Source organism: Streptomyces sp. NPDC093089 (assembly GCF_044754405.1).
Lineage (GTDB): Bacteria > Actinomycetota > Actinomycetes > Streptomycetales > Streptomycetaceae > Streptomyces.
Genome location: NZ_JBIVPA010000023.1, coordinates 54,086 through 107,689 on the forward strand (window position 1 = coordinate 54,086; position 53,604 = coordinate 107,689).

The 53,604-nt window shown below is 72.2% G+C and carries 59 protein-coding genes and 2 pseudogenes (1 of these 61 running past the window's edge); 30 read left to right on the forward strand and 31 right to left on the reverse strand.

Annotated elements, in window-relative coordinates:
• Positions 1–191 carry the start of a D-inositol-3-phosphate glycosyltransferase gene (gene mshA, locus ACIQFX_RS37060; RefSeq protein ID WP_402472507.1) on the reverse strand. 1,177 nt of this gene lie to the left of the window's left edge, so 191 of the gene's 1,368 nt are visible here — the first part of the coding sequence; it begins with the start codon at positions 189–191; the stop codon falls past the left edge of the window.
• 321 nt (positions 192–512) lie between these two features.
• Between mshA and ACIQFX_RS37065 the strand changes: the two genes are divergently transcribed.
• From ACIQFX_RS37065 to ACIQFX_RS37075, 3 genes are all read left to right on the forward strand, one after another.
• Positions 513–1,307, forward strand: coding sequence for a class I SAM-dependent methyltransferase (locus ACIQFX_RS37065; protein ID WP_402472509.1), 795 nt, complete (start codon positions 513–515; stop codon positions 1,305–1,307).
• A 300-nt stretch (positions 1,308–1,607) separates the two neighbouring features.
• A complete protein-coding gene (locus ACIQFX_RS37070) occupies positions 1,608–2,657 on the forward strand; it encodes an NlpC/P60 family protein (protein ID WP_402472512.1) in 1,050 nt (349 codons plus the stop codon).
• Between the two features lie 509 nt (positions 2,658–3,166).
• The gene (locus ACIQFX_RS37075; RefSeq protein WP_402472515.1) at positions 3,167–4,414 is read left to right on the forward strand and encodes a PP2C family protein-serine/threonine phosphatase; all 1,248 of its coding nucleotides are present in this window, start codon (positions 3,167–3,169) and stop codon (positions 4,412–4,414) included.
• A 224-nt stretch (positions 4,415–4,638) separates the two neighbouring features.
• Here the strand turns inward: ACIQFX_RS37075 and ACIQFX_RS37080 are convergent, their stop codons facing one another.
• The 3 genes from ACIQFX_RS37080 to ACIQFX_RS37090 form a co-directional block, all read right to left on the reverse strand.
• Positions 4,639–4,983: a DUF2516 family protein gene (locus ACIQFX_RS37080; RefSeq protein WP_402472518.1), complete on the reverse strand. Its 345-nt coding sequence runs from the start codon at positions 4,981–4,983 to the stop codon at positions 4,639–4,641.
• A gap of 90 nt (positions 4,984–5,073) precedes the next feature.
• A complete protein-coding gene (locus ACIQFX_RS37085) occupies positions 5,074–5,661 on the reverse strand; it encodes a hypothetical protein (RefSeq protein ID WP_402472521.1) in 588 nt (195 codons plus the stop codon).
• Positions 5,662–5,689: 28 nt separating this feature from the next.
• The gene (locus ACIQFX_RS37090; protein ID WP_402472522.1) at positions 5,690–6,172 is read right to left on the reverse strand and encodes a helix-turn-helix domain-containing protein; all 483 of its coding nucleotides are present in this window, start codon (positions 6,170–6,172) and stop codon (positions 5,690–5,692) included.
• A 163-nt stretch (positions 6,173–6,335) separates the two neighbouring features.
• Between ACIQFX_RS37090 and ACIQFX_RS37095 the strand changes: the two genes are divergently transcribed.
• Positions 6,336–7,076 (forward strand): VOC family protein, encoded by a 741-nt coding sequence (locus ACIQFX_RS37095; protein WP_402472525.1) that lies wholly within the window; start codon positions 6,336–6,338, stop codon positions 7,074–7,076.
• 372 nt (positions 7,077–7,448) lie between these two features.
• Here the strand turns inward: ACIQFX_RS37095 and ACIQFX_RS37100 are convergent.
• Positions 7,449–7,547, reverse strand: a pseudogene (locus tag ACIQFX_RS37100) (hypothetical protein); the annotation flags it as partial.
• Here ACIQFX_RS37100 and ACIQFX_RS37105 point away from each other — a divergent pair.
• On the forward strand, positions 7,531–7,908 hold the full coding sequence (locus ACIQFX_RS37105) for a hypothetical protein (protein WP_402472527.1): 378 nt from the start codon (positions 7,531–7,533) through the stop codon (positions 7,906–7,908). The pseudogene ACIQFX_RS37100 and the gene ACIQFX_RS37105 sit on opposite strands and share 17 nt — an antisense overlap.
• 367 nt (positions 7,909–8,275) lie before the next feature.
• Here ACIQFX_RS37105 and ACIQFX_RS37110 read toward each other — a convergent pair.
• Positions 8,276–8,494: pseudogene (locus tag ACIQFX_RS37110) on the reverse strand (response regulator transcription factor); the annotation flags it as partial.
• Positions 8,495–8,962: 468 nt separating this feature from the next.
• Here ACIQFX_RS37110 and ACIQFX_RS37115 point away from each other — a divergent pair.
• Together ACIQFX_RS37115 and ACIQFX_RS37120 are read left to right on the forward strand one after the other, a co-directional pair.
• A complete protein-coding gene (locus ACIQFX_RS37115) occupies positions 8,963–9,442 on the forward strand; it encodes a helix-turn-helix transcriptional regulator (RefSeq protein WP_402472660.1) in 480 nt (159 codons plus the stop codon).
• Between the two features lie 10 nt (positions 9,443–9,452).
• The gene (locus ACIQFX_RS37120; RefSeq protein WP_402472529.1) at positions 9,453–9,869 is read left to right on the forward strand and encodes a VOC family protein; all 417 of its coding nucleotides are present in this window, start codon (positions 9,453–9,455) and stop codon (positions 9,867–9,869) included.
• A gap of 24 nt (positions 9,870–9,893) precedes the next feature.
• Here ACIQFX_RS37120 and ACIQFX_RS37125 read toward each other — a convergent pair whose 3' ends face one another.
• On the reverse strand, positions 9,894–10,568 hold the full coding sequence (locus tag ACIQFX_RS37125) for a hypothetical protein (protein ID WP_402472531.1): 675 nt from the start codon (positions 10,566–10,568) through the stop codon (positions 9,894–9,896).
• A 79-nt stretch (positions 10,569–10,647) separates the two neighbouring features.
• Between ACIQFX_RS37125 and ACIQFX_RS37130 the strand changes: the two genes are divergently transcribed.
• The 3 genes from ACIQFX_RS37130 (at position 10,648) to ACIQFX_RS37140 (ending at position 13,733) form a co-directional block, all read left to right on the forward strand.
• A complete protein-coding gene (locus ACIQFX_RS37130; RefSeq protein ID WP_402472533.1) occupies positions 10,648–11,133 on the forward strand; it encodes a MarR family winged helix-turn-helix transcriptional regulator in 486 nt (161 codons plus the stop codon).
• A 180-nt stretch (positions 11,134–11,313) separates the two neighbouring features.
• Positions 11,314–12,795: an MFS transporter gene (locus ACIQFX_RS37135; RefSeq protein WP_402472536.1), complete on the forward strand. Its 1,482-nt coding sequence runs from the start codon at positions 11,314–11,316 to the stop codon at positions 12,793–12,795.
• A complete protein-coding gene (locus ACIQFX_RS37140; protein WP_402472537.1) occupies positions 12,792–13,733 on the forward strand; it encodes a helix-turn-helix transcriptional regulator in 942 nt (313 codons plus the stop codon). The genes ACIQFX_RS37135 and ACIQFX_RS37140 overlap by 4 nt, the downstream gene beginning before the upstream one ends.
• A gap of 106 nt (positions 13,734–13,839) precedes the next feature.
• On the opposite strand, the gene ACIQFX_RS37145 is transcribed toward ACIQFX_RS37140, so the two are convergent.
• Both ACIQFX_RS37145 and ACIQFX_RS37150 read right to left on the reverse strand, forming a co-directional pair.
• Positions 13,840–15,084 carry a GNAT family N-acetyltransferase gene (locus tag ACIQFX_RS37145; protein WP_402472540.1) on the reverse strand — a complete coding sequence of 415 codons (1,245 nt, stop codon included), beginning with the start codon at positions 15,082–15,084 and terminating at the stop codon, positions 13,840–13,842.
• Between the two features lie 243 nt (positions 15,085–15,327).
• On the reverse strand, positions 15,328–15,948 hold the full coding sequence (locus ACIQFX_RS37150) for an ABC transporter substrate-binding protein (protein ID WP_402472542.1): 621 nt from the start codon (positions 15,946–15,948) through the stop codon (positions 15,328–15,330).
• A 139-nt stretch (positions 15,949–16,087) separates the two neighbouring features.
• Between ACIQFX_RS37150 and dtd the strand changes: the two genes are divergently transcribed.
• Positions 16,088–16,513, forward strand: coding sequence for a D-aminoacyl-tRNA deacylase (dtd, locus tag ACIQFX_RS37155; RefSeq protein ID WP_376489393.1), 426 nt, complete (start codon positions 16,088–16,090; stop codon positions 16,511–16,513).
• A gap of 90 nt (positions 16,514–16,603) precedes the next feature.
• Here dtd and ACIQFX_RS37160 read toward each other — a convergent pair whose 3' ends face one another.
• The 7 genes from ACIQFX_RS37160 to ACIQFX_RS37190 all read right to left on the reverse strand — a co-directional run bounded on the left by ACIQFX_RS37160 (position 16,604) and on the right by ACIQFX_RS37190 (position 21,846).
• Positions 16,604–17,575 carry a YgfZ/GcvT domain-containing protein gene (locus ACIQFX_RS37160; RefSeq protein ID WP_402472544.1) on the reverse strand — a complete coding sequence of 324 codons (972 nt, stop codon included), beginning with the start codon at positions 17,573–17,575 and terminating at the stop codon, positions 16,604–16,606.
• 9 nt (positions 17,576–17,584) lie between these two features.
• A complete protein-coding gene (locus ACIQFX_RS37165; protein WP_402472548.1) occupies positions 17,585–18,022 on the reverse strand; it encodes a Fur family transcriptional regulator in 438 nt (145 codons plus the stop codon).
• Positions 18,023–18,066: 44 nt separating this feature from the next.
• Positions 18,067–18,336: a hypothetical protein gene (locus ACIQFX_RS37170; protein ID WP_402472551.1), complete on the reverse strand. Its 270-nt coding sequence runs from the start codon at positions 18,334–18,336 to the stop codon at positions 18,067–18,069.
• Between the two features lie 243 nt (positions 18,337–18,579).
• Positions 18,580–19,152 carry an FABP family protein gene (locus ACIQFX_RS37175; RefSeq protein WP_402472553.1) on the reverse strand — a complete coding sequence of 191 codons (573 nt, stop codon included), beginning with the start codon at positions 19,150–19,152 and terminating at the stop codon, positions 18,580–18,582.
• A 227-nt stretch (positions 19,153–19,379) separates the two neighbouring features.
• Positions 19,380–20,237: a hypothetical protein gene (locus ACIQFX_RS37180; protein WP_402472556.1), complete on the reverse strand. Its 858-nt coding sequence runs from the start codon at positions 20,235–20,237 to the stop codon at positions 19,380–19,382.
• Complete coding sequence (locus ACIQFX_RS37185; RefSeq protein WP_402472559.1) at positions 20,234–21,121, reverse strand: hypothetical protein; 888 nt, start codon at positions 21,119–21,121, stop codon at positions 20,234–20,236. The genes ACIQFX_RS37180 and ACIQFX_RS37185 overlap by 4 nt, the downstream gene beginning before the upstream one ends.
• Positions 21,118–21,846, reverse strand: coding sequence for a hypothetical protein (locus tag ACIQFX_RS37190; RefSeq protein ID WP_402472562.1), 729 nt, complete (start codon positions 21,844–21,846; stop codon positions 21,118–21,120). The genes ACIQFX_RS37185 and ACIQFX_RS37190 overlap by 4 nt, the downstream gene beginning before the upstream one ends.
• Positions 21,847–22,033: 187 nt before the next feature.
• Between ACIQFX_RS37190 and ACIQFX_RS37195 the strand changes: the two genes are divergently transcribed.
• On the forward strand, positions 22,034–22,396 hold the full coding sequence (locus ACIQFX_RS37195) for a DsrE family protein (protein WP_402472564.1): 363 nt from the start codon (positions 22,034–22,036) through the stop codon (positions 22,394–22,396).
• A 57-nt stretch (positions 22,397–22,453) separates the two neighbouring features.
• On the opposite strand, the gene ACIQFX_RS37200 is transcribed toward ACIQFX_RS37195, so the two are convergent.
• The 8 genes from ACIQFX_RS37200 to ACIQFX_RS37235 all read right to left on the reverse strand — a co-directional run bounded on the left by ACIQFX_RS37200 (position 22,454) and on the right by ACIQFX_RS37235 (position 27,898).
• Entirely contained in the window at positions 22,454–22,717 is a 264-nt protein-coding gene (locus ACIQFX_RS37200; RefSeq protein WP_402472566.1) for a DUF3099 domain-containing protein, read from the reverse strand.
• A gap of 145 nt (positions 22,718–22,862) precedes the next feature.
• Entirely contained in the window at positions 22,863–23,150 is a 288-nt protein-coding gene (locus ACIQFX_RS37205) for a DUF1416 domain-containing protein (protein WP_017242395.1), read from the reverse strand.
• Between the two features lie 50 nt (positions 23,151–23,200).
• Positions 23,201–24,046: a sulfurtransferase gene (locus ACIQFX_RS37210; RefSeq protein WP_402472567.1), complete on the reverse strand. Its 846-nt coding sequence runs from the start codon at positions 24,044–24,046 to the stop codon at positions 23,201–23,203.
• Positions 24,047–24,216: 170 nt separating this feature from the next.
• Positions 24,217–24,297: a putative leader peptide gene (locus ACIQFX_RS37215; protein WP_350497993.1), complete on the reverse strand. Its 81-nt coding sequence runs from the start codon at positions 24,295–24,297 to the stop codon at positions 24,217–24,219.
• A 322-nt stretch (positions 24,298–24,619) separates the two neighbouring features.
• Entirely contained in the window at positions 24,620–25,309 is a 690-nt protein-coding gene (locus ACIQFX_RS37220; protein WP_402472569.1) for a DUF2993 domain-containing protein, read from the reverse strand.
• 122 nt (positions 25,310–25,431) lie between these two features.
• Entirely contained in the window at positions 25,432–26,754 is a 1,323-nt protein-coding gene (locus ACIQFX_RS37225) for a hypothetical protein (protein ID WP_402472572.1), read from the reverse strand.
• A 10-nt stretch (positions 26,755–26,764) separates the two neighbouring features.
• Entirely contained in the window at positions 26,765–27,019 is a 255-nt protein-coding gene (locus ACIQFX_RS37230) for a MoaD/ThiS family protein (RefSeq protein ID WP_402472574.1), read from the reverse strand.
• A gap of 45 nt (positions 27,020–27,064) precedes the next feature.
• Positions 27,065–27,898, reverse strand: a complete 834-nt coding sequence (locus tag ACIQFX_RS37235; RefSeq protein WP_402472576.1) for an alpha/beta hydrolase — start codon at positions 27,896–27,898, stop codon at positions 27,065–27,067.
• 216 nt (positions 27,899–28,114) lie between these two features.
• On the opposite strand from ACIQFX_RS37235, the gene ACIQFX_RS37240 reads away from it, so the two are divergent.
• The 5 genes from ACIQFX_RS37240 (at position 28,115) to ACIQFX_RS37260 (ending at position 33,562) form a co-directional block, all read left to right on the forward strand.
• Complete coding sequence (locus ACIQFX_RS37240) at positions 28,115–28,924, forward strand: response regulator transcription factor (RefSeq protein WP_402472579.1); 810 nt, start codon at positions 28,115–28,117, stop codon at positions 28,922–28,924.
• Between the two features lie 24 nt (positions 28,925–28,948).
• On the forward strand, positions 28,949–29,977 hold the full coding sequence (locus tag ACIQFX_RS37245; RefSeq protein ID WP_402472581.1) for a LacI family DNA-binding transcriptional regulator: 1,029 nt from the start codon (positions 28,949–28,951) through the stop codon (positions 29,975–29,977).
• A 290-nt stretch (positions 29,978–30,267) separates the two neighbouring features.
• The gene (locus ACIQFX_RS37250; protein WP_402472584.1) at positions 30,268–31,335 is read left to right on the forward strand and encodes a S1C family serine protease; all 1,068 of its coding nucleotides are present in this window, start codon (positions 30,268–30,270) and stop codon (positions 31,333–31,335) included.
• A 32-nt stretch (positions 31,336–31,367) separates the two neighbouring features.
• Entirely contained in the window at positions 31,368–32,111 is a 744-nt protein-coding gene (locus tag ACIQFX_RS37255; protein WP_402472587.1) for a response regulator transcription factor, read from the forward strand.
• On the forward strand, positions 32,108–33,562 hold the full coding sequence (locus ACIQFX_RS37260) for a sensor histidine kinase (protein WP_402472590.1): 1,455 nt from the start codon (positions 32,108–32,110) through the stop codon (positions 33,560–33,562). The genes ACIQFX_RS37255 and ACIQFX_RS37260 overlap by 4 nt, the downstream gene beginning before the upstream one ends.
• On the opposite strand, the gene ACIQFX_RS37265 is transcribed toward ACIQFX_RS37260, so the two are convergent.
• A complete protein-coding gene (locus ACIQFX_RS37265) occupies positions 33,527–34,378 on the reverse strand; it encodes a phosphatidylinositol-specific phospholipase C (protein ID WP_402472593.1) in 852 nt (283 codons plus the stop codon). The two genes, ACIQFX_RS37260 and ACIQFX_RS37265, sit on opposite strands and share 36 nt — an antisense overlap.
• Before the next feature lie 169 nt (positions 34,379–34,547).
• Complete coding sequence (locus ACIQFX_RS37270) at positions 34,548–36,380, reverse strand: bifunctional metallophosphatase/5'-nucleotidase (protein WP_402472596.1); 1,833 nt, start codon at positions 36,378–36,380, stop codon at positions 34,548–34,550.
• Between the two features lie 152 nt (positions 36,381–36,532).
• Here ACIQFX_RS37270 and mshD point away from each other — a divergent pair, with 152 nt between their 5' ends.
• The 11 genes from mshD (at position 36,533) to pstB (ending at position 48,763) form a co-directional block, all read left to right on the forward strand.
• The gene (mshD, locus tag ACIQFX_RS37275) at positions 36,533–37,459 is read left to right on the forward strand and encodes a mycothiol synthase (protein ID WP_402472599.1); all 927 of its coding nucleotides are present in this window, start codon (positions 36,533–36,535) and stop codon (positions 37,457–37,459) included.
• Between the two features lie 144 nt (positions 37,460–37,603).
• Positions 37,604–37,990 (forward strand): GntR family transcriptional regulator, encoded by a 387-nt coding sequence (locus tag ACIQFX_RS37280; RefSeq protein WP_402472662.1) that lies wholly within the window; start codon positions 37,604–37,606, stop codon positions 37,988–37,990.
• Positions 37,987–38,832 (forward strand): ABC transporter ATP-binding protein, encoded by an 846-nt coding sequence (locus tag ACIQFX_RS37285; protein ID WP_402472601.1) that lies wholly within the window; start codon positions 37,987–37,989, stop codon positions 38,830–38,832. The genes ACIQFX_RS37280 and ACIQFX_RS37285 overlap by 4 nt, the downstream gene beginning before the upstream one ends.
• Positions 38,829–39,812 (forward strand): ABC transporter permease, encoded by a 984-nt coding sequence (locus ACIQFX_RS37290; RefSeq protein WP_399524333.1) that lies wholly within the window; start codon positions 38,829–38,831, stop codon positions 39,810–39,812. The genes ACIQFX_RS37285 and ACIQFX_RS37290 overlap by 4 nt, the downstream gene beginning before the upstream one ends.
• 234 nt (positions 39,813–40,046) lie before the next feature.
• A complete protein-coding gene (locus ACIQFX_RS37295; RefSeq protein ID WP_402472604.1) occupies positions 40,047–42,290 on the forward strand; it encodes an RNA degradosome polyphosphate kinase in 2,244 nt (747 codons plus the stop codon).
• Positions 42,277–43,575, forward strand: a complete 1,299-nt coding sequence (locus ACIQFX_RS37300; RefSeq protein ID WP_402472606.1) for a CHAD domain-containing protein — start codon at positions 42,277–42,279, stop codon at positions 43,573–43,575. Before ACIQFX_RS37295 ends, ACIQFX_RS37300 begins: the two co-directional genes overlap by 14 nt.
• Positions 43,572–43,994, forward strand: a complete 423-nt coding sequence (locus tag ACIQFX_RS37305; RefSeq protein WP_402472608.1) for an NUDIX hydrolase — start codon at positions 43,572–43,574, stop codon at positions 43,992–43,994. The genes ACIQFX_RS37300 and ACIQFX_RS37305 overlap by 4 nt, the downstream gene beginning before the upstream one ends.
• 650 nt (positions 43,995–44,644) lie before the next feature.
• Positions 44,645–45,784, forward strand: a complete 1,140-nt coding sequence (gene pstS, locus ACIQFX_RS37310; RefSeq protein WP_402472611.1) for a phosphate ABC transporter substrate-binding protein PstS — start codon at positions 44,645–44,647, stop codon at positions 45,782–45,784.
• 136 nt (positions 45,785–45,920) lie between these two features.
• Positions 45,921–46,895: a phosphate ABC transporter permease subunit PstC gene (gene pstC, locus ACIQFX_RS37315; RefSeq protein ID WP_402472613.1), complete on the forward strand. Its 975-nt coding sequence runs from the start codon at positions 45,921–45,923 to the stop codon at positions 46,893–46,895.
• Positions 46,892–47,962, forward strand: a complete 1,071-nt coding sequence (gene pstA, locus ACIQFX_RS37320; RefSeq protein ID WP_402472615.1) for a phosphate ABC transporter permease PstA — start codon at positions 46,892–46,894, stop codon at positions 47,960–47,962. The genes pstC and pstA overlap by 4 nt, the downstream gene beginning before the upstream one ends.
• A 24-nt stretch (positions 47,963–47,986) precedes the next feature.
• Positions 47,987–48,763: a phosphate ABC transporter ATP-binding protein PstB gene (gene pstB / locus ACIQFX_RS37325; RefSeq protein ID WP_376487454.1), complete on the forward strand. Its 777-nt coding sequence runs from the start codon at positions 47,987–47,989 to the stop codon at positions 48,761–48,763.
• Positions 48,764–48,859: 96 nt separating this feature from the next.
• On the opposite strand, the gene ACIQFX_RS37330 is transcribed toward pstB, so the two are convergent.
• On the reverse strand, positions 48,860–49,858 hold the full coding sequence (locus ACIQFX_RS37330) for an anion permease (RefSeq protein ID WP_402472619.1): 999 nt from the start codon (positions 49,856–49,858) through the stop codon (positions 48,860–48,862).
• A gap of 5 nt (positions 49,859–49,863) precedes the next feature.
• Positions 49,864–50,484, reverse strand: coding sequence for a DUF47 domain-containing protein (locus ACIQFX_RS37335; RefSeq protein ID WP_030495503.1), 621 nt, complete (start codon positions 50,482–50,484; stop codon positions 49,864–49,866).
• A gap of 193 nt (positions 50,485–50,677) precedes the next feature.
• Between ACIQFX_RS37335 and ACIQFX_RS37340 the strand changes: the two genes are divergently transcribed.
• On the forward strand, positions 50,678–51,031 hold the full coding sequence (locus tag ACIQFX_RS37340) for a metal-sensitive transcriptional regulator (protein WP_376487449.1): 354 nt from the start codon (positions 50,678–50,680) through the stop codon (positions 51,029–51,031).
• 155 nt (positions 51,032–51,186) lie between these two features.
• On the opposite strand, the gene ACIQFX_RS37345 is transcribed toward ACIQFX_RS37340, so the two are convergent.
• Positions 51,187–51,375: a hypothetical protein gene (locus ACIQFX_RS37345; RefSeq protein ID WP_402472621.1), complete on the reverse strand. Its 189-nt coding sequence runs from the start codon at positions 51,373–51,375 to the stop codon at positions 51,187–51,189.
• Between the two features lie 118 nt (positions 51,376–51,493).
• Positions 51,494–52,336 carry a hypothetical protein gene (locus ACIQFX_RS37350; RefSeq protein WP_402472623.1) on the reverse strand — a complete coding sequence of 281 codons (843 nt, stop codon included), beginning with the start codon at positions 52,334–52,336 and terminating at the stop codon, positions 51,494–51,496.
• A gap of 131 nt (positions 52,337–52,467) precedes the next feature.
• On the opposite strand from ACIQFX_RS37350, the gene ACIQFX_RS37355 reads away from it, so the two are divergent.
• On the forward strand, positions 52,468–52,623 hold the full coding sequence (locus tag ACIQFX_RS37355; RefSeq protein ID WP_402472626.1) for a hypothetical protein: 156 nt from the start codon (positions 52,468–52,470) through the stop codon (positions 52,621–52,623).
• 65 nt (positions 52,624–52,688) lie between these two features.
• On the opposite strand, the gene ACIQFX_RS37360 is transcribed toward ACIQFX_RS37355, so the two are convergent.
• Positions 52,689–53,414 (reverse strand): phosphatase PAP2 family protein, encoded by a 726-nt coding sequence (locus ACIQFX_RS37360; protein WP_402472629.1) that lies wholly within the window; start codon positions 53,412–53,414, stop codon positions 52,689–52,691.
• Positions 53,415–53,604: the final 190 nt, after the last annotated feature.

The window sequence follows — 53,604 nt, forward strand, 5'->3', positions numbered from 1 at the left end:
CGCCTGGCCAGCTCGACGATGTAGACGTTCATGCCGCCCGCGTCGCCGGTGCCCGGCTGGTGCAGCGGCGAGGTGTGCACGCTGAGCATGGCCACCCGCCGTGGGACGCGGTTCCGGCCGGGGAGCCGGAGCCTGGGCGGTGCCGGGTGCCGGTGCCGGGTTCCGGCGAACCGGGACACGTACTGGCTCACGTCGGCGGTCCTTCCGCTCGGGGGCTGAGCTGGCGGGCTGAGCTGGGGTGGAGCTGGGTGGAACTGGCTGAGCCGGGTGGAGCCGGCTCAGCTGGGGTGGAGCTGAGGTGGAACCGGGTAGAGCTGGCTGAGCTGGTCGAACAGGGCGTCGAGCCCGTCTCGGGCACGACTCCAGGAGGGCGTGCTACGTCCTCCAGCCGCCACAACACCGGAATGACCCCTTTCATTTCCGGGGGCGGGCACGCTTTGCCAATTCGTTGCCGTGGCGGGAGGCGCCGAGCCCCTCCCGCCACTCCTCTCCCCACCCCGTACGCTCGTGGCATGGCCCCGCGCACCACCCGCCCCGTCGGCACACCGACCCGCGGGACCACGAACCCCAACCGCCTGCGCCGCATGGACCGCTGGATCGCCGCCGTCCACGGCCCGGCGCTGCGCCGCTCCGCCGAACCGCCGCTCGCCGTCGACCTCGGTTACGGGGCCGCCCCCTGGACCGCCGTCGAGCTCCTGGCCCGCCTGCGGACCGCCGAGCCCCGCACCCGGCTGTACGGGATCGAGATCGAACCGGCCCGGGTCGAGGCGGCGAAGCCGTACGAGCACGAGGGCCTCTCCTTCGTGCACGGCGGTTTCGAGGTGCCCGTGCCCGGCCCGGTCGCCCTGATCCGGGCGGCGAACGTGCTGCGCCAGTACGACGAGGTGCAGGTCGCGGCCGTGTGGGCGCGGCTGCGCGGCAGGCTCGCGCCCGGGGGCCTGCTGGTCGAGGGCACCTGCGACGAGATCGGGCGCCGGCACGTGTGGGTGGCGCTCGACGCGGACGGGCCCCGCACGGTGACCTTCGCGACCCGGCTCGGCTCGCTCGAACGCCCCTCGGACCTGGCGGAGCGGCTGCCGAAGGCGCTGATCCACCGCAACGTGCCGGGCGAGCCGGTGCACGCCTTCCTGCGGGACTTCGACCGCGCGTGGGCCGCGGCCGCCCCGTACGCCTCCCTGGGCGCACGGCAGCGGTGGATCCGCTCCGTCCGCGACCTGGCCGCCGACTGGCCGCTGGCCGACGGGCCGCGGCGGTGGCGACAGGGCGAGGTCACGGTGCGGTGGGAGGCGCTGGCGCCACGCGGGTGAGGGGAAGATCCCGGGCCTGGTCCTGGTCCTGGTCCTGGTCCTGGTCCTGGTCCTGGTCCTAGTTCGGTCCTAGTTCGGTCCCGGTTCCGGTTCCGGGTGATAGCCGTCGTTCTCCCCAACTCCCGCGGAATTTCCGGTACGTAGGGAACGCCTCGCGCGCATCGGCCGTCACCCCTGGGGGGATCAGGCCCGACAGGCCCTGGTTTCCCCTGTTGCTTTCCGGTTTCGCATGGCACTATCGCCAAGGTCACCGACAAGTTACTGACGGTAAATCAGATTTGTTCACTCGAGGGGGAGCTCGTGAACCGACGCCGCCACGCCACTGCCGCGATCACCCTGATCTGCGCCCTGACCGTGCTGGCCTCGCCCGCGCTCACCCTCCAGGCGTCCGCGTCGCCGCTCCCGCCTCCGCCGCCGAAGAAGAGCCTGGAGGAGGTGCGCAAGGAGATAGACGTCCTGTACCGGCAGGCCGCCGCCGCCACCGACGCGTACAACCTCGCCGAGGAGAAGACCAAGGAGCAGTCCGCCGAGATCGTCCAGGTCGCCGGGCTGATCGTGGCCGGCCGCGCGCGGATCGAGGCCCTCAAGGCCAGGGCCGGCGCCGCCGCCCGCGCCCAGTACCGCAACGGCGGGCTCCCGGACGGCGCGCAGCTCGTCCTCACCGACGACCCGCAGCTCTTCCTCGACACGGCGGGCCGGCTCAAGGCCGGGGCGAAGGCCACCACGGACCTCCTCGGCGAGATGAACCGCGCCCAGGCCCAGTTGGACGTCTACGCCAAGGACGCCGGCGAGAACTGGACCAAGCTGGAGGCCAACCGCGTCCGGCAGGCCAAGGCGAAGAAGGAGATCACCGACAAGATCGCCGCGGCGAAGAAGCTGGAGTCCGAGCTCGCCGCCGAGGAGCGGGAGCGGCTGCGGCGCCTGGAGGAGCAGGCGCAGTACCGCGCCCAGACGACCTGGCTCGGCACCGGCGTCCTCACCGGCCTGAAGGGCGACACGACGGCCGAGGCCAAGAAGGCCATCGCGTTCGCGACGGCCCAGATCGGCAAGCCGTACGAGTGGGGCGCCGAGGGACCGGGCACGTTCGACTGCTCCGGGCTGACCCAGAGCGCCTGGGGCGCGGCCGGCCTCGGCATCCCCCGCACCTCGCAGGAGCAGTGGCGGCTCCTCCCCCGGGTGGACATCAAGGACATGCGACCGGGCGACCTGATCGTCTACTTCAAGGACGCCAGCCACATCGGCATGTACGTCGGGAACGGCGCGATCGTGCACGCCCCCCGCCCCGGCCGGAACATCACCCTCGCGGGTGCGGGCTCCATGGAGATCCTGGGCGTCGTCCGCCCGGTGTGACGGGAGCGGGCCGGGCGAGGGGGCCCGTCGGCCGACAGGGCCGTCAGCCGACGGGGCGGTCAGTCGGCAGGGCGGTCAGTCGGCAGGGCGGTCAGCCGACAGGACGACGGCCAGCCGACAGGGCGGGATGTGACCGGGCCGGATGTGACCGGAGCGGACGGCGACCCACCGGATGTGACCGCCCCCACGGCGGAGGTTCGGGCCCGCAGCGCCGGTGGGGCGTGACGTTTCTCATTGCGGCGGAGGCCTCCGGCGCGGCCCGCCGGGGCAAGTACCTCCCCTTCCGCGGCATATGCCAAGGGCGTCGCGGGTGCCCGCTCCTCGATCACCATTCCGCTGCGCACCGCCCTACCGCTAGGGTCCGGGACGGGCGGGACGCCACCCGGCGCCCTGATCACCCTCGGGGGGAGGGAAGGAAAACCGGACCGATGCCCGTATCGCTACCGCGTCAGAGAATCGTCTCTGCAGCTGCGGGACCCGGCGAGGCCACCCCTATGGACGCCACCGCTATGACAGGCACAGCCACCGTCGCAGGCACCGATCGCTCCGATCGCACCGATCTCACCCTCCTGGTCGTCGAGGACGACCCGGCGGGTGCCCTCGCCGTACCCGAACTGCTCGACGCGGCCGACGCCGCAGGCACCCGGGTCCGCATCCGTACCGCCCGCAACCTCACCGAGGCCGAGCGGCTCCTCACCGACGACGTCCACTGCGTCCTCGTCGACCTCTCCCTGCCCGGCCCCAGGGCCGCCGCGGGCGAAGACCCGCTCGCACCCCTGCGGCACATCCTGCGCCTCGCCCCGCGCCACGCCGTCCTCGCCCTCGCCGCCTCGGCGGACGCCGAACTCGCGGCCGAGGCCGTACGGGTCGGGGCCCAGGACCACCTCTTCCGCGAGGAGCTCGACGGGCGGCTGCTCAGCCGTGCCATCCGGTACGCGGTCGAACGCAAGCGTGCCGACGCCGTCCAGGTGAAGCTGGCCGAGTCCCGCCTCCGCGCCCAGGAGAACGCCCGGCTGGAACGCGGACTGCTCCCCACGCCGCTCCTGGAGGGCTCCGACCTGCGGTTCGCGGCCCACTACCGCCCCGGCCGCTCCCGCGCGCTGCTCGGCGGCGACTTCTACGACGTCGTGCGCACGCCCGACGGCACCGTCCACGCCATGATCGGCGACGTCTGCGGGCACGGCCCCGACGAGGCCGCGCTCGGCGTCGAGCTGCGGATCGCGTGGCGGGCCCTCACCTTCGCGGGCCTGTGCGGCGACGAACTGCTCTCGACCATGCAGCAGGTCCTCGAACACGAGCGGGAGAACGAGGAGATCTTCGCGACGCTCTGCACCGTCGACATCGCGCCCGACGGACGCCGGGCGGGCCTCTGCCTGGCCGGCCACCCCTCCCCCCTGATCGCCCGGCAGGACCGGGCCGCCCGGCTCCTCCCGTACGAGGACGGCGGCCCGGCCCTCGGCCTGCTGCCGCGCGCCCGCTGGCCCCGCCGCCAGGTGGAGCTCGGCGGGGCGTGGAGCCTCCTCATGTACACGGACGGCCTCATCGAGGGCCGCTCGGCCGGCCCCGGCTCGCCCCGGCTCGGCCAGGACGGCATGGTCACGATGATCAACCGCCAGCTCACCTCGGGCCTGCGCGGCGAGGAGCTCCTGGAGGCGGCCGTCACGGAGGTCAGGTCGCTGAACGGCGGCGAGCTCACCGACGACGTCGCGGTCCTGGCCCTGGAGAGGGACAGGGACCGGGACAGGACCCGGGGGTAGCAAGCCCGTCCGGCGCCGGAAGAAAACACGGCCCGGTGGTCGGTCGCGAGGCCTCCCGGCCCGGAAAAGGGGTCAGGGCCCGGTGGTCGGTCGCGAGGCCCGGTGGTCGGTCGCGAGCCCTCCCGGCCCGGAAAGGGGTCAGGGCCCGGGGTTGGTCCCCAGGCCCTGTCCGTTCCGTACGGTCGTCGCGCGGGTCCGGGGAACGGACCCGCGCCGGTGGGTCGCTAGCGGCCGCCGTTGTAGGGGCCGTACGGCCCGTCGCTGCTGGAGCCGCCGCCGCGGCGGCCCCGGCCTCCGCCGGACACCTGCGCGAGCGCGGGGCGCACGTCCACCATGAACACGATGGCGGCGATGAGGCCGGCGATCTGCAGGAACAGCATCGGCAGGAGCAGGTTCAGGGCGAGGTTGATGCCCAGGACGATCAGCCAGAACTTCTTCGTCTGCTTCTCGGCCGCGCGGTAGGCATCCTCGCGCGCCATCGCGGCGAAGACGAGCGCGGCGACCGCGAAGCCGGTGAAGACCAGGAACATCACCAGGAAGAGAAGGGAGTCGAATCCCGCGCGCAACATGCTGAGCACCGCCTAGTGAAGAGGGGAGAGAGCGCCTCGCGGCCAAGGTACCCGGTACAACGCACCAGGTACCCGTAATGGTGCCCCGACCTACTCCTTCTCGGCGGCGACCTTCTCGGCCGCGGCCTTCTTGGCGGGAGCCTTGCGGGCGGTGGACTTCTTCGCGGGAGCCTTCGCGGCGGCCGCCTCCGCGGTCTCCGGCTCGGTCACGGAAGCCTCCGCCTCCGGCTCGGTCGCGGAAGTCCCCGGCTCGACGACGACGGCGATCTCGACGATCTCCTCGGCTGCCTCGCCCCGCCAGGACCTCACGGCCTCCTCGCCGTGCGCGGCGACCTCCTCGTACTTCTCGCGCGCCTTCACGGCGTACTCGGCGGCGACGCCGACCCCGCGCAGGGCGAGGTCCTGGGCGGTCTCACCGAGCTTCTTCAGGTCCGTGTCCAGGACGCCGACGACCTCGACGAACTTCGACTGGACGGTGACCTGGGCCTCCTTGGCCTGCGCTGCCACCTTCTCCTGCACGGCCTTCGGGTCGGTCTTCCGTACGGCCTCGATGCGGGCGGGCGCCTCGGCGGCGAGCTGCTCGATCAGGCCGGGCACCTTCTTGGCCTGCTGCGCGACGAGGTCGGCGGTGCCGGCGGCGAAGAAGAGAGGGGTACGCAGTTCGTCGATGATGGCCATGCTGGTGGTCCTCCCGGTGTGACGTGTACTAGCTCGAGGTCGGTTCGGCATCGGGTGCGGCGGGCGTCCGGTCGGCGGGCGACGCGGTGGCCTCGGCGGCGGCTGCGGCGGTCGCGGTGGCGGCCTCCGCCTCGGCTGCCGCGGCTGCGGCTGCGGCTGCCGCCTCGGCGGCGTTCTCCTTGCGGAACGAGTCGTAGATCTGGAGCAGCACCTGCTTCTGCCGCTCGTTGATCGAGGGATCGGCCAGGATGACGGCCCGCGTCTCCAGCTCCTCCCGCTCCTTCTCGTCGAGGATCCCCGCCCGCACGTAGAGCGTCTCGGCGGAGATCCGCAGCGCCTTCGCGACCTGCTGCAGCACCTCCGCGCTGGGCTTCCGCAGCCCCCGCTCGATCTGGCTCAGGTACGGGTTCGACACCCCGGCCGCGTCGGCGAGCTGCCGCAGGGACAGCTGCGCGGTCCTCCGCTGCTCGCGGAGGTACTCACCGAGATTGCCGACGTTGAGCGATGCCATGCTCCGACCATGCCAGCTCCTGCTAACTATTGCAAGCATCCGCTTGCAACAGTGTCACCGGAAGCGGCCGTCCGGATCGTGCGACTTCCAGCGTCAGCTGTCACATTCCAACGCTTGTCGTCACGGCTGTGACCGTGCAGAGCAGGTGCATAGGATCGCCGGCATGACGCTGCGACCTGTCCTGGTGAACATGAAGGCTCTTGATGACTCGACTGTCGGCCGGTTCTGGGCGGAGGCGCTTGGCTGGAGCGTCAGCGGCGAGGGATCGGGCGCGACCGCCGCCAAACCCGTCGGCTTCGACTGGCTGGACCCGGTCGGCGTGTGCATCGACGTCATTGCCGTCCCGGAACCCAAGACGGCGACAAAGAATCGTGTGCACGTCGATCTCGCCACCACCTCCGCGGCCCATCGGACGGAGTTGGTCGCGCGTCTCAAAGCTCTCGGTGCGACGCCCGCCCACGTGGGCCAGGGCGACGTGCCGTGGACGGTCCTCGCCGACCCGGAGGGCAACGAGTTCTGCGTTCTGGAGCCTCGGGAGACGTACCGGGACACCGGGCCGATCGCCCGTGTGGTGGTCGACTGCGCGGATCCGCGAGCCATGGCCCGGTTCTGGGACGAGGCGATGGACTGGACCCTGCACGAGGTGACGGACGACCGTGCGGTGTGGCGCTCGGCCAAGGGGGTCGGCCCCTATCTTGAGTTCCTCCGCTCGCCCGACGTGAAGACCGTGCCGGACCGCGTCCATCTCGACCTGGTGCCGGACCCTGGTGACGACAAGGAAGCGGAGGTCGCCCGGCTGCGGGCCCTCGGCGCCGCCGACCTCGACGTCGGCCAGGGCGACGTCCCGTGGACGTGCCTCACCGACCCGGAGGGCCACGAGTTCTGCGTCCTCGCCCGGTCCTGACACGGAGCCTTGCCCCCGTAGGGGGCTCGGTATCCCGGTCGATCCGGGGCGCCGAGAGCTTCTGCGTCGGGGCGCGTTCGGCTTGCCCGCCGACCACACCGGTCGGCGCGCCGTCCGCGCAACGCATGTGAGCCAGGTCCCGCACGGTGCACGACACCTCGTCGCCCGCTGTCCGCCAGGTCGCCGTCCAGCACGGCCACGGTCAGCGCGCGTCCCCGGTGAGGAAGTCGAGCAGGATCTTTCGGCTGCTCTGGGAGGTGAGGCTGCCGTAGGCGTCGTCGAAGGCATGCTCGGCGAAGGGCAGTTCCTCGACCTCGGTATCCGCGCGACATCGGTGCCGGGGTAGAAGCCGATCACGGAGGCCGGGGGCTCGACGGTGGTGCCGTCGGGGGCCTCGATGGTGCCGTTGTGGAGGCGGTAGGCGGCGTTCATCGCCAAGGTGCCGCCCGCCGACATGCCACCGAGTGAGATCCGCGAGTTGTCGACGGCGAAGACGGCGACGCCGTGGTCCGCGAGCCAGCGGCCGGTACCGCGCAGGTCACTCTTGTCGAAGGTGTGGAAGCCGCCGGCGTGGGCGAGCACGACGGCCGGGGTCTTCCCGGTCGTCGCCTTCTCGGTCGTCGCCTTCCCGGCCGGGGTCTTCCCGGCCGGGGTCTTCCCGGCCGGGGTCTTCTTGGCCGGGGTCTTCTTGGCCGGGGTCTTCTTGGCCGGGGTCTTCTTGGCCGGGGTCTTCTTGGCCGGGGTCTTCTTGGGCAGGTACGCGTCCACCCGCAGCGGCTCGCCTTCGGGGCTCGCGTACGTCTCCGTCGCGTCCGGCTTCGCCGCCGGGTAGGCGAGCTCGGTGAACGCCTGGCTGAAGGGACGTCCGCTCCGGCGCTCCGGGCGGCCCGGAACTGGACTCCGCCGATGGCCAGCGCGCCCAGGACGACGGCGAGGACCGGGAACGCGAGGAACGAGGCCAGGACGGCGGAGGCGCCCCGCAGGATCCGGACCGGCCGGCCGGTCGATGCGGCGGCGGGGCTGCTGTGAGTGGTCATGGCAGGAAAGGTAGGAACCGGGCACCCACGCCGGCCTCACGCTGCGGAGCCATTCCTCGGGGTGGCCCCCAGGTAGGGGGCACGCAGGCAAGGGGTCCGCAGTCAGGGGGCACGCAGGTAGGGGCTCTCAGGACGTGCCGCCGGTCACCGTGCTCCACGGGGTCACAGGTTGGTGCGGCCCGGGACGACCAGGCCCGTCTCGTAGGCGAAGACGGCGGCCTGGGTGCGGTCCCGCAGCTGGAGCTTCTGCAGGATGCTGCCCATGTGGGTCTTGACGGTCTGCTCGGCGACGACGAGTCCGCCGACGATCTCCGCGTTGGACAGGCCCTGGGCGACGTGGGTCAGCACCTCGGTCTCGCGGTTGGTGAGTTCGTCGATCCGCACCTGGGTGGGCGGTTTCGCCGAGGTGCTCAGCGCACCGTCCCCTTCCCGGCCCTGTCCATGTGGTCAGTATGGTCCGGATCACCCATGCGTCAGCTCCCTGCCGGTCGTGGAGGGTCCGGCGGCGCTGCCGCCACCGCGCCGGAGGGGCCGGGGCAAGGCGCCACTCCTCCGGACGTTCCTCTGGGCGGTCCCCCGGACACCCCTCGGGACGTTCCTCTGGACAGGAAGGTACGGAGCGAACCCGCTGGTCGGCATCATCCTGCGGAGCCGTCTTCCCTTCTGGCTCTCAGGTGTGACAGTGGTACGACGGTGCCGCGGAGCCGACCGTTCCGGCGGGGCGTGCGAGGCCGGGCGGTGCCGCCCCGGCCGTCCCGGGCTGCCGCCCTCAGCGGGCGGAAATCCACGTGCGATGCTGGTGGGGTGACCCTTGAGGACCTGGTACGGCTGCGGCGCGCGCGGGACACGATGGACCGGGACTACGCGTCGCCCTTGGACGTGCCCGCCCTGGCCAAGGTGGCCCTGATGTCGACCGGGCACTTCACCCGCAGCTTCCGGGCCGCGTACGGGGAGACGCCGTACAGCTACCTCATGACCCGGCGGGTGGAACGGGCGAAGGCGCTGCTGCGCCGCGGCGACCTCAGCGTGACCGAGGTCTGCTTCGCGGTCGGCTGCACCTCCCTCGGGTCCTTCAGCTCCCGCTTCACGGAACTCGTCGGCGAGACGCCCAGCGCCTACCGCGCCCGCCGCCACGAGACCGGCGCCGCGATACCGGCCTGCGTCGCCAAGATCTTCACCCGCCCGGTACGCCACGGCACGCCGGCCGGCAGGGGGGCGGCGGCCGACAGGGGCGTACCGGCCGGCAAGGCCGCACCGCTCAAGGCCGCACCGCGCAAGGCCGGCGATCCGGTCAGGATCCGAGAAGCGGAATCGGCGGCCGCGTTTTAGCGTCGACGGCATGAACGTCAAACTCTCGCAGTGCTTCATCGCCGTCGACGACCACGACAAGGCCCTCGGCTTCTACCGCGACGCCCTCGGCCTGGAGGTCCGCAACGACGTCGGCTTCGAGGGGATGCGCTGGGTGACGGTCGGCTCCCCCGACCAGCCGGACGTGGAGATCGTCCTCGAACCGCCGCTCGCCGACCCCAACGCCTCCCCCGCCGACCGCCAGGCCGTCGCCGAGCTCCTCGCCAAGGGCATGCTCCGCGGCGTCATCTTCTCGACCGACGACGTCGACAAGACCTTCGAGACCATCCGCGCCGCCGGCGGCGAAGTCCTCCAGGAACCCGTCGACCAGCCCTACGGCGTCCGCGACTGCGCCTTCCGCGACCCCGCCGGCAACATGGTCCGCTTCAACCAGCCCCGCAAGCCCTGACCCACCCCACCCCCTACGCGACGCTCACCCCACCCACGCGGCGAGCGTCGCGTAGTCCGTCCCGGTGAGCCCGCGCCGCGCGTCCACGCGGTGCAGCAGCGCCGGCCCGGCGTGATGGGCGGCGACCCACGCGCGGTCCGCCGCGCCGATCTCGTCGTCCACCCAGGCGAACGGCCGCCCCGCGGCCCACGCCACGAGCGCCGGCGTCTTCCAGTGCAGCCCCGCCGACCCGGGCCCGGCCTGCCAGGCCGCCTCGGCCTGCCCATTCGGCCCTTCCGGCCCGTCCTGCCCTTCCGAACCTTCCGGCCCGTCCCGCCCGTCCCGCCCGTCCGGCCCCTCCGGCCCCTCCGGCCCCTCCGGCCACGGCACCAGCGGCAGTTCGGGCAGCCCGAGGCGGGGTGCGACCCAGGCGTTCGCGTCCGCCTCCCACGTGGTCGCCCACACGAGGTCGTACGGCAGTGCCGCGAGCCGCGGCCCCTGCGCGGGATCGAGCCGCGCGAGCAGCGGGCTGACGGCGGCGGGCGGGGCCGGGGGGTACGTCGGGTGCGCCGAGTCGGCGCCTTCGCGCGCCCCGAAGGGGATCAGCGGACCGTCGACGTCCAGGAAGAGCAGGGGTCGGAGGCCGTCGGGGACGGTGCCGGACCGCTCCCCTCCGTACAGCGGCTCGTACAGGTGCGGCTCGTACGCGTGCGACGTCATGCCTCCATCCTGCCCACCCCGCCCACTCGTCCGCTTCTCGATAATCCGTGACGGATCGATTCTCGTTACCCTGGCGGGTATGACCTCGATGGCACCCACTCGGACCGAACCCGACCTCTCGTACCTGCTCGACCACACCAGTCACGTCCTGCGGACGCGGATGGCGGCGGAGTTGGGGGCGATCGGGCTGACGGCACGGATGCACTGCGTGCTGGTGCACGCGCTGGAGGAGGAGCGGACGCAGGCACAGCTCGCGGAGCTCGGGGACATGGACAAGACGACGATGGTGGTGACGGTCGACGCGCTGGAGAAGGCGGGACTGGCGGAGCGGCGACCGTCGAGTACGGACCGGCGGGCGCGGATCATCGCCGTGACCGAGGAGGGCGCGAAGGTCGCACGGAAGAGCCGGCGGATCGTGGACGGCGTGCACGAGGCTGCGCTGGGGTCGCTTCCCGAGGACGAGCGCACCGCGTTGGTCCGGGCGCTGAACCGGCTGGCGACCGGCCACCTGGAGACGCCGGTGGAGGGCCCGAGGCCGGCGCGGAGGGCGCGGCAGCGGGGGTGAGGGTCCGGAAGGGGACCCGGAACGACCTCGGTGGGCTCGGTGGGCCCGGTGGCGCATGAGGCGCGATCGCCGGGCCCATCGGCATGAGGGGACGCAGAGTGGTTCCGTAAAAAATAGTCTGCAACAAAACCTTCTGCTAACGTCTTTCTTGTTGCCTCCCGCGAACAGGAGAGTCCCGCCATGCCCGCATCCGCCACCTCCTCCGACACCTCCGCCACCGCCTCCCCCACCACCTCCTCCTCCCGACAGCTCGCCCTGGGTGTCCTCGCCACCGGCATGCTGATGACGGTCCTGGACGGGAGCATCGTGACCGTCGCGATGCCGGCCATTCAGGGCGACCTCGGATTCACGCCCGGCGGTCTGAGCTGGGTCGTGAACGCGTATCTGATCGCGTTCGGCTCGCTGCTGCTGCTCGCCGGCCGTCTCGGGGACCTGATCGGACGCAGGAGGATGTTCCTGGCGGGGACGGGGATCTTCACGGCGGCGTCGCTGCTCGCGGGTGCGGCCGCGTCCCCCGGCGTGCTGATCGCCGCACGGTTCCTGCAGGGCGTGGGCAGCGCGATGGCCTCGGCGGTGAGCCTCGGGATCCTGGTCACGCTGTTCACCGCGCCGCGCGAACGCGCCAGGGCCATCGCGGTGTTCAGCTTCACCGGCGCCGCGGGCGCGTCGATCGGCCAGGTCGCGGGCGGCGTCCTCACCGACGCCCTCACGTGGAACTGGATCTTCCTCGTCAACCTGCCGATCGGCGCCGCCACGCTCCTCGTCGCCCTGCGCGCCCTCCCCGCCGACCGGGGCCAGGGATTCAGGGCGGGTGCGGGTGCCGACGTCATCGGCGCGCTCCTGGTGACCTCGGGACTGATGACCGGCATCTACGCGGTCGTCGAGATCGAGGAGTACGGGGCCGGTTCGGCGCACACCCTGGGCCTCGGGAGCCTCGCACTCGCGCTCCTGGCCGGCTTCCTCGTCCGCCAGGCGCGGACGGCGAACCCGCTCATGCCGCTGCGGATCCTCCGCTCCCGCGCCGTCGCCGGCGCGAACGCCGTGCAGATGCTGATGGTCGCCGCTCTCTTCTCCTTCCAGATCCTCGTCGCCCTCTACCTGCAGAAGGTCCTGGGGTACGGAGCCGCCGGGACGGGCCTCGCGATGCTGCCCGCGGCCGTCGTCATCGGGGCGGTGTCGCTCGGCGTCTCGGCCCGCCTCATCGCCCGCTTCGGCGAGCGGACCGTCCTGCTCACCGGCATCGCCATGCTCGTCGGCGTCCTCGGCCTGCTGACCCGCGTGCCCGTCCACGCCTCGTACGCCACGGACCTGCTGCCGGTGATGCTCCTCGCCGCCGGGTTCGGGCTGGCCCTGCCCGCCCTCACCTCGCTCGCCATGTCGGGCGCCGACGAGGCGGACGCGGGCCTGGCGTCCGGGCTGTTCAACACCACGCAGCAGATCGGCATGGCCCTCGGCGTCGCGGTCCTCTCCACCCTGGCCGCCACCCGCACCACGTCCCTCACCGCCGCCGGCCGCCCCGCCGCCGAGGCGCTGACCGGCGGCTACCACCTGGCCTTCGCCGTCGGTACGGGCCTCCTCCTCGTCGCCCTGGGCGTCGCCGCCACCGTGCTGCGCCCGGCCCGCGCCGCCGGACGGAGCCCGCGGACGACAATGGCGGCATGAGAGCCGACCGACTCGTCGCCGCCCTGCTCTTCCTCCAGACCAGGCAGCGGGTCACCGCCGCCGAACTCGCCGCCGAACTGGACGTGTCCGAACGGACCGCCCGCCGGGACCTCGAAGCGCTCGCGAGCGCCGGGGTCCCGGTCTACTCGCAGGCCGGCCAGGGCGGCGGCTGGTCGCTCGTCGGCGGAGCCCGTACCGACCTGACCGGCCTGACGGCGCCCGAGATCCGCGACCTGTTCCTGTCGACGGGGCCCGACGCGGGCGCGACCCCGCAGACCCGGACCGCGCTGCGGAAGCTCGTACGGGCCCTCCCCGCACCGCTCAGGGACGGCGCCGAGGCCGCCGCCCGCGCCGGGATCGCCGACCTCACCGACTGGGCGGGCACGGACACGGAGGAGCCGCTGCTCGCCCCGGTCCGACAGGCGGTGGTCGACGGGCGCGAGCTCAGGATCGGGTACGCCAGGCCCGGCCGGGAACCGCGCGAGCGGACCGTGGCACCGCTCGGGATCGCCGCGAAGGCCGGGGTCCGCTACCTCGTCGCCGACACCGACCGCGGCCTCCGCACCTTCCGCATCGGCCGCGTCACCTCCGTCACCGAGACCGGCAACGCCGTCGTACGGCCCGAGGGCTTCGACCTCGCCACCGCCTGGCGCGCCCTCGCCGCCCGCATGGAGGACCGGCTGGTCGCCGCGACGGTCCGGGGACGGGCCGCCCCCGGCACCGAACCGGTCCTGGAAGGCCTGCTCGGCGGGCGCGTGCGCTACGGGGAGCGCGCCCCGGACGGCTGGACCGCCATCGAGGCCGACGGCCCCTCCCCCGAGGTGATCGCCGCCCGACTCGCCGGCCTCGGCGCCCGCGTGGAACTCCACGACCCGCCCGAGGCCCGCACCGCCCTCGCCCGCATCGGCGCCGAACTCACCGCGCTGTACGGGACGTGACCACCGGGGCGGAACCACCGGCCGTGACCACGGGGACGGGGATGGGGACGGGGATGGGGATGGGGGCCGAGGGGGCCGGAGCCCCGGAACGCGCCCCGGCTCAGAATCAGAAGATGTCGGGCGAGAACGGCCGCAGCGGCGTACGGAACAGCAGGTCCGCCCGGACCGCCGCGCCCGCCGTCGACTCCTCCACTCGCCCGAGCCGCACCAGCCGCACCGCCGACTCGTCACCGAACGCGAGCGTGCTCAACTCGCCGATGTCGAAGGCGAGATCGGCCGACTCGGAGGTACGGACACACGACGTGCCCGCCGGGGAGGCGTCGAGCCGGAACCGCCCGCCGGCCAGACCGTCCGCGTCCCGCACGTCGAGCACGAGACTCCCCTCCACCGGATACGTCCGGCCCTCCAGGACCCGGACGACGTCCAGGACCCGGACCCACAGCATGTCCGCGTACGTCAGCGTCCTCGCCGCGCGCGGGTCCGGCAGGAGCAGCGGCAGCGGGTCGTCGGGCGCCCGGTAGCCGGAGCGGACCGTGGAGATCCAGTCGATCGAGCAGAGGTAGTGCCACAGGGCGCGCTCGGCGGCCGGGGTGGCGGCGATCAGGTCCCGCACGGTCGCCGTGTTCACCGGCTGCTTCGTGTCGTCCCACTTGTCGTCGGCGCTGTACGCCACGAATCCCTCGGCCTCGCCGGACTCCGACCGGTAGACCGCGTAGTACGGCTCCCGCCACGGCTCGCTCTGGTGGCCGAGGCCGGTGCCGACCTCCCAGTCACGGGTACTTCGGTGGGTGACCGCGGCGCGGACGCCGGCCAGCCGCCGGTGCATCTCGGGGCCCGTCTTGCGGATCTCGTCGGCGTCGGTCAGATCGATCCGCCCGCCGTCCTCGGGGCGGCCCGAGCGGCGCGGGTCGAGACCGGCCCGGCGCACGTCCACACTCCACTCGGCGGCCCAGCTGGCCGCGCCGAAGCCGTACCGCCCGTAGATCGGGTACTCGGCGGCGATCAGGGTCGCGACCGCGTCCCCGCGCTCCTTCGCGGCGGCGAGGTCCGCGCTCATCATCCGGCTCAGCAGACCGCGCCTGCGGTGCGTCGGGGAGACGGTGACCTGGGTGATCGCGTCGGCGGCGAGGCTGCCGCCGCCGACCGTGCTGACCTCCTGCCGGAACGACCGGAAGGTGGCGACGATCCGGCCCCGGTCGAAGGCGCCGAGCGTCCGCCCGAGGTCCGCGTGCGCGAGCCGGTCCGCGGCCTCCTCGTCCGACACGACGGGCGGCCGGAGGAAGCCGGTCCGCAGGGCCCGCTGCCACTCGGGGAATTCGGACTCCGTCACCGCGCGCACGTCGACACTCATTTTTCGACCCTATGCACGCACCCCGCACCCCGCATCCGAGTTTCCCCACCGCCGGGCCACCCGGCCGAGCGCCGACGAGCCGCCCGGGCGAGCACCAACGGCCCCCTACGAAATGCCGACAGGCCGCCCCGGCCTAGCGCCGACGGACCGCCCCCACAGGATGCCGACGGACCACCCCGGCCGAGCGTCGCCGAGCCGCCCCGGCCGAGCGCCGACGGGCGCCGGCCGCGCGGCCGGCGGGGCTCAAGCCAGCAGGTCGTCGACCTGTGCCTCGCCGTCGCGGTAGCGGCGGGCGATCTCCGCGCTGCAGTCGTCGGCGGTCCGCTGGAGGTGCTGGCGGCGGCGCGACACCTGCTGCTCGTACCCGGCGAGCCGGCCCATCGCCGCATGCAGCTCGTCGTCCGTCCGGGCCGTCAGGTCCGACAGCTCGACCTCCGACAGCATCTCGGTCGCGAGCCGCCGGTACTCCTCGCCGCGCGGCGTCGACAGCGTCACGTGCCGGGCCGAGCTGCGGTGCCGGGACGGCACGTCGGCGAGGATCTCGGAGAGCCGGTCGAGGACCGGGGCCTCCGGGTCGGTCCGCCGCGCCAGCTCGGCCCGCAGGATGTCGATCCGGCCCTGGAGCATCCGCCGCACGTAGCTCAGGTCCGCCTCGTCGCTCTGCGCCTCGCGCCGCAGCGTGCGCAGCTCGGGCAGCCGCAGCGCGCCGAGGTCGGGCTGCCCCGGGGCCGGCAGGTCGGGCTCGGCGATCCGCTGCACGGGTGGGCGCATCACGGGGCCTCCGCCCGTTCCTCCGCCCGGATATCCGGAGCGGGTCAGCGGTACGGGGCCGGACGGCGTCGGCCCGGTGCCAGGTGCACTCATGAGAATCGTCCCCTCGACCGGTGCGGAGCCGCACCGCCTCTCACGCATGGTGCCACTCCTGCACGCGCGCGTGCAGGCGCTCTGCACCCGTTCGGCCCCTCGTCCTTCGGACCGCCGCCCGGTCGGTAGGTTGGTGTGCATGCGAGCAGTGGTGCAGAGGGTCGACGGCGCGAGCGTCGTCGTCGCAGGGGAGACCGTCGGTGAGATCACCGGCGAGGGGCTTTGCGTGCTGGTGGGCGTGACCCACGACGACACCCCGGAGAAGGCCGCCCAATTGGCCAGAAAGCTCTGGTCCGTCCGGGTACTGGAGGGCGAGAAGTCGTGCTCCGACGTGAACGCGCCGCTCCTCGTCATCTCCCAGTTCACCCTGTACGGAGACGCCCGCAAGGGCCGCCGCCCCACCTGGAACGCGGCCGCCCCCGGCCCCGTCGCCGAACCCCTCGTCGACGAGGTCGTCGCCCAGTTGCGCGCCCTGGGCGCCCACGTGGAGACGGGCCGCTTCGGAGCGGACATGCGCGTCTCGCTCACGAACCACGGCCCGTTCACGGTGCTGCTGGACGTCTGACCCGGCGGGACCCGCCGGGTGCCCGGACGCCTCGGGGGTCCTACGCCTCGGGGGTCCGGACGCCTCGGGTGCCCGGACACCTCGCGGGCCCTACGGCTCGACGACGGTCTCCTGTGCGGCGGCCGTCGTCCCGGCGATCAGGGGGGCGTCCACCGGCACGTTCCGCTTCACCAGGGCGAGGGCGATCGGCCCCAGCTCGTGGTGGCGGACGGCCGTCGTCACGAAGCCGAGCTGCCGGCCCTCCTCGCCGTCGGCCGCGAGCCGGACGGGAGTGCCGTGCGCCGGCAGCAGGACCTCGCTGCCGTCCAGGTGCAGGAAGACGAGCCGGCGCGGCGGCTTCCCCAGGTTCTGCACCCGGGCGACGGTCTCCTGGCCCCGGTAGCAGCCCTTCTGGAGGTGGACGGCGCTGCCGATGAGGCCGACCTCGTGCGGGATGGTCCGGTGGTCGGTCTCGAAGCCGAGCCGCGGCCGGTGGTCCTCGACCCGCAGCGCCTCGTACGCGAGGATGCCGGCGGCCGGGCCGTGCGAGGCCGCGAAGGACTCCAGGTCGGCGCGGGGCAGGAACAGGTCGCGGCCGTGCGCGGTCTCCCGTACGACGACGCCCTCGGGAGTCTCGGCGACGGAACCGGCCGGGAGGTGGACGACGGCGATGTCGTCCGTGCGGTCCGCGACCTCCACCCGGTAGAAGAACTTCATCGACTCCAGGTACGCGACGAGCTCCTCCCGCGTCCCCGGCTCGACGTGCGCCCACACCGTCTCGCCGTCGTCGACGAGGTACAGGGCGTGCTCGATGTGCCCGTTCGCGGACAGGATCAGCGCCTCGGTGGCCCGCCCCGCCGGCAGGTCGGTCATGAACTGGGTGACCAGCAGGTGCAGCCAGCTCAGCCGGTCGTCACCGGAGACGGCGACGACACCGCGGTGGGAGAGGTCGACGAAACCGTTCCCCCCGGCGAGGGCGCGCTGCTCGCGGAACAGGTCGCCGTAGTGCGCCGCGACGCCTTCGTCGCGGCCTTCGGCGGCGACGGCACCCGGCAGGGACAGCAGAGGACTCGGGCTCTTCATGAGAAGAGCCTACGACTCGGCGGCCGCGGCCTTCCCGGCGCAGTCCGCACACCGGCCGAAGATCGCGAAGTGCTTCATGTCCGTCTCGAACCCGAAGGTCTCGCGGAGCTTCCCGGTGAACTCGGCCGCCACCTCGACGTCCGCCTCGATCACCCCGGAGCAGTCCCGGCAGACCAGGTGCAGATGGTGGTGCCGGTCCGCCAGGTGGTACGTCGGGGCCCCGTGCCCCAGGTGCGCGTGACTCACCAGCCCGAGCTCCTCCAGGAGCTCCAGGGTCCGGTACACCGTCGAGATGTTCACCCCCGACGCGGTCCTGCGGACCTCGACCAGGATGTCGTCGGGCGTCGCGTGCTCCAGCTTGTCCACGGCCTCCAGCACAAGCTGGCGCTGCGGCGTCAGCCGGTAGCCGCGCTGCCGCAGGTCGCTCTTCCAGTCGGTGCTCACCACACCCCCAGTTTGACATCCTCCGCCCCGTGCGTGGGGCGGACTCCCTACTCAGGTCCGGTGCGGCCAGGCGCCTCGTCGGCGATCGCCCGACCCGGCCCGGCCTTCTGTCGGACGTTCCTGCCCGGGGCTTCCACGGTTCCTCCGGCGGACTTGGCCGTGCGGGTGATGGACAGGTCTTCCGCCCCGATCCGCGAGAACTGCTCGGCGATGTCGGTGGTGGTCCTGTGCCGCCGGTCGACTGCTCGGCGCTCGGCTGTCGCACGGAGCCGAGCGATCTGGTCGTACGTACGGGTGAGGCGACGCGGCTCCCTCACGCCGGGCCTGCGGGTCCGGCGCCTCCGTTCCCCGGCCTTCTCCGGTCGGCGCAGCCGCTTCGTCTCCCCCTTGGTGAGCCAAGGGCCGTGTTCGCGGAAGGTGCCGGCCCCGGCCCGCGCTGTGCCGGGCGGGCGGCCGTTCGGCCGGTGTGAATGCGTGGGGCCTTGATCGTCGCGTGAACAACGCGCGAGGGCCCGCCGGCAGTGGCCGGCGGGCCCTCGGAAAGAGCTGTTGCCCCGGTCTTACCGGAAGAACGCGATGCCGTCGTCCGGCATGTCGGGGAGGTTGCGGGCCATCTCCGCGACCTCTTCCGGCGTGACGACCTTCTTCAGGTGCGCGGACATGTAGGGACGGAGCGGGACCTCGGGGGTCGCCTTCTCGCCGACCCACATGAGGTCGCTCTTCACGTAGCCGTAGAGGCGCTTGCCACCGCTGTACGGGCCGGAGACCGCAGTGCGGGCGACGGCGTCCGTCGCCAGGTCGATCTGCGGCTTCTGGTCGGCGAGCTCGCCGTACCAGATCTCGACGATGCCCTGGTCGCGGACCATGACGACCTCGACCTTGCGGTCCTTGTCGATCCGCCAGTAGCCGCTCTCGCTCTCCAGCGGGCGGACCTTGTTGCCGTCGTTGTCGAGGACCCAGGAGTGCGAGTGGTACTCGATGAAGTCCCGGCCGTCGTGGCTGAACGTCACGGACTGGCCGAAGTTGCACTTCTCGGCGCCGGGGAAGTCGGAGACGCCCGCGCCCTCCCACGTACCGAGCAGGAACGCGAGGGGGACGAGGTCCGGGTTGAGGTCGGACGGAATCTCGATCATGAGCAGCTCTGGCGTTCTCTAGAAGTGGTTACCGCTGGCCCTGGTACAGCTTCTTCACGGCGAGACCGGTGAAGGCGAGCACGCCCACACAGACCAGGACAAGCAGAGCTTCGAAGAAAACGATCACGGAATGCTCCTCGACTGAGGTGTGAAGGCGAAACGGGCCGGACCCCAGCTTAGTGGGCTGGGGTCCGGGCCACTCGGTGAGGTGGGTCTCGCCCCGCCCGCTACCCGAGCAGCTGGTTCTGCAGCGTGACGGTCTGCCGGAACGGCACCGCAAGCGCCCCGCCCTTCCGCGTCTGCGTGATCAACGCGAGCGTGTCACCCGCCTGCACGTACGCCCAGCGCGTCTGCTCGGGTCCGTAGGGCTCCCGCTCCCAGAAGGCCTCGATGTCCGTGTCCCGCACCTTGACGGCGTCCGTGGAGGAGTCCATGACGAACGACGCGACCCCGTCGGGCAGCGTCTTGACGCCGACGGTGCCGTAGCCGCCCCGCAGGGTCTCGTCCTCGTACTGCTGGGCGTAGGCCACCGAGGCGAACCGGAGCAGGTGGACGCTGGTCCGCGTGCCGTCCGGGGTCGTCCAGGCCCGGGCCGCGATGTGCCGCAGGGCGGAGTCCGCGAGGGCCTGCTCCATCTCGGCGCGGTACTCCTTCCCGTAGAGGGAGAGGTACGCGTCCGTGGACACGAACCCGCCGTTCACCTTCGGGTCGACGGTCGCCCCGAGCGGCGCGGGCAGCAGCAGCCGGCGCGGGTCGGCGTGGTGGACCTCCGCCTCGTTGGCGTCGCCGAACGGGCGGGGCCGGTCCGCCGGCAGCGCCGGCAGCGTGAGCCGCGGGTACTCCCAGCGGCCGTCGCTCTCGGTCGCCAGACCGGGCACGTCCTCCCGGTCGAGCGCGGTGATCCCCATGGCGGTGCCGGCGCCCACGCCGCCGCACACGACGACGGCGGCCGTCCAGCGGGCGACGGCCCACAGGACGCGACGGGACCGCCGGGGCGGGGCGGCGGGGGCGGAGGCGGTTTCAATCACCGGCTCCGGGGCGGGCGCCGGCACGTCGGCGACCGTCGCGGTCTGCTGCTCGGTCATACGTACTCCCCCGGGGAATCGATGTGCCCGAGCTGGTTCCGCACCAGCTCGGCGACGGCCTCCTTGTCGAACGGCGAGGCGCCGTACGCCATGGCGGTGACCAGGAACTCGCCGGTGTAGGCCGTGCACGTCATGCCCCGCAGCTGGGCCTCCTTCCTCTCCTTGTCGCCCGTGGTGGGCTCCGGGACGAGGTAGCAGGCGGCGTTCCGGGCGTGGTCCACGACCTTCGGCCCCTTGCGGAGCCCCACGGCTTCGGAGAGCTCCTTGCGCAGCTCGTAGAAGTTCCGGACCGCCCGCTTGTCCTTCATGCGCAGGACGAGGACCTCCACCTGGAGGTCGGAACTGAGCGTGGCGTACGAGCGCATCGCCATGCCCTGGACGCCGACCGCGTCGATGCGCTTCTCGTACTCGCGGCGCTTCTTGCCGTAGAGGCCCTTACCCGTCGACTTGAGGAGGCCGACGGCCTGTCCGGCCCCCAGTTCCCCGTCGTTGCCGTACCCCTCGATGTCCGATCCCAGCTGGTAGCCGACCGGGACGGGCAGGAGGAGCTTGCTCAGCGGCGTGGAGGCACGGCCCCTGGCGATGCCCTCGGCCGGGTCCGTGGACTCGACCTCGGGCGTGGGGTTCGCCCACGCCACGGTCGGCGCCGTCCGATCGGCGCCGTCGACGGTGACGGCGGTGTAGGCGATGCCGCCGCCGACGGCGGCCAGGACGAGCACACCGGTCAGCGCCCGCACCAGGAGGCGGCGGTTGCGGCTCGCCGCCCTGCCGCCGCCCGCCGACGGCTCGGCCGCCGGCCGCTCGCCCGTGGTTTCCCCGCTCGCGACTGCCCCGTCCACGACGTCCACGCTCACGTTCCCCTCGCTCACGTTCTCCTCGCTCACAGGCGCTCCAACTGCCGCTCGGCGAGGGAACGGATGTCCTTCTCGGCGATCTTCCGCGTGTCGAACATGAAGATCTCGATCGCGATGTCCCCGCGCTGGGCGAACGCGCGGGCTTCGTAGACGTCCAGGAATCCGGCCTCGCGCCGCACCTCGTAGACGAAGTAGCGGCCGTTGCCGGAGCCCTTCAGCTCCTCGCCCGGGTTGCCGGAGTCCTCTCGCGCGTAGGACAGCTGGTCCTCCACGAACTCCAGGGCCCCGATCTGCGGGCCGGGCCGGTACTGGAGGAGGTTGACCGTGACCTGCCGGTCCTCGCCCGACCGCCACGAGCGGCTCGCGATGCGCCGGATGCCCTGGCGGAGCTGGAACCCCATCGCCGCTTCGGGCCGGAGGTAGTCGGAGGCGTAGACGGAGAGCGGCACCCATCCGTCCTCGCCCCGGGTCTTCGCCCCCGCAGGGCGCGGAACCAGCAGCTTCCGCAGGTCGCCCTGCGCCTTCGACTGCAGGTCCTCCTTCGCCGACAGCGGCTCCGGCTCCTCGCCCTTGGGGAGCGGCTCGGCCGGGTAGGCGAGGCCGACCTGGTTGAGGGCGGGGAGCGGGGTGGGGTCGCGGTCGGCCTGGACGCGGTAGCCGACGGCGGTGCCGCCGACGAGGCCGAGGACGGCGGCGACGGCGATGAGCCCGACGGTACGGAGGACCCGGCGGCGCGGGGCGCCCTCGGGATTCACGACCGGAGTACCTGATTCCGGCATGGCTTCGTGCGACGGCGGTGGCGCTGTTCCCTGGTTTGGGATGGTTTCTTCGTTGCTCAAGAGTCCCCCCACGAGACCTGAAGGGCGGATTCCGTCATCCGCGCACCCAGCAGACACGCGAGGGGCGCAGGGGGTTGTGGAGCGGCGCATTACAGTTCGGCATATGGCGAAGAAGCTCGTGATCAAGGTGACCGCAGGGGCCGACGCCCCCGAACGCTGCTCGCAGGCCTTCACGGTGGCCGCCGTCGCCGTCGCGAGCGGCGTCGAGGTCTCGCTGTGGCTGACCGGCGAGTCCTCGTGGTTCGCGCTGCCGGGCAAGGCGGCGGAGTTCGAACTTCCGCACGCCGCGCCGCTGCCGGACCTCATCGAGTCGATCCTGGCGGCCGGCCGGGTCACGCTCTGCACCCAGTGCGCCGCCCGCCGCGAGATCACCGAGGCGGACGTCCTCGACGGCGTCCGCATCGCGGGCGCGCAGGTCTTCGTCCAGGAAGCGATGGCCGACGAGACCCAGGCCCTCGTCTACTGATCCCGACGCCCGCCGGTTCCGGCGTCCGCCGACCCCGGCGTCCGCCGGCACCCGCGCCTACTGGTCCCGGCGCTTCTTGCCGTCCAGTTCGTCCCACCACTCGTCGGACTGCGGGTCGCCCGAGGGGTCGTCCCACCAGCGGTCCTCGGGGCCGCGGCGGTTGGCGACCATGGCGGCGACGGGCGGGATGACCATGGCGACGACGCACATGCCGATGGCGACGGGCATGGAGAAGAGGCGCACGACGGCCCAGGCGCCCACGAAGAGGACCAGGCAGGCAGCCATCATCCAGAAATAGACGTGCCGACGCCGTGCGTACACACCTTCAGCGTACGGCGGGGCGGACTTCCCGGCGCGGAAGAGGGAAGACCGGAAGAGGGAAGACCGGAGGGCCGTGCCTCTCAGTCCTGGTGATGGCGTCCAACCCCCCAGGAGGCACGGCCCTCCGGCCGTTCGGGTGCGCGGATCAGACCGCGATGGCGACCTCCGCGAGGCCACCCTTCTGCGCGACGACCTGACGGTCGGCGGTGCCGCCGGGGACCAGGGCGCGGACGGTCCAGGTGCCCTCGGCCGCGTAGAAGCGGAACTGTCCGGTGGCGGAGGTCGGGACCTCGGCCGTGAACTCGCCGGTCGAGTCCAGGAGGCGGACGTAACCGGTGACGGGCTCGCCGTCCTTGGTCACGAAGCCCTGGATGGTGGTCTCACCGGGCTTGATCGTCGAGGCGTCGGGGCCGCCGGGCTGCGCTCCACACATGATGTTCTGTCCTTACGGTCGAGGGGTCCGGAGGGGAGGAGTCCGGGGACTTACTTGTTGGCGCCGAGCTCGATCGGCACGCCGACGAGGGAGCCGTACTCGGTCCACGAGCCGTCGTAGTTCTTGACGTTCGTGACCTCGAGCAGCTCGTGCAGGACGAACCAGGTCAGCGCGGAGCGCTCGCCGATGCGGCAGTAGGCGATGGTGTCCTTCGCCAGATCGACCTGCTCGGCCTCGTAGAGGGCCTTGAGCTCGTCGTCCGACTTGAAGGTGCCGTCGTCGTTGGCGTTCTTCGACCACGGGATGTTGCGGGCGCTCGGCACGTGGCCGGGGCGCTGCGACTGCTCCTGCGGGAGGTGCGCCGGGGCGAGCAGCTTGCCGGAGAACTCGTCGGGCGAGCGGACGTCGACCAGGTTCTGGGCGCCGATCGCGGCCACGACGTCGTCGCGGAAGGCGCGGATCGAGTTGTCCAGGGCCTTGGCCTTGTACTCGGTGGCCGGGCGGGCCGGGACCTCGGAGCCGTCGACCAGGTCGCGGGAGTCGAGCTCCCACTTCTTGCGGCCGCCGTCGAGGAGCTTCACGTCCTGGTGGCCGTACAGCTTGAAGTACCAGTAGGCGTAGGAGGCGAACCAGTTGTTGTTGCCGCCGTAGAGGACGACCGTGGTGTCGTTCGCGATGCCCTTGGCCGAGAGGAGCTTCTCGAAGCCCTCCTGGTCGATGAAGTCGCGGCGGACCGGGTCCTGGAGGTCCTGGGTCCAGTCGATCCGGATGGCGTTGCGGATGTGGTTCTTCTCGTAGGCCGAGGTGTCCTCGTCGACCTCGACGAGGGCGACCTGCGGGTTGTCGAGGTTGGCCTCGACCCAGTCCGCGTCGACCAGTACGTCGCTGCGAGCCATGCTGTTCTCCTCCGGGGCAGTGTGCGGCGGTGTGGTGCGGGTGGTGCGTGTGTGTGGTGCGGTACGCGTCGTCGCGTGGCGTACGGACGGCGGACGTGCGTACGGCGTTGCACAGGGCGGCCCTGACCGCGGTGGGAGGGCCTGAGGAATACGGGAGTGGCGAGTCCCGCTCAGACGGAACGACAGAGCATGGCGGCGACGCGGCACAGGTCTACTGCCCGCCGCTTCGTGAGATCCGCCTGTCGCTTCATGCCCTCGATCGTAGGGACGGACAGGCGGCCGTGTCACCGGCGTGTCGTATTTTGAGACGCGATCGTCCGAGATGCGAGACGCGATCACTGTACGGAGGGGCTCCGGACGCCTCCGTACCCAGGCGTCCGGTTCTCCATCTGCGGATCGGACAGCAGCGTCTCACCATGTGGCCAACGGGGGTCGTGGCGGTGTCTCGGAGGCGGCCCGGAGGGGTCCGCCGGGGGTCTGGAGGCGGCCCGACAGGCAGCGCCTTGCAGGCCGGCCCAGCGGGGGGCCGGAGGCGGCCCGGCGAGGGTCCGGAGGGTTTCCGGCGTCCCGGCGTCAGCCCGCGAGGACGACGTCCTTGCCGGTCACCATGACGGCGAGGCCGTCCGGGCGGGGCTCGACCTTCTCGACCTTCATACCGGCGATCATGCCGATCGGGCGCTCGAAGTCGGTGCGGGCGCGGACGAGTTCCTCGACGCCGGGGATGCCCTCGCCGGGCACCTCGTCGGCGCGGACCCGGATCGTGCCGCCGTCGACGACGGTCACCGTCGACAGGACCGTACGGGTCAGGGTGCGGCCCATGATCTTCACGCCGCCGGTCACCTTCACCTTGCCGTTGCCGCCGTAGGCGACGGTGGCGCCCTGGTCGGCCGCGGCGGCGGTGAGGTCGGCGTACGAGATGAGGGCGGTGCCGGACGCCGAGCCGGCCTTCGCGCCCGCCCAGTCGCCGGTGACGGTCACGTCCCGCAGGACGGCGGTCAGTTCGCCGACCCGGATGCGCTTGCTGCCCGCCGTCGCCTGCACGCCGGTCGCCTTCACGTCGATCTGGTCGAACCGCTTGTCCGCGACCTGGGTGAGGAAGGGGAAGCCCTTGATGTCGACGTCGATCGACTCGCTGGTGGCGGCCGAGAGCTTCACCCGGCTCGACGCCTCCGACTCGGCGTAGGACACGGCCAGCCGGTCGATCCCGACGAGGATCCCGCCCAGCACGACGGCCAGGATCAGCAGAATCCGCAGTGCTCGCATGGGATGAGCGTCCCCCCGGTAGAAAGCTTCGGTGTGGAAAGTCTTCGGCCCCCCGACACGAAGATCGACGTGTCGGGGGGCCGGTTGGTTCCCGGGGCCCGGGCGAGCCGGACGGGCGGGGCTCAGGCCAGGGCGCGGCCGAGCAGGTAGACGGCGGGTGCGGCGGCCGTCAGCGGCAGCGCCACGCCCGCGGTCATGTGGACGAAGCGGGACGGGTAGTCGTAGCTCGCCGCCCGCAGGCCGACCAGCGCGCAGACGCCGGCGCCGAGGCCGAGGACCGCCCCGGAGGCGCCCAGGTCCGTGAGGCCGCCGACCGCGACCCCGGCGCCCGCCGCCGCGAGCAGCGAGGCGACCAGGGAGACCGGGCCGGGCAGCGGCAGCGCCCGGGCGAGGACGGCGGCGGCGACGGCGACCCCGCCGACGACCACCGCGCCGGGCGCGGCGCCGAGGTGGCCGGTGGCGACGACGGTCAGCGCGGCGGAGGCGATGGTGGCCATCAGGCCGTACATCCGCTCGTCCGGGTCGGCGTGGCTGCGCAGCTGGAGGACGAGGCAGAGCAGCACCCAGACGCCGAGCGTGCCCAGGATCGCGGGGGCCGCGTGCTCGCGGCCGGCGGCGAGCAGCGCGGCGTCGGCGACGAGCCCGCCGGCGAAGGCGAGGGCGATGCCCTGCCGGGCCGGCCACATGCCGTTGAGCCGGAACCAGCCCGCGGCCGTCAGGGCCTGGAGCAGGACCAGCGGGACGAGCAGCCCGTACGAGCCGAGGGCCGCGCCGCCGGCGAGCAGCAGGCCGAGGAGGGCGGTCAGCGCGGCCGGCTGCATGCCGGGCTCGATGATCGGCGACCTTCCCTCCGCCCGGGCCCGCTGGGCGTCGGTGATCCGGGTGTTCCCGGACGTCGTCGGCGAGGAGTACGCGGGCGCCGCCTCCGCCCCGGACGCCGGGCCGGGCGCGGCGGCCGGAGCCGGGGTCACGGCCGGAGCCGGGGCAGGGGGCGGGGTCGGGGCGGGGGGCGGGGTCGGGGCGGGAGTCGTGCCCGCCGTCTGCCGCGGCTCGCCGTAGTACTCCGCCGAAGCCCCGTGCGACGGCGGGTACTGCCCGTACGGCTGGGCATGGGGCTGGGCCTGCGGCTGCCCGTACGACTGCCCGTACGGCTGGGCCTGCGGCTGCCCGTACGGCTGGGCCTGCGGCTGCCCGTACGGCTGGGCCTGCGGCCGGTCGTACGCCTCCTGCGTCCCGTGGGCCGCGGGTGCCTGGGCCTGCGCGGCCCGGACCTGGTCGTACGAGACGGCGGGCTGGTACTGGGTGTCCCAGGTCTGGCCCTCCCACGTCTGCGTGACGTCGGCGGAGGCCTGCTGCCCGTGGGGCTGCTCGTGCTGCCGGCCGTCCCGCTGCCCGTCCGCGTACGGGTCGTACTGCTGCCCGCCGTAGTAGTGGTCGTTGCTCATGCTGTGGGGTTCACCCTCCTGCGAACGGGGGGAGCACCTCGACCGTGCCGCCCTCGGCAAGCCGTACCGTCTCATGGCTCCGGGTGCCGACGGGGTCGCCGTCGACCAGGAACGAGCACCTCAGGAGGACCTGCGACAGCTCGCCCGGGTGCTTCGCGCGGGCCGCGTCGAGGGCCTCCGCCAGGTTCCCGGCGGCGTACGGCTCCTCGGCGACTCCGGCGGCGGCCTTGGCCGCGGCCCAGTAGCGGATGGTTCCCGCTGCCATAGCGGCGCTCCCTTCGTTCGTGTGCGCGCCGCCCCCCATGATGGGCTATGCGCGGGTGAGCCAGTCCCCGAGCCGGGCGAGCAGCTCGTCGTCCGCCGCGTTCTCGGCGTGGCCCATCCCCCGCTCCAGCCACAGTTCCGCCTCACCGGCGCCGGCCAGCATCCGCGGGTGGTCGAGCGGGAAGTACGCGTCCCGGTCGCCGTGCACGACGAGGAGCGGGGTCGGCGCGATCAGCGGCACCGCCTCCACCGGCGAGAGGGGCACGGGGTCCCAGGAGCGCCGGTCGATCCGGGTGCGGAACCCGTAGCGGCCGACGAGGCGGCCCGCGGGCCGGGTGACCACCCAGTGGACGCGGCGCATCGGGGCCGTACCCCGGTAGTACCAGCGGGCGGGTGCGGAGACGGAGGCGACGGCGTCCGCGCTCGCCGCCGTCCCCCGCTCCAGCGCGGCGTGGCGCAGGACGACGGACCCGCCCATGGAGAAGCCGACCGTCGCCACGCGCGCGTGGCCGAGCTCACGCGCCCAGCGGACGGCGGCGGACAGGTCGAGGACCTCCCGGTCGCCGACCGTGGACAGGCCGCCGGAGCCGCCGTGGCCGCGGAAGGAGAAGGTGACGACGGACGCGCCGCGCTCGACGAGGACGCGGGCGGCGCGCCGGACGGCGGGCCGGTCGGCCGAGCCCGTGAAGCCGTGGGCGACGACGACCGCCGTACCGGTGACCGCCGAATCGGTGACACTTGCCCCGGAGGGTTCGTAAACCGCCTCGATCCGGACACCGTCATCGGTACGCAGCATCGCGCGCCGGGGCATCCGGGAGTGGACGGAAGTGAGCGAGGAAACATCCAGGATGTGAAATCGGCCCTCTGCCTCGGAACTCATGTGGGCTATTCTGCTTGCCAGAGGATCCGGGCAACGCAGCCCCCGGGTCCTTTTGTGTTTTCCAACCGTTGTTACGGACGGATGAACAAAAGCTCTCAGGGCGCGAGAGCCGCACGTGAGCACACATAGACGTCCTCGCAGGGACCGAGGAGGAACCGACGTCATGGACGAGCGAACGACGCACGACGGACCGACGACCTGGGTAGGTGGGGAGCGATGAGCTCACTGCTGCTCCTGACCAACGCCCTCCAGCCGTCGACCGAGGTGCTGCCCGCACTCGGCCTTCTGCTGCACAACGTCCGGGTCGCCCCGGCCGAGGGCCCCGCCCTAGTGGACACCCCCGGCGCGGACGTGATCCTCGTCGACGGCCGGCGCGACCTCCCGCAGGTGCGCTCGCTCTGCCAGCTGCTGCGCTCCACCGGGCCCGGCTGTCCGCTGATCCTCGTCGTCACGGAGGGCGGCCTCGCAGCCGTCACCGCCGACTGGGGCATCGACGACGTCCTCCTCGACACCGCGGGTCCCGCCGAGGTCGAGGCGCGGCTCCGGCTCGCGATGGGCCGCCAGCAGATCGTCTCCGACGACTCCCCGATGGAGATCCGCAACGGCGACCTGTCGGTCGACGAGGCGACGTACAGCGCGAAGCTCAAGGGCCGGGTCCTGGACCTGACCTTCAAGGAGTTCGAGCTCCTCAAGTACCTGGCCCAGCACCCGGGCCGGGTCTTCACGCGCGCCCAGCTCCTCCAGGAGGTGTGGGGGTACGACTACTTCGGCGGCACCCGAACGGTCGACGTCCACGTGCGGCGCCTGCGGGCCAAGCTCGGACCGGAGCACGAGTCGCTGATCGGCACCGTCCGCAACGTCGGCTACCGCTTCGTCACCCCGGAGAAGGTGGAGCGCGCCGCCGACGAGGCCCGTGCCAAGGAGGGGGCCCGGGCGGGCTCCCGCGTCAAGGACGCCACGGTGGATGTCACCCCCCTGGAGGACACGAACGTGGCGGATGCCACAGTGCGACCTGCCGGTAGGTAGGTCCCCCCGCGTAGACTTCCGCGCGTGGCCAAGGTGACGCGGGATGACGTAGCTCGACTGGCAGGTACTTCTACCGCGGTCGTGAGCTACGTCATCAACAACGGACCCCGGCCGGTCGCCCCGGCCACGCGCGAGCGTGTCCTCGCCGCCATCAAGGAGCTGGGCTACCGCCCGGACCGGGTGGCCCAGGCGATGGCGTCCCGGCGTACGGATCTCATAGGCATGATCGTTCCCGACGCGCGGCAGCCGTTCTTCGGCGAGATGGCGCACGCCGTCGAACAGGCGGCGGCCGAGCGCGGGAAGATGGTCCTCGTCGGCAACTCCGACTACCGGACCGAGCGCGAGGTCCACTACCTGCGCGCCTTCCTCGGCATGCGGGTCTCCGGACTGATCCTGGTCAGCCAGGGCATGAGCGAGCAGGCCGCGAGCGAGATCGAGGCCTGGGACGCGCGCGTGGTGCTGCTGCACGAGCGGCCCGAGGCGATCGACGACGTCGCCGTCGTCACGGACGACATCGGCGGCGCGCAGCTCGCCACCCGGCACCTCCTGGAGCACGGTCACCCGTACGTGGCGTGCCTCGGCGGCGTCCCGAACACCCCGGCCGTCGGCGACCCGGTCGCCGACCACGTCGAGGGCTGGCGGCGCGCCATGCTGGAGGCCGGCCGCTCCACCGAGGGCCGCCTGTTCGAGGCCCCGTACAACCGCTACGACGCCTACCAGGTCGCCCTCAAGCTGCTCGCGGGCCCGGACCGGCCGCCGGCCATCTTCTGCTCCACCGACGACCAGGCCTTCGGCGTCCTGCGCGCCGCCCGCGAGCTCCGCATCGAGGTCCCCACCGAACTCGCCGTCGCCGGCTTCGACGACGTCAAGGAAGCCGCCCTCACCGACCCCCCGCTGACCACCATCTCCTCGGACCGCCCCGCCATGGCCCGTGCCGCGGTCGACCTCGTCCTCGACGACTCCCTCCGCGTCGCCGGCTCCCGCCGCGAACGCGTCAAGCTCTTCCCCTCCGCGCTGGTGGTCCGCCGCTCCTGCGGCTGCAACGGCCACTGAGCCGGGCCCGCGGCACGACCGCGGCCCCGGCACGGCCGAGCGGGGAGGGCACGGCGCCCGTCCCCGCCCCCGCTCGCCCCGCCGTCAGTGGACGCCGTCCTGCTTCCACCAGGACCAGCCGTTGAGCCGCTGCACGGGCCCCAGGACACCGGGCACGGTACCGGCGGGAGGCCGGAGGGGAGGCCTTCAAGGGGCCGGACGCGGGTCTTTATATCGGGCATACAGGGTTCTGTCGGGCTTCTCAGCCGGTCCTCAGACGGCTCTCATGAACGGCGCCGAGAGTCATTGCCATGACGGACTTCCAGGAGCAGCAGCCGCAGCAGCCCTACTACCCGCCGAGGCCGCCGTACGAGCCGACGCAGCCGATCACGACGGAGCCGGGGACGACGATCTGGCCGTCCGGCGGGCAGGTGCCGCCGCCGCCCGCGGCGCCGCCGGTGGCGGTCGCCGCCGCGGCGGGGCCGGGGCCGCGGCGGCGGGCCAAGCGCGGGGTCGGTCTGATGGCCGCGGTGGCGATCGCAGCGGCGGCGATCGGCGGCGGCACGGCGACGCTGGTCCAGCAGCTCACGTCCGACGCGCCGGCCACGGCGTACTCCGCGGTGAACGGCACGAACGTGTCCGCGAGCAGCAAGGGCACGGTCGCCGGGGTCGCGGCGGCCGTCTCCCCCGCCATCGTGGAGATCTCGGCGTCGTCGAACGCGGGCAAGTCCACCGGCTCGGGCGTGATCATCACCTCCGACGGCGAGATCGTCACCAACAACCACGTGATCTCCGGGGCCTCCACCGTCAGCGTGCAGCTCAGCGACGGGAAGACGTACGAGGCCACCGTCGTCGGCACGGACCCCGACAAGGACCTGGCGCTGATCAAGCTGAAGGGCGCGTCGGGCCTGCGGACGGCGACGCTCGGCGACTCGTCGAAGGTGAAGGTCGGCGAGGAGGTCGTGGCCATCGGCTCCCCCGAGGGCCTGACCGGGACCGTCACCAGCGGCATCGTCTCCGCCCTCGACCGGGACGTGACGGTCGCCAAGGACGACGACGGCCGGGACCAGCAGGGCGGCCAGCAGTACGACCCGCGGCAGGGCTGGCCGTTCGAGTTCGGCGGGCAGCAGTTCAACGGCGACACCGGTTCGTCGAAGACGACGTACAAGGCGATCCAGACCGACGCCTCCCTGAACCCGGGGAATTCCGGCGGCGCGCTGATCAATATGAACGGCGAGATCATCGGAATCAATTCGGCCATGTATTCGCCCAGTTCTTCGAACGGTTCCACCGCCGGAAGCGTCGGCCTCGGATTCGCCATCCCGATCGACACCGTGAAGGCCGATCTCGACAGCCTGCGCGCGGGCGGCGACAACTGACCGGGGAACGGACGGCGTGCGACGCTGATCGCATGACGGGACAGCCCCTGACGGGCCAGCAGAACGAAGCCGAGCGCATCCTCATCGTCGACGACGAGCCCGCGGTGCGGGAGGCCCTGCGCCGCAGCCTCGCCTTCGAGGGGTACGGGACCGAGGTCGCCGTCGACGGACTCGACGCGCTGGGCCTGATGGAGTCCTACGCCCCCGACCTCGTCGTCCTCGACGTCCAGATGCCCCGCATGGACGGGCTGACCGCGGCCCGCCGCATCAGGGCCGGGGGCTCGACCGTGCCGATCCTCATGCTCACCGCCCGCGACACCGTCGGCGACCGGGTCACCGGCCTCGACGCGGGCGCGGACGACTACCTGGTGAAGCCGTTCGAGCTGGACGAGCTGTTCGCCCGGATCCGGGCGCTGCTCCGGCGCAGTTCGTACGCCTCCGCCGCGTCGCCCGGCCCGTCCGAGGCCGACGTGCTGGCCTTCGAGGACCTGCGGATGGACCTGTCGACGCGCGAGGTGACGCGGGGCGGGCGGACCGTGGAGCTGACCCGCACCGAGTTCACGCTCCTGGAGATGTTCCTGGCGCACCCGCGGCAGGTGCTGACCCGCGAGCAGATCCTCAAGGCCGTCTGGGGCTTCGACTTCGAACCCAGTTCCAACTCCCTGGACGTGTACGTGATGTACCTGCGGCGCAAGACCGAGGCCGGCGGCGAGCCGCGCCTCGTCCACACGGTGCGGGGCGTGGGCTACGCGCTGCGCGGAGGAGGCGGGGAGTGACGGACCACCCGACCCGGCGTCCGCGCGTGCTCCGGCCCCTGGCCTGGTTCCGCTCGCGGCCCCTGCGGTCGCGCCTCGCGCTGCTGACCGCGCTCGCGGTGGCGCTCGCGGTGGCCGGGGTGTCGCTGGCCTGCTGGTTCGTGACGCGGGCGCAGCTGGAGGCGGAGATGGACGCCTCGCTGCGCAGCACCCGCCTGGACCCGAACGGGGTGCAGAGCCTGCTCGCGCTGTGCCGGCAGGGCACGACGCCGCCGCCGGTGGCGGGCTCGTACACGGTCCAGGTCATCCTCGCCAACGGCAGCGTCTGCACCTCGGGGAAGGCCGCGATCCCGGCCGGGCCCGGCGACCTCGGCGTGGCGCGGGGGCAGCTGGAGTACGCCCTGCACACCGTGAAGGACGACGCCGGGCGGGAGATGCGGGTCTACACGTACCCGCAGGAGGGCCCGATCGGGCTCGCCGTCTCCGTCGCCCGGCCGCTCGCCGAGATCGACAACTCGATGTCCACGCTGCGCTGGGTCCTGCTCCTGGTCTCCGGGATCGGGGTCGTCGGCGCGGGCGCGGCCGGCCTGTGGGTGGCGCGGACCGGTCTGGAGCCGGTGAACCGGCTGGCCGAGGCGGTCGAGCACGTGGCCGCCACCGAGGACCTCACGGTCCGCATCCCGGTGGAGGGCGAGGACGAGATCGCCCGCCTCTCGCGCTCCTTCAACGCGATGACGGCGGCGCTCGCGACCTCCCGGGACCGGCAGGCGCAGCTGATCGCCGACGCGGGTCACGAGCTGCGGACGCCGCTGACCTCGCTCCGGACGAACGTCGAGCTCCTGGCGCGCAGCGAGGAGACCGGCCGGGCGATCCCGCCGGACGACCGGCGGGCCCTGATGGCCTCGGTGAAGGCGCAGATGACGGAGCTGGCCGCGCTGATCGGCGACCTCCAGGAGCTGTCCCGCCCCGACACGGTGCGGCCGGGCCCGCTGGAGGTCGTACCGCTGCACGGCATCCTGCGCTCGGCCCTGGACCGGGCGCGGCTGCGCGGCCCGGAGCTGTCGTTCGTCACGGACCTGGCGCCCTGGTACGTGCGGGCGGAGCCGGCGGCGCTCGAACGGGCCCTGGTCAACGTCCTGGACAACGCGGTGAAGTTCTCGCCGCCGCGGGGCGAGGTCGAGGTGTCCCTGATGCGGGGCGAGCTCACGGTCCGCGACCACGGCCCCGGCGTCTCCCCCGACGAGCTCCCGCACGTCTTCGACCGCTTCTGGCGTTCCCCGTCGGCACGCAGCCTGCCGGGCTCGGGCCTGGGCCTGTCGATCGTGGCGCGGACGGTGCAGCAGGCCGGGGGCACGGTGTCGCTGTCCCCCGCGGAGGGCGGCGGCACCGTGGCGCGGCTGCGTCTCCCGGGGGCGCCGACGCCGCCGCCCGAGCTGTCAGTTGTGCCGGAGGAGGGCCTCGACGAGGCCTGAGCGGGTGTTCGGGAAGTCCATCGGGACGATCCCGAGACCGGTCCGGCCGGCCATCTCGGCGCTGTCGAGGAAGCCGTGGACGCGGGGGTTGAGGCGGTCGGAGTTCCAGCGGGGCGGGAGGTAGGCGGAGGTGCTGACGAAGTTCACGTGGAGCGGGCCCGGCTGCGCGGCGGCCGCGCGGAAGTGGGCCTGGATCTTCGGGTACTTGGCGTCGGGCAGCGCGTTCCAGTCGTCCTGCACGGCGAAGGCCGGGCCGCCCCACCTCAGCCCGGGCAGCCCGCCGTTGTCGGCGAGGAGCACGACCCGGCCCCGGGCCTCGCCGAGGAGGGGGAGCGCGTCCCCGATGCGGAAGAGGGAGCGCCAGCCGCGCCGGTCGAGGTAGTCGTCGAAGACGGCGCGGAAGGTGGCGTCGGACTCCTCCGAGTACTCCTGCTTGACCCGCATGAGGACGGTCTCCGAGGGGTGCGCGGCGAGGAAGTCCCGGCAGGCGACGAGCACGTCGCCGAACATCATGTTCTGGTACGACGCCCCGTGGTGGATCGCGAACGATCCTCCGGTCACCCTGCACCGCACGTCCAGGAAGCGGATGCCGCTGTCCAGCTGCTGGGCGACGGTGGTGTTCTGGCACTCGCTCCAGGCCCCGCCGAACCGGGCCCCCGAGTCGTGCGTCCCGGGGATGCTGAGCCGCCGCAGCTCGGTCCCGTCCCCGTGCCCGCCCATCCACGCGCGCGTGTCCACGGCCGCCGCGGGCGCCGCGCCGACCAGCAGGGCGGCTCCGGCTCCGGCGGCCCCCACGAGAAATCGTCGTCGCTCCATGGCACCGCACTATGACAGGTACGCATCAATAAGCACAGGGTGCGATCACGCCGGAATCCGCGCACCGCAGGCCGGCGGGACACGGAGAAGAGAAGGGGCGACGGCCCGCCGAAACGGTCCGCCGCCCCCTCGGCCCCCTCAGGGCCGATCAAGTGCTCCGTGTACTACGTCACTTCACGACCGTGATGCGGTCCGCGGCCGGAACCGGCAGCGGCGCGGCGGCCGAGGAGTTCTTCGCCAGGTAGGCGTTGAAGACGTCGAGGTCCGAGGCGCCGACCAGCTTGTTCGTGCCGGTGGCCAGGGCCGCGAAGCCGTCGCCGCCGCCCGCGAGGAACTCGTTCATCGCGACGCGGTAGGTCTTCGACGGGTCGATCGCCTCGCCGTTCAGCTTGATCGTGCCGTCGACGACGCGGTCCGCGCCCGTCTTCGTCATGTCGAGCGTGTACGTGAGGCCCTTCGAGACCTGCAGGATCTTGACGCTGTTCAGGTTCGAGCCGCTGACCTGCTGCTTCAGCGCGGTGATCAGGTTCGCACCGGACAGGTCGACCACGTTCATCATGTTGGTGAAGGGCTGCACGGTGAACGACTCGCCGTAGGTCACCACGCCGTCGCCCTCGGCGCCGGACGCCTTGAACACCAGGTCGGAACGGATGCCGCCCGGGTTCATCAGGGCCAGCTGCGCGCCGCCCTTGTCCGCCGGGGCCAGGCCCTCCAGCTGCGCGTCCGCGATCAGGTCGCCGAGCGGCTTCTCGTACGCCGTGGAGCCGCGGCCGTTGATGTCGGCGGCGATGAAGCCCTGCGGGCGGTTCGCCACCGGCGCGGCGATCGTGCGCCAGTCCTCGATCAGCTTCGTGAGGTCCGCGGCCTTCGGCACGTCACGCGAGACGACGTGGTTGGCCGAGGCCACCGCCGTCCGCACGATGTCCTTGGTGGCGCGGTCGTACGTCAGCGTCGTGTCCGTGTACAGCTTGCCGAACGACGACGCCGAGGTCACCAGGCGCGGCTTGCCCGCCGGGTCCGGGATGGAGCACACGTACGCCTGGTGGGTGTGGCCGGTGACCAGCGCGTCGACCTGCGGCGAGACGTTCTTCGCGATGTCGACGATCGCGCCCGAGACGCCCTCGCCGTCACCGTCGCCGTCACCGTCGCAGTTGTAGTTGTACGAGGCCGAGGCCGGCATGCCGCCCTCGTGGACCAGGGCGACGATGGACTTGACGCCCTTGCGCTCCAGGACCTTCGTGTACTTGTTGATCGTCTCGACCTCGTCGCCGAACTTCAGGCCCTTGACGCCCTCCGCGGTGACGACGTTCGGGGTGCCCTCCAGGGTCACGCCGATGAAGCCGATCTTGACGCCGTCCTTCTCCCAGACGAAGTACGGGTCGAGCAGCGGCCGGCCCGTCTTCTCCTTCGTCACGTTCGCCGCGAGGTAGGGGAAGTCGGCCCCCTGGAACTCCTCGCCCTCGACGAAGCAGCCGGCGGTCGGGTGACAGCCGCCGTTCTGCATCCGGGACAGCTCGGCCGCGCCCTCGTCGAACTCGTGGTTGCCCACCGAGGAGACGTCCAGGCCCAGCTGGTTCAGCGCGCCGATCGTCGGCTCGTCGTGGAAGAGCCCCGACAGCAGCGGCGACGCGCCGATCATGTCACCGGCCGCCGCCGTGATGGAGTAACGGTTCCCCTCACGGGCCTGGCGCAGGTGCGTCGCCAGGTACTCCACACCGCCCGCGTCGATCTTCTCGGTCGTCCCGTCCGCCTTCGTCCGGGTCACCTGACCCGACGAACCGGCCGGCGGCTCCAGAGTGCCGTGCAGGTCGTTGAAGGACAGCAGCTGGACGTCGACCATCCGGCCCCATCCCTTGCCGTTCGTCCCCGCACCGGTGGCGTACGCGTCCCCCGCCGCCCCGGCCGACGGCATCGCGGCGACGAGCGCCCCGACCGTCGCCAGCCCGGCACCAGCGGCCAGAATCCGCCGTACCCTCTTGTTCTTCCTCGGCGTCGCTGCCATCTCTCCCCTAGTCCCCTTGCCCCGATTCGCGGCCTTGATCTACTCCCCCGTTGCGCGAGCAGCCTAGAGTCAACGCGCGTAGCGCAACAGGGGGGAGTGGGTTACAAGACAGTTGCCGATTGCTGACGGGGTGTCGCCGTAGGCTCGGGGGCATGACTTCCGATGCGGCGCCGGCCATCGAACCGGGACGGCAGATCAACACGTATGACGAGCTCACGCCGGAGCAGGTCCAGGACGTACTGGACCTCCTGGAGGCGGCCGACCGTGCTGACGGGGTGCACGCCGTGTCCGAGCAGGGGCGGCTGTACCTGCGTCACGGCAGGCGCGAGGGCGTGACCCACTTCCTGCTCACCGTCGGCTCGCACCTCTACGGGTACGCGCAGCTGGAGGAGACGGACCCGATCGAGGCACCGGCGGCCGAGCTGGTCGTCCACCCGGCGAACCGGGGCCGCGGCCACGGCCGGGCGCTGGGCACGGCGCTGCTCGGCGCCTCCGGCAAGCGGCTGCGCGCCTGGGCGCACGGCGGCAAGTCGGCGGCCCGGCACCTGGCGCAGGTGCTCGGCCTGACGCTCTTCCGCGAGCTGCGCCAGCTGCGGCGGCCGCTGGTGCCGCTCGACATCCCGGAGCCGGTGCTGCCCGAGGGCGTCACCGTCCGCACCTTCACGCCCGGCCAGGACGACGCCGCCTGGCTCGCCGTCAACGCCGCCGCGTTCGCGCACCACCCCGAGCAGGGCTCGCTCACCCAGCGGGACCTGGACGACCGGACGGCCGAACCGTGGTTCGACCCGAAGGGCTTCTTCCTCGCGGAGCGGGACGGGAAGCTGATCGGCTTCCACTGGACGAAGACGCACGCCGAGGAGCAGCTCGGCGAGGTGTACGTGGTCGGCATCCTGCCGGAGGCCCAGGGCGGCGGCCTCGGCAAGGCCCTCACCGCGATCGGCCTGCGCCACCTGGCGGCCCAGGGGCTGCCCACGGCGATGCTGTACGTGGACGCGGACAACACGGCGGCGGTCCGGGTCTACGAGGGCATCGGCTTCACCACGCACGAGGTGGACCTGATGTACCGCACGGAGTCGTGACCGGCGCCCGTACCGCACGGGCGTCGTGACCGGCCCGTACCGCACCGAGTCGTAAGTCCCTCCGAGAAGGGGGCGGTTGACACCGCCCCCTTCTTTGCACCACCCTTTCACTACTTGATTAGTGAAAGGGTGGTGGAAGGGAACGTGGTCGAGTACCGCATCGACCGGCGCAGTGGCGTCGCCACCTACCTCCAGATCGTCCAGCAGACGAAGCAGGCCCTCCGAATGGGCCTCCTGGAACCGGGCGACCGACTGCCCACCGCACGCGAGGTCGTCGAAGCGACGGCCATCAATCCCAACACGGTCCTCAAGGCCTATCGCGAGCTCGAACGCGAAGGCCTCGTCGAGGCCCGCCGCGGCCTCGGCACCTTCGTCCGCGCCACCCTCGGCACCGGCCCCGCCGACTCGCCCCTGCGCGGCGAACTCGCCGACTGGGCGCGCCGGGCACGCGTCGCGGGACTGGAACGGGACGACGTGGCCGCGCTCTTCACATCCGTACTGAAGGAACACTTCGAGGGGGACGACGCATGACGAGAGACGGCATCGCGCTGGAGGCCGATCTCCTGGGCAAGAAATACGGGGGGCGGGCCCGCGGCTGGGCCCTGCGCGAATGCGACCTCGCCCTTCCCGCGGGCCGGGTCTGCGCCCTCGTCGGCCCCAACGGCGCCGGCAAGTCCACCCTCCTCGCCCTCGCCGCCGGACTGATCCGGCCCACCGAGGGCAGCATCGAGGCCCCCGCCCGCGAGCGCCTCGCGTACGTCGCCCAGGACAAGCCGCTCCACCCCCGGCTCACCGTCGCCGACACCCTGCGCATGGGCCGCGAACTCAACCCCGGGCGCTGGGACGACACCGTCGCCCGGCGGATCGTCGAGGGCGGCGGCTTCTCCTCCGACACCCTCGTACGCGACCTCTCCGGCGGCCAGCGCACCCGCGTCGCCCTCGCGCTCGCCCTCGGCAAGCGCGCCGAACTGCTGCTCCTGGACGAGCCGATGGCCGACCTCGACCCGCTCGCCCGCCACCAGCTGATGGGCCTCCTGATGGCCGACGCGGCCGAACACGGCACCACCGTCGTCATGTCGTCGCACATCCTCACCGAGCTGGAGGGCTCCTGCGACCACCTCGTCCTGCTCCACGGCGGCAAGGTCCGCCTCGAAGGACCCGTCGACGACCTCCTCGCCGCGCACACCCTGCTCACCGGACCGATCGGGGACCTCGCCCCGCACACGGTCGTCGAGTCCCGCACGACGGGCCGACAGCTGACCGCCCTGATCCGCCGCGAGGGCCCGGTCGAAGGCCCGTGGGAGACCTCGGAGCCCTCCCTCGAAGACCTCCTCCTCGCCCACCTGCGCACCACCGAAGGAGCCTCGGCATGAGCACGCTCGCCCTGAAGGGCCCCTACTGGGTGACGCTCCGCCAGTACCGGCGCACGCTGTGGCTGGCGGTGGCGGCGGTGGCGGTGTCCCTGGCGGTGATCGGCGGCCTGCGGATCTGGGACGCCCAGACCCCCGACCGCCACCTGGTCGGCGGTGGCCTGGTCCCCGCCGACGAGAACCGCGGCTACGAGACGCTGCGGCTGGCCGTCGAGTCCGGGAGCGCGTACCTGCTCCTCGTGCCGCTCCTCGTCGGCGTCTTCGTCGCGGGCCCGCTCGTCGCCCGCGAGTTCGAGTCGGGGACGTACAAGCTCTCCCTCACCCAGTCGGTCAGCCCGGCGGCCTGGCTCCGCGCCAAGCTCGTCTCGACGACCGCGGTCGCCTTCCTCACCCTGCTCGCCCTCATGGGCGTCTTCCGGATCGGCTGGAGCCGCGTCTCCGACACCTACTACCTCACCTGGGCCGACCGCGGCCCGTACGAGGCCACCGGCATCGTCCTCTTCGCATACGTCCTCGCGGCCGTCGCCGTCGGCGCGCTCGTCGGCCAGCTGATCCGCCGCACCCTCGTCGCCATGGCCGCCACCGGTCTGGTCATGGGCCTGGTCCTGCTGGTCATGGGCTCGTTCCGCTGGTCCATCCTCTCGGTGAAGACGATCACCGCCCCGGCCGGCCCCACGCTCTGGACGCCGGAGAACGGCCTGGTGATGGACTCGGGGCTCCTCACGGCCTCCGGCGCCCGCTTCGACCAGCTCATCTGCTGGGAGGAGGCGGCGCGCACCCCGGGCACGGACGTCACCGAGGGCCTGTGGGGCAAGGTCGAGGCCCAGTGCCAGGCACGGCACGGCGCCACCACCCAGTACGTCGACTACCACCCCGAGTCCCACTTCTGGCCCACTCAGCTGATCGAGTCCGGCATCCTCCTCGCCCTCGCCGCCGTCGCGGCCTACGCCGCCTTCCGCGTCCTGCGGGCCCGGCACCGGTAGGAGCGGGGCGCTCGCCGAGGCCCGTCACCCGTAAGGAGGAACCGGGGGCGGGGCCCTGACAAGGGCCCCGCCCCCGATTCCCGTACGACATGTCGTCGTTACCGGCCATTCAGACGCGCTTGCGACGCTCACGCAATGAAGCGCTCCGTGTCCAGCCTCCCCAAAGGGAGGCTTCCCGGCCCCACGGCCCGCTCCGACGCGCCCGACCACCCCTTCGCGCGGAAGAATGGGCCCATGAGCCAGCAGCCCGCCGAGGTCCCGGTCCAGTCCGCCGCCAAGCAGTCCGCCCCGCCGTCGCTCGGCCCCATAGCCGCGCACCGCCCGCTCGTGGTCAACGCGAGTGCCGTGGAAGACCTCGACCACGGCCTGGACGCCGATCCCGACACGTACGAGGACGACGGCAGCCTGGGGGAAGCGCTCCCCCAGGGACGCTTCCTCGACCGAGAGCGCAGCTGGCTCGCGTTCAACGAGCGGGTGCTCGAACTCGCCGAGGACCCGACGACGCCCCTCCTCGAACGGGCCAACTTCCTGGCGATCTTCGCGTCGAACCTCGACGAGTTCTTCATGGTGCGCGTCGCCGGCCTGAAGCGCCGCATCGCGACCGGCGTCGCCACCCGTTCGGCCTCAGGCCTCCAGCCCCGCGAGGTCCTCGACCTCATCTGGACGCGCTCGCGCGAACTCATGGCCCGGCACGCGGCCTGCTACCAGCAGGACGTGGCCCCGGCCCTGGCCGACGAGGGCATCCACCTGATCCGCTGGCCCGAACTCACCGAGAAGGAGCAGGCGCGGCTCTTCACCCTGTTCCGGCAGCAGATCTTCCCCGTGCTCACCCCCCTGGCCGTGGACCCGGCGCACCCCTTCCCGTACATCTCGGGCCTGAGCCTCAACCTCGCCGTGGTCGTCCGCAACCCGGTCAGCGGCCACCGCCACTTCGCGCGCGTCAAGGTGCCGCCGCTGCTGTCCCGCTTCCTGGAGGCCTCGCCGCAGCGGTACGTGCCCCTGGAGGACGTCATCGCGGCACACCTGGAGGAGCTGTTCCCCGGCATGGAGGTGCTCGCGCACCACATGTTCCGGGTGACGCGGAACGAGGACCTGGAGGTCGAGGAGGACGACGCCGAGAACCTGCTCCAGGCACTGGAGAAGGAGCTCATGCGGCGCCGCTTCGGGCCGCCGGTGCGCCTGGAGGTCGAGGAGTCCATCGACCCGTACGTCCTCGACCTGCTCGTCCGCGAACTGAAGATCTCCGACGCCGAGGTCTACCCGCTGCCCGGCCCGCTCGACCTCACCGGCCTCTTCGGGATCGCCGGCCAGGACCGGCCCGAGCTCAAGTACCCGAAGTTCGTCGCCGGCACCCACCGCGACCTCGCCGAGGTCGAATCCGCGTCCGCGCCCGACGTCTTCGCCGCGCTGCGCGAGCGGGACGTGCTCCTGCACCACCCGTACGACAGCTTCTCCACCTCCGTCCAGGCCTTCCTGGAGCAGGCGGCCGCCGACCCGGACGTCCTCGCGATCAAGCAGACGCTGTACCGCACCTCCGGCGACTCCCCGATAGTCGACGCCCTGATCGACGCCGCCGAGTCCGGCAAGCAGGTCCTCGTCCTCGTCGAGATCAAGGCCCGCTTCGACGAGCAGGCCAACATCAAGTGGGCGCGCAAGCTGGAGGAGGCCGGCTGCCACGTCGTGTACGGCCTCGTCGGCCTCAAGACCCACTGCAAGCTGTCGCTCGTCGTCCGCCAGGAAGGCGAGCTCCTCCGCCGGTACTCGCACGTCGGCACCGGCAACTACCACCCCAAGACCGCCCGCCTGTACGAGGACCTCGGCCTGCTCACCGCCGACCCGCAGGTCGGCGCGGACCTGTCCGACCTGTTCAACCGGCTCTCCGGCTACTCCCGCCGCGAGACCTACCGGCGCCTCCTCACCGCCCCCAAGTCGCTGCGGGACGGCCTGGTCTCCCGCATCACCAAGGAGATCGCCCACCACCGCGCCGGACGGCCCGCGTACGTGCGGATCAAGGTCAACTCGATGGTCGACGAAGCCGTCATCGACTCCTGCTACCAGGCCTCCCGGGCCGGCGTCCCCGTCGACATCTGGGTCCGCGGCATCTGCGCCGTACGGCCCGGCGTCACCGGCCTCTCGGAGAACATCCGGGTCCGCTCGATCCTCGGCCGCTTCCTGGAGCACTCCCGGGTCTTCGCCTTCGGCAACGGCGGCGAACCCGAGGTCTGGTTCGGCAGCGCCGACATGATGCACCGCAACCTGGACCGCCGCATCGAGGCGCTCGTCCGGGTCACCGACCCGGCCCACCGGGCCGCACTCACCCGGCTCCTGGAGACCGGGATGTCCGACACCACCTCCTCCTGGCACCTCGGCCCCGACGGGAACTGGACGCGCCACGCGACCGACCCCGAGGGCCGCCCCCTGCGGCACGTCCAGGAGATGCTCATCGACGCGCGGAGGCGCCGGCGTGCACAACCCTGACCACTCGGCGGACATCACGGCGGGCGAGGTCCTCGCTCCCTACCTGCACGCCCGGGCCGCGGACTTCCTCCGCGGCCTGCGGCTGCACCACGAGAGCGGCTCCGACACCGCCGGAGCAGAGGAGGCGGCCCGCACCCTCCGCGGCGCCGCCCGCCGCATCAGCGGCACCCTCCACACCTTCCGCCCCCTCCTCGACCCCGCCTGGGCCGACCACCTCCGCACCGAACTCGCCTGGCTCTCCGGCACCCTCGCCCTCGAACACGCCTGCACCTCCCGCCTCGTCCGCCTCGTCGACGCCCTCTCCCGCCTCTCGAACGGAACGGGCAGCACGGGATACGGGACGCCCAGGACAGACCTGGGCGGCGCGGCCGGTACGGCTCCTGGCGGCGCGGTTCCGGGCGGCGCGGTTCCTGGCGGCGCGGTTCCGGGCGGCGCGGTTCCGGGCGGCGCGGGCGGCATCCAGGTGGGCGCATCGGGCACGCAGCTCGGCGCATCCGGCTCCTCGGGCGGGCCGTTCGGGCCGGTCGACCCGTCCGGCACGCAGCTCGGCGCATCGGCCGCCCAGCTCGGCGCGCCCGGCTCCCGGGGCGGCGCATCGGCCGCCCAGCTCGGCGCATCAGGCTCCCCGGGCGGCCGGTCGGGCGTGCCCACCGCGCGGGGAAGCGAGACGCACGGACTCTCCGTGGGCGCCGCCCGCGCCGGAGCCCTGCTGGACCGGCAGCTGACCCTGGCCCGTACACGGGCCCACTCGGCCGCCCTCCAGGCGCTGGGCTCCGCACGGTTCCACGCCGTCGCCGACGCCCTCGCGCTGCTCGCCTCCGAGGTGCCCCTCGGACCGTTGGGCGCGGCACCCGCCGTCGAGATCCTGGACGGCCCCGCCGAGGTCGCCGAACGGCGCCTCTTCGAAGCGGTGGCGGCGCTTCCCCTGAACCGGGCGGCCCACCCGTACAACGCCGAGGCGCTCGGTCTCGGCGCCGGGGAGACGCAGGACGCGCCCTGGCACCAGACCCGGCTGCTGCTGCGCCTGCACCGGTACGCCTCCGAGGCCCTGCACACCGGCGGCGAACCCGACTCCGCCCTGTACGAGGCCGCCCGCGCCCTCGACCGGCACCGCGACGCCGCCGAAGCCGCCACCGCAGCCGCCACGGCGGCCCGCACCCCCCGGATCGCCCCGGCCACCGCGTACGCCCTCGGCGTCCTCCACGCCGACCAGCGCCACGAGGTCGAAGCCGCCCGCTTCGCCTTCCAGCACGCCTGGCGCCGCACCACAGCACCCGTCCCATGACCGCCACCCCCGACCCCCCGCCCGTCCTCGCCGCAGGCTGCGTCCTCTGGCGCCCGGCCCCGTCCGGCCACGGCATCGAGATCGCCCTGGTCCATCGCCCCAAGTACGACGACTGGTCCCACCCGAAGGGCAAGCGCAAGCGCGGCGAATCGGCGAGGGCGTGCGCCCTCCGCGAGGTCCTGGAGGAGACGGGCCGGCACTGCGAGCTCGGCCCGCGCCTCCCCACGGCCCACTACACGGTCGCCGGCCGCCCCAAGCACGTCACCTACTGGTCCGCCCGGGCCCTCTCCGGCGCCTTCACTCCCAACACCGAGGTCGACGCCCTCCTCTGGCTCCCCCCGTCCGCCGCCCGCCTCCGCCTCACCCAGCCCCGCGACCGCGCCCTCCTCGACGCCGCCCTCACCACCCCCCACCCCTGACCCGACCCACGAGCCGCACCACCCGCCACCCGGGTTCCGGGCGGCCCGCCTCCCGGCCGCCACCCCCGTTGTGGGCAATCGCCCGCCAGAAACGGGCCCACCCCGGCTCGGCCTGGCCCACCTCGTTGTGGGCAATCGTCCGCCAGGGGCGTGGGGGTCCCCCCGGACGGAGTCTGGGGGAGGGTGGGCACAACGGACGGCGCCCTTTGCCAGGCCCAGGCTTCCGCGCCCGAACCCGCACCCCGTTGCGCGACGCCGTACCGGTACGGGTCCAGGCACAAGAGGCGGAGGCGCCGCCGTGGGCGCAGGCGCGTCGGCCGGCGACCGAGCGGACGGGCGCCGCACCCCGACGCCCCGCCCCGAAGCGCACCCCCGCAGCCCGCCCCGCCCCGCCCCGAAGCACACCCCCGAACCCGCCCCGCCCGCCCCGCCCGCCCCGCCGCCCGCCCGAGGGCCCCGCACCCGGGCTTACGGCACGGTTCACTTCCCGTTCACCCTCTCCCGTCGACGGCTTCACCTGTTCTGCCTAATTTCGGCCTTACACGGTGCACGAAGCAGTACGCCGCACCGACCAACCGACACACGCCGCCGTAGAAAAGTTCAGGACACTCGGTCCGCGACAGGGCGGCTTCTGGAAGGAACACCCGAAAGTGAAGCTTTCGCGCAAGAACGGGCTTCGCGCCTCCGCGATCGGTGCCCTCGTCGTCTCCGGTGCGCTCGTCCTGTCGGCGTGTGGTTCGGACAACAACTCGGAGACGCCCACGAAGGACGGCTCCAAGACCACCGCGGCCGCGTCGAACATCGCCTGTGACGGCGCCAAGGGCCAGCTGCTGGCCGCCGGCTCCAGCGCGCAGAAGAACGCCATGGACCTGTGGGTCAAGAACTTCCAGGCCGCGTGCGCGGGCGTCGAGGTCAACTACCAGGCGATCGGCTCCGGCGGCGGCATCACCAAGTTCAACCAGGGCCAGGTGGCCTTCGCGGGCTCCGACTCCGCCCTCAAGGACGAAGAGGTCGCCGAGTCGCAGAAGATCTGCAAGGGCGGCAAGGGCATCAACCTGCCGATGGTCGGCGGCCCCGTCGCCATCGGCTACAAGCTGGAGGGCGTGGACAACCTCGTCCTGGACGCCCCCACCCTCGCGAAGATCTTCGACACGAAGATCACCAAGTGGAACGACCCGGCGATCGTCAAGCTGAACCCGGGCGCGAAGCTCCCCGACACCACCATCCAGGCCTTCCACCGCTCGGACGAGTCGGGCACCACCCAGAACCTGGGCAAGTACCTGTCGGCCACCGCGAAGGCCGACTGGAAGTACGACCCGAAGACCAAGTCGTGGCCCGCCCCGGGTGGCCAGGCCGCCAACGGTTCCTCCGGTGTCGCCACCGCGGTCAAGGACGCCGAGGGCTCCATCGGATACTTCGAGCTCTCGTACGCCACGGCGAACAAGATCTCCACGGTCAGCATCAACACGGGTGCCGCCGCTCCGGTCGCCGCGACCACGGAGAACGCCTCGAAGGCCATCGCCGCCGCCAAGGTCAAGGGCACCGGCAGCGACCTGGCCCTCTCCCTCGACTACGAGACCAAGGCGGACGGCGCGTACCCGCTGACCCTGGTCACGTACGAGATCGCCTGCGACAAGGGCAACAAGCCGGAGACCCTGGCGACCCTGAAGGCGTTCCTCACCTACACGTCCGGCGAGGAGGGCCAGAAGGTCCTCTCCGAGGCCGGCTACGCCCCGCTCCCGGCCGAGATCGCGGCCAAGGTCCGCGCGATCGTCCCCACCCTGTCCTGACCCCCGGCCGGGTCCGGTCCCCCTCGTCCCGAAGGCTCACGCCGGAAGGAACGGAGCGGGGGACCGGCCCGGCATCCGGTGCACCGCCGCCAGGAGCCCGTGCAAGCCGTACGGGCACCGCAGACCGGAGAAGCAGATGGCTACCACCACACCAGACATACAGAGGAGCCGGCGCGCCAAGAACGCGTCCCGCCCCGGGGACCGCATCTTCAGCGGCCTGTCCCGAGGCTCCGGCATCACCCTCCTCGTGATCATGGCCGCGATCGCGGTCTTCCTCACCTACCGCGCCGTCCTCGCCATCTCGAAGGACAGCACGAACTTCTTCACCACCTTCGAGTGGAACCCGGCCGGCAGCCCGCCGGTCTTCGGCATCGCCGTCCTCGCCTTCGGCACGGTCGTCTCGTCGGTCATCGCGATGCTCATCGCCGTGCCCGTCGCGATCGGGATCGCCCTCTTCATCTCGCACTACGCCCCGCGCAAGCTGGCCAAGCCGCTCGCGTACGTCGTCGACCTGCTCGCCGCCGTGCCCAGCATCATCTACGGCCTGTGGGGCGCGATCTTCCTGGTCCCGTACCTGGACGGCCTGAACCAGTGGCTCGACCAGTACATGGGCTGGACGTACATCTTCGACAAGTCCAGCGACGGCGTCGCCCGCAACCTCTTCACCGTGGGCATCCTGCTGGCGATCATGATCCTTCCGATCATCACCAACGTCACCCGCGAGGTCTTCCTCCAGGTCCCGCGCATGCACGAAGAGGCCGCCCTCGCCCTCGGCGCCACGCGCTGGGAGGTCATCCGCATGTCGGTGCTGCCCTTCGGCCGCTCCGGCATCATCTCCGCCTCCATGCTGGGCCTGGGCCGCGCGCTCGGCGAGACCATGGCCGTCGCCGTGGTCCTCTCCCCCAGCTTCCTCATCTCGGGCCACCTGCTCGACCCGGGCGGCGGCACGTTCGCGCAGAACATCGCCGCCAAGTTCAACGAGGCCAACGAGTTCGGCCGGGACGCCCTCATCGCTTCCGGTCTCGTCCTCTTCGCCATCACCCTGCTGGTCAACGGCGCCGCACGCTGGATCATCGGCCGCCGCAAGGAGTACTCGGGGGCCGCGGCATGAGCCACGCCATACAGGAACGTCCGGTCCACGTGGCCCCGCGCCGTCCTCTCTCCCACGCCCGGCTCCCCCGCTGGACCCCGGCCGCCATCGCCGCCGGCTCGATCGCCGGAGGCATCGGCATCGGCCTCGCCGCGGGCTGGCACAGCAAGGTCCAGTGGGGCCTGATCGCCGCGCTGCTCTTCGTCCTCCTCACCTTCGGCGTGACCACCAAGGTCGAGGGCAGCCGCCAGGCCAAGGACCGTGTCGCCACCAGCCTGATCTGGGTCTCGTTCGTCCTCGCCGTCGTCCCGCTGCTCTCCCTGGCGTGGGTCACGATCAGCAAGGGCATGGACGTCCTCGACGGCTACTTCCTGAGCCACTCGATGAACGGCGTCCTCGACGCCGAGGCCGGCGGCGGCGTCTACCACGCGCTGCTCGGCACCATCGAGCAGGTCGGCATCGCGACCCTGATCGCCGCGCCGATCGGCCTGCTGACCGCGGTCTACCTCGTCGAGTACGGCGGCGGGAAGCTCGCCCAGGCCGTCACCTTCTTCGTCGACGTCATGACGGGCATCCCGTCGATCGTCGCCGGCCTCTTCATCCTCGCCACCTGGAACCTGATGCTGGGATTCGGTCCCTCCGGTTTCGCCGGCGCGATGGCCCTCGCCATCCTGATGATGCCGGTCGTGGTCCGCTCCACCGAGGAGATGCTCAAGCTCGTCCCGAACGAGCTCCGCGAGGCCTCCCTCGCCCTCGGCATCCCCAAGTGGCGCACCATCCTGAAGGTGGTCCTGCCCACCGCGATCGGCGGCATCACCACGGGCGTCATGCTCGCGGTCGCCCGCATCACCGGTGAGACGGCCCCGATCCTGCTCCTCGTGTTCGGTACGAAGCTCATCAACCCGAACCCCTTCGAAGGCGCCCAGTCCTCCCTGCCGCTCTACGTGTACGAGCAGTACGCGGTCGGCACCGACGCCGCCGTGGCCCGCGCCTGGGCCGCCGCGCTCGTCCTGATCGCCTTCGTCATGATCCTCAACCTGGTGGCCCGCGGCATCGCCCGCTGGAAGGCCCCGAAGACCGGCCGCTGACCGCGGCAATAGGAAGTGATTCACATGGCCAAGCGCATCGACGTCAGCGGCCTCTCCGCCTACTACGGCGCCCACAAGGCGATCGACGACATCTCGATGACCGTCGAGCCCCGCTCCGTGACGGCCTTCATCGGCCCGTCCGGCTGCGGCAAGTCCACCTTCCTGCGCACCCTGAACCGCATGCACGAGGTCACCCCCGGTGGCCGCGTCGAGGGCAAGGTGATGCTGGACGACGAGAACCTGTACGGGACGAACGTCGACCCGGTCGCCGTCCGCCGCACGGTCGGCATGGTCTTCCAGCGCCCCAACCCCTTCCCCACCATGTCGATCTTCGACAACGTGGCGGCGGGCCTGCGCCTCAACGGCAGCTACAAGAAGTCCCAGCTGAACGACATCGTCGAGCGGTCCCTCAAGGGCGCCAACCTCTGGAACGAGGTCAAGGACCGCCTGAACAAGCCGGGCTCCGGCCTCTCCGGCGGTCAGCAGCAGCGCCTGTGCATCGCCCGCGCCATCGCGGTCGAGCCGGACGTCCTGCTCATGGACGAGCCCTGCTCCGCCCTCGACCCGATCTCCACCCTCGCCATCGAGGACCTGATCGGCGAGCTGAAGGAGCGCTTCACGATCGTCATCGTGACGCACAACATGCAGCAGGCCGCCCGCGTCTCGGACCGCACCGCCTTCTTCAACCTGGCGGCGGTCGGCCAGCCCGGCAAGCTGATCGAGCTGGACGACACCGAGCGCATCTTCTCCAACCCGAGCGTCCAGGCGACCGAGGACTACATCTCCGGCCGCTTCGGATAAACACGTCTGCGGTGCTGCATGGCGGTGCCACCGCATGACGAAGGGCCCGGCTCCCCACAAGGGAAGCCGGGCCCGACCATTTCCTGCGCCCGGTCGTCAGCCGAAGAACAGCCGCACCACGTAGTAGCTCGCCGCGGCGACCAGCGCCGCCGCCGGCATGGTGATGAACCAGCCCATGATGATGTTCTTGGCGACGCCCCAGCGGACCGCGTTGACGCGCTTCGTGGCGCCGACACCCATGATCGCGGAGGTGATGACGTGGGTCGTCGAGATCGGCGCGTGGAAGAGGAACGCCGAGCCGAACATGATCGACGCACCGGTGGTCTCCGCCGCGAAGCCCTGCGGCGGGTCCAGCTCGATGATCTTGCGGCCGAGGGTCCGCATGATGCGCCAGCCGCCCGCGTACGTACCGAGCGAGAGCATCACGGCACAGGCGATCTTCACCCACACCGGGATGTCGTCGCCGGCCTGCTGCACGTCGGCGATGACCAGGGCCATCACCACGATGCCCATGGTCTTCTGCGCGTCCTGCAGACCGTGACCGAGGGCCATGCCGGCCGCCGACACCGTCTGCGCGATGCGGAAGCCGCGCTTGGCCTTGTGCGGGTTGGCCTTGCGGAACATCCACAGGATCGCGCACATGACGAGGTAGCCGGCGATGAGGCCGACCACCGGGGAGATGAACATCGGGATGACGACCTTGTCGAGGACGCCTCCCCAGATCACCTCGGTGCCGCCGGCCAGCGCCGCGCCCACCATGCCGCCGAAGAGGGCGTGCGAGGAGGAGGACGGCAGGCCGAAGTACCAGGTGATGAGGTTCCAGATGATCGCGCCGACGAGCGCGGCGAAGAGGATGCCCATCCCCTTGTCACCGGTCGGGGTCTCGATGAGCCCCTCACTGACGGTCTTGGCGACCCCGCTGCCCATGAAGGCACCGGCGAGGTTCATGACCGCCGCCATGGCGAGCGCGGCCCGGGGGGTCAGCGCCCGGGTCGACACCGAGGTGGCGATGGCGTTGGCGGAGTCGTGGAAGCCGTTCGTATACGTGAAGCCGAGCGCGACACCGATGGTCACGATCAGGGCGAAGGTGTCCACGAAGCTCAGGACTCCTTGACCGCGATGGTCTCCACCGTGTTGGCCACGTGCTCGAACGCGTCGGCCGCCTCTTCCAGCACGTCGACGACCTGCTTCAGCTTCAGCACCTCGATGGCGTCGTACTTGCCGTTGAAGAGGTGGGCGAGCAGCTTGCGGTGGATCTGGTCGGCCTGGTTCTCCAGCCGGTTGACCTCGATCCAGTACTCGGTGAGGTTGTCCATCGTCCGCAGGTTCGGCATCGCCTCGGCGGTCAGCTCGGCCGCGCGGGCCAGGACCTCGATCTGCTGCTCGACACCCTTGGGGAGTTCTTCGATGTTGTAGAGGACGACCAGGTCGACGGCCTCTTCCATGAAGTCCATGATGTCGTCGAGGGACGACGCGAGCGAGTAGATGTCCTCACGGTCGAACGGCGTGATGAAAGAGGAGTTCAGCTGGTGGAAGATCGCGTGGGTGGCGTCGTCGCCGGCGTGCTCCGCTGCCCGCATCCGCTCCGCGATCTCGGCCCGGGCGGAAGGCTCCGCTCCGAGCAGTTCCATCAGGAGCTTGGAGCCCGTGACGATGTTGTCCGCGGACGCGGCGAACATGTCGTAGAAGCTCGTCTCCCTGGGGGTCAGACGAAATCGCACGTGGGGTCCTCGGGGTGCTGGGTTTCGGTCAGGCTGATGCTAGGCGCATCATCCGGCCACGGCTAACCGGCGTCCTCTCAGTGTCGCCCATCAGGCACAGTGAACCTCACGTGCCCCCGCCCGGAACGGCGGGGATCGGTACCATATACCCACGAGGGGTATACACCCCCTTTCTGGACAACGGGAGGACGCGATGACGACCACCGAGACGGACCAGGTCACCCCCGACACCGTCGAGACGGTCGAGCCGGCCGACCACGGGCACGGCGTGCACGGCTACCACAAGCAGAAGGACGAGCACCTCAAGCGGCTCCGCCGGATCGAGGGCCAGATCCGCGGCCTCCAGCGGATGGTCGACGAGGACGTCTACTGCATCGACATACTCACGCAGGTGTCGGCTTCGACGAAGGCGCTCCAGTCCTTCGCGCTCCAGCTCCTCGAGGAGCACCTGCGGCACTGCGTCGCGGACGCGGCGGCCTCCGGCTCGGGCATCGACGAGAAGGTCGAGGAGGCCACGAAGGCCATCGCCCGCATGCTGCGCACCTGACCCGGCCGACACCGGGGCCGCACCCGACCCGTCCGGTCCGGGGACGGCCCCCGGCCCGGCCGCCCCGCGGGCCGTGCCGCCGAACGCCGCGGGGCCGTACCCCGGGGGAACCCCGTACGGCCCGGCCGCCGGATCCCCCTCGTACGGCCCGGTCGTCACAGGTCCCGTACGGCCCGCTCGGCCGCCACGCGCAGGACCTCGTCGATCCGGTCGGCGCTGAGCCGCTCCCCGTCGGCGGCGGCCGACGCCGCGATGATCAGGTCGCCGCACAGTTCGATCTCGGCGAGGGCGACGCAGTCCGGGTCTGCGGGCACGGTTGCTGTACCGGGCGGGGCCACGCGCATCCACCTCTTCCTGCCGGCGTCGGTCTCCCAGCGGTCTCCCAGCGTAGGGAGGGGGCAACGCACCGCGCATGACACGTCCGGACCATTTGCCGATGGTCCGCCCCATCACCCGCCCAGGTCAGGCCTCGATCTTCCCCGTGTAGATGTGCCGCCGGTCCGGCAGCGTCACCTCGACGGGCGCCCCGAACCCGTACAGCAGCGTCGTCGACGCGACGGCGACCGTGCGGCCCTGGTTGCTGAAGCTGAACTGGTGGCGCACCTTCCGCAGCCGCCCCTCCCGGTCCAGGTAGGCGTCGAACGGCACCGTGTCCTCGGCGAACCCTTTCGCCGCCGCGGCGAGCACCCCGCGCAGCTGCGGCGAGGCCGCCCGGGCCGCGTGCGCGATGTCGGCGACGCCCCGGTAGTGGCCGACTTTCACCCCCGCCAGTTCGACCTCGCCGAGGTACGCGACCTCCCGGACGCCCCGCAGCAGCTCGGCCGCCGCGCCGGGGTCGGTGGCGCCGCCGGTGACGAGGTTCCCGTCGTCGAGGGTGGTGGTGTCGACGCGGACCCACTTGTCGGCGGGCACCCCGGCGCCCCGGTTCTTCATGTAGAGGGCGCCGGGGGTGAGGAGCTCGGTGATCGGCCGGTGCTCGCTCGCGCCGGCCGCGTCCTTCGGCAGCACCACCTGGAGCCGGCCGGTGCGGCGCCGGAAGTCGTAGCCGCCCTCGCCCCGGATGGTGACCCGGGTGCCGCCGGACGCCATCTCCATCGAGGTGCTCGCCTTCGAGGTGCCGGCCCGCACCAGCCCGTCGGCCGCGTTCCGCACGGTGAGCAGGGGGTCGCCCACGGGCTTGGGGTCCTCGGGGGCCGCGCACCCGGAGACCGCCGCGGCTCCAGTGAAGGAGCCGACCAGGACGGCGGTGACGGCGAACGCCCCGCTCCTCCGGCCCCGCGGACGCCCGTACGGCTGCACCACCATGTCCTGCCAACCCCCAACGCCTCACCGCTGTTTGCCCGGGACCCGCCCGCCCCCGGCCCCGCGGGCCCGAGGGACACCCGCTCCCCCTAACGACGGTCGGGGCGTGCCGTCACGCGCAGTACGGTGGTGGTGTGCACGCGCAGGCCTCGGCCCACACCACCACGACGACGGAGCGCGGCTCGTTCGCGCTGGCACGGTGCAGCTGCGGCTGGACGGGCCCGGCCCGCAGATCAAGGGACCGCGCGCGCACCGACGCCGCCGAGCACTCCCGTACGAACAAGGACTGAGCCCGGCGCGGACGCGTCCGGGCCGGGCTCTCACGGGCGGCTCGGGCCGCGAGGTCGTGGGCGGCTCAGGCCGCGAGGTCCTTCTGGCAGGTGCCACCGGGGGCCGGGCCGCCGAGCCGGGGCTCGGGGATGCCGACCGCCTCGGGGTGGCGCGCGCCGCCGGCCCGCCGGGAGCGGACCAGCCGGGTGCCGGTGGCGGAGCGGGCGACGGCGGAGACGACCGGGGTCAGCAGGGCCAGTGCCGGCGGGGCGAGGAGCAGGGCGACCGCCGTGCCGAGGGCGAAGCCGCCGATGACGTCGGTCGGGTAGTGGACGCCCATGTAGACGCGGGCGAAGCCCTCGGCGAGGGCGAGGCCGATGGCGGCGAGGCCGAAGCCGCGGTGGGCGACGAAGAGCCCGACGCCGAGGGCCATCGCCAGGGTGGCGTGGTCGCTGACGAACGAGAAGTCGGTCTTCCCGTCCACCAGGACCTCCAGGCCCTTGTGGTCCTTGAAGGGTCTGGGGCGCTCGACGAAGCCGCGGATGGGGATGTTGACGAGGAGTGCGACGCCGGCGGCCAGCGGGGCCCAGACGAGCGCGGTGACGGCCGCGACGGAGTCGGTGGGGGTGCCGCGCCGGCGGACGCTCCACCAGCACCACAGCACCACGAGGACCATCCCGAGCACGATCCCGTACTCGCCGACGAATTCCATGACGCGGTCGAACCACGGCGGAGCGGCCTTGGCCAGTCCGTTGATGTCGTAGAGCAGGCTGACATCGGGGTTCGAACCGTCCGATGCGAGTACAGCCATCTGCTGCGGCCCCTTGCTCTCGTGTCTGTCGTCCAACCCCCGTGGTCAGAGTGGTCGGATCGGGGAACGAACCGCCTGAGGCGTACGTTCCGCTCGCTCCGGTGGATCATGAGGACGTTACCTAAGAGAGACGGTTCTCCGCAGCTCAGGGCCAGTGCATGACGGAGAGTTCCAGCCATGCCCCATACGC

Excerpts from the sequence above, each read along its gene's own strand:
- ACIQFX_RS37065 (WP_402472509.1), top strand. The coding sequence starts at position 513 with ATGGCCCCGCGCACCACCCGCCCCGTCGGCACACCGACCCGCGGGACC.
- ACIQFX_RS37075 (WP_402472515.1), top strand. The coding sequence starts at position 3,167 with ATGACAGGCACAGCCACCGTCGCAGGCACCGATCGCTCCGATCGCACC.
- ACIQFX_RS37080 (WP_402472518.1), bottom strand. The coding sequence starts at position 4,983 with ATGTTGCGCGCGGGATTCGACTCCCTTCTCTTCCTGGTGATGTTCCTG.
- ACIQFX_RS37085 (WP_402472521.1), bottom strand. The coding sequence starts at position 5,661 with ATGGCCATCATCGACGAACTGCGTACCCCTCTCTTCTTCGCCGCCGGC.
- ACIQFX_RS37090 (WP_402472522.1), bottom strand. The coding sequence starts at position 6,172 with ATGGCATCGCTCAACGTCGGCAATCTCGGTGAGTACCTCCGCGAGCAG.
- ACIQFX_RS37095 (WP_402472525.1), top strand. The coding sequence starts at position 6,336 with ATGACGCTGCGACCTGTCCTGGTGAACATGAAGGCTCTTGATGACTCG.
- ACIQFX_RS37105 (WP_402472527.1), top strand. The coding sequence starts at position 7,531 with ATGCCACCGAGTGAGATCCGCGAGTTGTCGACGGCGAAGACGGCGACG.
- ACIQFX_RS37115 (WP_402472660.1), top strand. The coding sequence starts at position 8,963 with ATGGACCGGGACTACGCGTCGCCCTTGGACGTGCCCGCCCTGGCCAAG.
- ACIQFX_RS37120 (WP_402472529.1), top strand. The coding sequence starts at position 9,453 with ATGAACGTCAAACTCTCGCAGTGCTTCATCGCCGTCGACGACCACGAC.
- ACIQFX_RS37125 (WP_402472531.1), bottom strand. The coding sequence starts at position 10,568 with ATGACGTCGCACGCGTACGAGCCGCACCTGTACGAGCCGCTGTACGGA.
- ACIQFX_RS37130 (WP_402472533.1), top strand. The coding sequence starts at position 10,648 with ATGACCTCGATGGCACCCACTCGGACCGAACCCGACCTCTCGTACCTG.
- ACIQFX_RS37135 (WP_402472536.1), top strand. The coding sequence starts at position 11,314 with ATGCCCGCATCCGCCACCTCCTCCGACACCTCCGCCACCGCCTCCCCC.
- ACIQFX_RS37140 (WP_402472537.1), top strand. The coding sequence starts at position 12,792 with ATGAGAGCCGACCGACTCGTCGCCGCCCTGCTCTTCCTCCAGACCAGG.
- ACIQFX_RS37145 (WP_402472540.1), bottom strand. The coding sequence starts at position 15,084 with ATGAGTGTCGACGTGCGCGCGGTGACGGAGTCCGAATTCCCCGAGTGG.
- ACIQFX_RS37150 (WP_402472542.1), bottom strand. The coding sequence starts at position 15,948 with ATGAGTGCACCTGGCACCGGGCCGACGCCGTCCGGCCCCGTACCGCTG.
- dtd (WP_376489393.1), top strand. The coding sequence starts at position 16,088 with ATGCGAGCAGTGGTGCAGAGGGTCGACGGCGCGAGCGTCGTCGTCGCA.
- ACIQFX_RS37160 (WP_402472544.1), bottom strand. The coding sequence starts at position 17,575 with ATGAAGAGCCCGAGTCCTCTGCTGTCCCTGCCGGGTGCCGTCGCCGCC.
- ACIQFX_RS37175 (WP_402472553.1), bottom strand. The coding sequence starts at position 19,152 with ATGATCGAGATTCCGTCCGACCTCAACCCGGACCTCGTCCCCCTCGCG.
- ACIQFX_RS37180 (WP_402472556.1), bottom strand. The coding sequence starts at position 20,237 with ATGACCGAGCAGCAGACCGCGACGGTCGCCGACGTGCCGGCGCCCGCC.
- ACIQFX_RS37195 (WP_402472564.1), top strand. The coding sequence starts at position 22,034 with ATGGCGAAGAAGCTCGTGATCAAGGTGACCGCAGGGGCCGACGCCCCC.
- ACIQFX_RS37205 (WP_017242395.1), bottom strand. The coding sequence starts at position 23,150 with ATGTGTGGAGCGCAGCCCGGCGGCCCCGACGCCTCGACGATCAAGCCC.
- ACIQFX_RS37210 (WP_402472567.1), bottom strand. The coding sequence starts at position 24,046 with ATGGCTCGCAGCGACGTACTGGTCGACGCGGACTGGGTCGAGGCCAAC.
- ACIQFX_RS37215 (WP_350497993.1), bottom strand. The coding sequence starts at position 24,297 with ATGAAGCGACAGGCGGATCTCACGAAGCGGCGGGCAGTAGACCTGTGC.
- ACIQFX_RS37220 (WP_402472569.1), bottom strand. The coding sequence starts at position 25,309 with ATGCGAGCACTGCGGATTCTGCTGATCCTGGCCGTCGTGCTGGGCGGG.
- ACIQFX_RS37225 (WP_402472572.1), bottom strand. The coding sequence starts at position 26,754 with ATGAGCAACGACCACTACTACGGCGGGCAGCAGTACGACCCGTACGCG.
- ACIQFX_RS37230 (WP_402472574.1), bottom strand. The coding sequence starts at position 27,019 with ATGGCAGCGGGAACCATCCGCTACTGGGCCGCGGCCAAGGCCGCCGCC.
- ACIQFX_RS37235 (WP_402472576.1), bottom strand. The coding sequence starts at position 27,898 with ATGAGTTCCGAGGCAGAGGGCCGATTTCACATCCTGGATGTTTCCTCG.
- ACIQFX_RS37240 (WP_402472579.1), top strand. The coding sequence starts at position 28,115 with ATGAGCTCACTGCTGCTCCTGACCAACGCCCTCCAGCCGTCGACCGAG.
- ACIQFX_RS37250 (WP_402472584.1), top strand. The coding sequence starts at position 30,268 with ATGACGGACTTCCAGGAGCAGCAGCCGCAGCAGCCCTACTACCCGCCG.
- ACIQFX_RS37255 (WP_402472587.1), top strand. The coding sequence starts at position 31,368 with ATGACGGGACAGCCCCTGACGGGCCAGCAGAACGAAGCCGAGCGCATC.
- ACIQFX_RS37265 (WP_402472593.1), bottom strand. The coding sequence starts at position 34,378 with ATGGAGCGACGACGATTTCTCGTGGGGGCCGCCGGAGCCGGAGCCGCC.
- ACIQFX_RS37270 (WP_402472596.1), bottom strand. The coding sequence starts at position 36,380 with ATGGCAGCGACGCCGAGGAAGAACAAGAGGGTACGGCGGATTCTGGCC.
- mshD (WP_402472599.1), top strand. The coding sequence starts at position 36,533 with ATGACTTCCGATGCGGCGCCGGCCATCGAACCGGGACGGCAGATCAAC.
- ACIQFX_RS37285 (WP_402472601.1), top strand. The coding sequence starts at position 37,987 with ATGACGAGAGACGGCATCGCGCTGGAGGCCGATCTCCTGGGCAAGAAA.
- ACIQFX_RS37290 (WP_399524333.1), top strand. The coding sequence starts at position 38,829 with ATGAGCACGCTCGCCCTGAAGGGCCCCTACTGGGTGACGCTCCGCCAG.
- ACIQFX_RS37295 (WP_402472604.1), top strand. The coding sequence starts at position 40,047 with ATGAGCCAGCAGCCCGCCGAGGTCCCGGTCCAGTCCGCCGCCAAGCAG.
- ACIQFX_RS37305 (WP_402472608.1), top strand. The coding sequence starts at position 43,572 with ATGACCGCCACCCCCGACCCCCCGCCCGTCCTCGCCGCAGGCTGCGTC.
- pstC (WP_402472613.1), top strand. The coding sequence starts at position 45,921 with ATGGCTACCACCACACCAGACATACAGAGGAGCCGGCGCGCCAAGAAC.
- pstA (WP_402472615.1), top strand. The coding sequence starts at position 46,892 with ATGAGCCACGCCATACAGGAACGTCCGGTCCACGTGGCCCCGCGCCGT.
- pstB (WP_376487454.1), top strand. The coding sequence starts at position 47,987 with ATGGCCAAGCGCATCGACGTCAGCGGCCTCTCCGCCTACTACGGCGCC.
- ACIQFX_RS37340 (WP_376487449.1), top strand. The coding sequence starts at position 50,678 with ATGACGACCACCGAGACGGACCAGGTCACCCCCGACACCGTCGAGACG.
- ACIQFX_RS37345 (WP_402472621.1), bottom strand. The coding sequence starts at position 51,375 with ATGCGCGTGGCCCCGCCCGGTACAGCAACCGTGCCCGCAGACCCGGAC.
- ACIQFX_RS37350 (WP_402472623.1), bottom strand. The coding sequence starts at position 52,336 with ATGGTGGTGCAGCCGTACGGGCGTCCGCGGGGCCGGAGGAGCGGGGCG.
- ACIQFX_RS37360 (WP_402472629.1), bottom strand. The coding sequence starts at position 53,414 with ATGGCTGTACTCGCATCGGACGGTTCGAACCCCGATGTCAGCCTGCTC.